At 39.3% G+C, this 57,671-nt stretch carries 52 protein-coding genes and 1 other annotated feature (1 of these 53 only partly in view); of the genes, 31 read left to right on the top strand and 21 right to left on the bottom strand.

The annotated features are described in order from the left end of the window. Positions 1 to 138: 138 nt before the first annotated feature. From DRZ93_RS01465 to trpA, 13 genes are all read left to right on the top strand, one after another. Positions 139 to 834, top strand: a complete 696-nt coding sequence (locus DRZ93_RS01465) for a FadR/GntR family transcriptional regulator (protein ID WP_113745606.1) — start codon at positions 139 to 141, stop codon at positions 832 to 834. 72 nt (positions 835 to 906) lie between these two features. Next, a complete protein-coding gene (locus DRZ93_RS01470) occupies positions 907 to 2,151 on the top strand; it encodes an enolase C-terminal domain-like protein (protein ID WP_113745607.1) in 1,245 nt (414 codons plus the stop codon). Positions 2,152 to 2,168: 17 nt separating this feature from the next. Further along, positions 2,169 to 3,149, top strand: coding sequence for a TRAP transporter substrate-binding protein (locus DRZ93_RS01475; protein ID WP_113744383.1), 981 nt, complete (start codon positions 2,169 to 2,171; stop codon positions 3,147 to 3,149). A gap of 9 nt (positions 3,150 to 3,158) precedes the next feature. Then, positions 3,159 to 3,641, top strand: a complete 483-nt coding sequence (locus tag DRZ93_RS01480; RefSeq protein ID WP_245933759.1) for a TRAP transporter small permease — start codon at positions 3,159 to 3,161, stop codon at positions 3,639 to 3,641. A 3-nt stretch (positions 3,642 to 3,644) separates the two neighbouring features. After that, positions 3,645 to 4,928 (top strand): TRAP transporter large permease, encoded by a 1,284-nt coding sequence (locus tag DRZ93_RS01485; RefSeq protein WP_113744384.1) that lies wholly within the window; start codon positions 3,645 to 3,647, stop codon positions 4,926 to 4,928. A 13-nt stretch (positions 4,929 to 4,941) separates the two neighbouring features. Continuing rightward, on the top strand, positions 4,942 to 5,706 hold the full coding sequence (locus DRZ93_RS01490; protein WP_113744385.1) for an SDR family NAD(P)-dependent oxidoreductase: 765 nt from the start codon (positions 4,942 to 4,944) through the stop codon (positions 5,704 to 5,706). Positions 5,707 to 6,315: 609 nt separating this feature from the next. Further along, positions 6,316 to 6,561: a binding site (T-box leader), on the top strand. Positions 6,562 to 6,754: 193 nt separating this feature from the next. After that, positions 6,755 to 8,221 (top strand): anthranilate synthase component I family protein, encoded by a 1,467-nt coding sequence (locus tag DRZ93_RS01495; RefSeq protein WP_113745608.1) that lies wholly within the window; start codon positions 6,755 to 6,757, stop codon positions 8,219 to 8,221. Further along, entirely contained in the window at positions 8,218 to 8,793 is a 576-nt protein-coding gene (locus DRZ93_RS01500; RefSeq protein WP_113744387.1) for an anthranilate synthase component II, read from the top strand. The genes DRZ93_RS01495 and DRZ93_RS01500 overlap by 4 nt, the downstream gene beginning before the upstream one ends. Further along, positions 8,790 to 9,818, top strand: a complete 1,029-nt coding sequence (trpD, locus tag DRZ93_RS01505; RefSeq protein ID WP_113745609.1) for an anthranilate phosphoribosyltransferase — start codon at positions 8,790 to 8,792, stop codon at positions 9,816 to 9,818. The genes DRZ93_RS01500 and trpD overlap by 4 nt, the downstream gene beginning before the upstream one ends. Further along, a complete protein-coding gene (trpC, locus tag DRZ93_RS01510) occupies positions 9,818 to 10,600 on the top strand; it encodes an indole-3-glycerol phosphate synthase TrpC (protein WP_113745610.1) in 783 nt (260 codons plus the stop codon). The genes trpD and trpC overlap by 1 nt, the downstream gene beginning before the upstream one ends. After that, the gene (locus DRZ93_RS01515; RefSeq protein WP_113745611.1) at positions 10,597 to 11,199 is read left to right on the top strand and encodes a phosphoribosylanthranilate isomerase; all 603 of its coding nucleotides are present in this window, start codon (positions 10,597 to 10,599) and stop codon (positions 11,197 to 11,199) included. Before trpC ends, DRZ93_RS01515 begins: the two co-directional genes overlap by 4 nt. A gap of 3 nt (positions 11,200 to 11,202) precedes the next feature. Then, positions 11,203 to 12,393 carry a tryptophan synthase subunit beta gene (trpB, locus tag DRZ93_RS01520; protein WP_113744391.1) on the top strand — a complete coding sequence of 397 codons (1,191 nt, stop codon included), beginning with the start codon at positions 11,203 to 11,205 and terminating at the stop codon, positions 12,391 to 12,393. After that, on the top strand, positions 12,386 to 13,165 hold the full coding sequence (gene trpA, locus DRZ93_RS01525; RefSeq protein WP_113745612.1) for a tryptophan synthase subunit alpha: 780 nt from the start codon (positions 12,386 to 12,388) through the stop codon (positions 13,163 to 13,165). The genes trpB and trpA overlap by 8 nt, the downstream gene beginning before the upstream one ends. 302 nt (positions 13,166 to 13,467) lie before the next feature. On the opposite strand, the gene DRZ93_RS01530 is transcribed toward trpA, so the two are convergent. From DRZ93_RS01530 to DRZ93_RS01565, 7 genes are all read right to left on the bottom strand, one after another. Next, on the bottom strand, positions 13,468 to 14,214 hold the full coding sequence (locus DRZ93_RS01530) for a reverse transcriptase domain-containing protein (RefSeq protein WP_113745613.1): 747 nt from the start codon (positions 14,212 to 14,214) through the stop codon (positions 13,468 to 13,470). A gap of 95 nt (positions 14,215 to 14,309) precedes the next feature. Beyond that, positions 14,310 to 15,329 carry a tyrosine-type recombinase/integrase gene (locus tag DRZ93_RS01535; RefSeq protein ID WP_245933760.1) on the bottom strand — a complete coding sequence of 340 codons (1,020 nt, stop codon included), beginning with the start codon at positions 15,327 to 15,329 and terminating at the stop codon, positions 14,310 to 14,312. Beyond that, complete coding sequence (locus tag DRZ93_RS01540) at positions 15,304 to 16,287, bottom strand: tyrosine-type recombinase/integrase (RefSeq protein ID WP_113745615.1); 984 nt, start codon at positions 16,285 to 16,287, stop codon at positions 15,304 to 15,306. The genes DRZ93_RS01535 and DRZ93_RS01540 overlap by 26 nt, the downstream gene beginning before the upstream one ends. Beyond that, positions 16,280 to 17,515 carry a site-specific integrase gene (locus DRZ93_RS01545; protein ID WP_113745616.1) on the bottom strand — a complete coding sequence of 412 codons (1,236 nt, stop codon included), beginning with the start codon at positions 17,513 to 17,515 and terminating at the stop codon, positions 16,280 to 16,282. Before DRZ93_RS01545 ends, DRZ93_RS01540 begins: the two co-directional genes overlap by 8 nt. Positions 17,516 to 17,626: 111 nt before the next feature. Continuing rightward, the gene (locus tag DRZ93_RS13650; RefSeq protein ID WP_113745617.1) at positions 17,627 to 18,289 is read right to left on the bottom strand and encodes a reverse transcriptase domain-containing protein; all 663 of its coding nucleotides are present in this window, start codon (positions 18,287 to 18,289) and stop codon (positions 17,627 to 17,629) included. A 600-nt stretch (positions 18,290 to 18,889) separates the two neighbouring features. After that, a complete protein-coding gene (locus tag DRZ93_RS01555; protein WP_172457988.1) occupies positions 18,890 to 20,584 on the bottom strand; it encodes a methyl-accepting chemotaxis protein in 1,695 nt (564 codons plus the stop codon). Positions 20,585 to 21,267: 683 nt separating this feature from the next. After that, positions 21,268 to 22,086 (bottom strand): penicillin-insensitive murein endopeptidase, encoded by an 819-nt coding sequence (locus DRZ93_RS01565; protein WP_113745620.1) that lies wholly within the window; start codon positions 22,084 to 22,086, stop codon positions 21,268 to 21,270. Positions 22,087 to 22,308: 222 nt separating this feature from the next. Between DRZ93_RS01565 and DRZ93_RS01570 the strand changes: the two genes are divergently transcribed. Together DRZ93_RS01570 and DRZ93_RS01575 are read left to right on the top strand one after the other, a co-directional pair. Further along, complete coding sequence (locus DRZ93_RS01570; protein ID WP_113745621.1) at positions 22,309 to 23,277, top strand: DUF1189 family protein; 969 nt, start codon at positions 22,309 to 22,311, stop codon at positions 23,275 to 23,277. A gap of 16 nt (positions 23,278 to 23,293) precedes the next feature. Then, the gene (locus DRZ93_RS01575; protein WP_172457989.1) at positions 23,294 to 23,698 is read left to right on the top strand and encodes a DUF1036 domain-containing protein; all 405 of its coding nucleotides are present in this window, start codon (positions 23,294 to 23,296) and stop codon (positions 23,696 to 23,698) included. A 339-nt stretch (positions 23,699 to 24,037) separates the two neighbouring features. Here the strand turns inward: DRZ93_RS01575 and DRZ93_RS01580 are convergent, their stop codons facing one another. Beyond that, positions 24,038 to 25,030, bottom strand: coding sequence for an MYG1 family protein (locus tag DRZ93_RS01580; RefSeq protein ID WP_113744398.1), 993 nt, complete (start codon positions 25,028 to 25,030; stop codon positions 24,038 to 24,040). Between the two features lie 84 nt (positions 25,031 to 25,114). On the opposite strand from DRZ93_RS01580, the gene DRZ93_RS01585 reads away from it, so the two are divergent. The 11 genes from DRZ93_RS01585 (at position 25,115) to DRZ93_RS01635 (ending at position 38,647) form a co-directional block, all read left to right on the top strand. Continuing rightward, on the top strand, positions 25,115 to 26,089 hold the full coding sequence (locus DRZ93_RS01585; protein WP_113745623.1) for a tRNA-dihydrouridine synthase: 975 nt from the start codon (positions 25,115 to 25,117) through the stop codon (positions 26,087 to 26,089). After that, positions 26,079 to 26,573 (top strand): hypothetical protein, encoded by a 495-nt coding sequence (locus DRZ93_RS01590; protein ID WP_113745624.1) that lies wholly within the window; start codon positions 26,079 to 26,081, stop codon positions 26,571 to 26,573. The genes DRZ93_RS01585 and DRZ93_RS01590 overlap by 11 nt, the downstream gene beginning before the upstream one ends. 1,014 nt (positions 26,574 to 27,587) lie before the next feature. Continuing rightward, on the top strand, positions 27,588 to 28,253 hold the full coding sequence (locus tag DRZ93_RS01595; protein ID WP_146741078.1) for a hypothetical protein: 666 nt from the start codon (positions 27,588 to 27,590) through the stop codon (positions 28,251 to 28,253). Positions 28,254 to 28,587: 334 nt separating this feature from the next. Beyond that, a complete protein-coding gene (locus DRZ93_RS01600; protein ID WP_146741079.1) occupies positions 28,588 to 31,314 on the top strand; it encodes an autotransporter outer membrane beta-barrel domain-containing protein in 2,727 nt (908 codons plus the stop codon). Between the two features lie 134 nt (positions 31,315 to 31,448). Continuing rightward, positions 31,449 to 32,684 (top strand): site-specific integrase, encoded by a 1,236-nt coding sequence (locus DRZ93_RS01605; RefSeq protein WP_113745616.1) that lies wholly within the window; start codon positions 31,449 to 31,451, stop codon positions 32,682 to 32,684. Continuing rightward, positions 32,677 to 32,877 (top strand): hypothetical protein, encoded by a 201-nt coding sequence (locus DRZ93_RS01610; RefSeq protein ID WP_113745627.1) that lies wholly within the window; start codon positions 32,677 to 32,679, stop codon positions 32,875 to 32,877. The genes DRZ93_RS01605 and DRZ93_RS01610 overlap by 8 nt, the downstream gene beginning before the upstream one ends. A gap of 205 nt (positions 32,878 to 33,082) precedes the next feature. Further along, complete coding sequence (locus DRZ93_RS01615) at positions 33,083 to 34,915, top strand: Mu transposase domain-containing protein (RefSeq protein WP_113745628.1); 1,833 nt, start codon at positions 33,083 to 33,085, stop codon at positions 34,913 to 34,915. A 9-nt stretch (positions 34,916 to 34,924) separates the two neighbouring features. Next, positions 34,925 to 35,680, top strand: a complete 756-nt coding sequence (locus tag DRZ93_RS01620; protein ID WP_113742986.1) for an ATP-binding protein — start codon at positions 34,925 to 34,927, stop codon at positions 35,678 to 35,680. A 42-nt stretch (positions 35,681 to 35,722) separates the two neighbouring features. After that, positions 35,723 to 36,277, top strand: coding sequence for a DNA-binding protein (locus DRZ93_RS01625; RefSeq protein WP_113745629.1), 555 nt, complete (start codon positions 35,723 to 35,725; stop codon positions 36,275 to 36,277). A gap of 692 nt (positions 36,278 to 36,969) precedes the next feature. Then, on the top strand, positions 36,970 to 37,653 hold the full coding sequence (locus tag DRZ93_RS01630) for a tyrosine-type recombinase/integrase (RefSeq protein WP_113745630.1): 684 nt from the start codon (positions 36,970 to 36,972) through the stop codon (positions 37,651 to 37,653). After that, positions 37,628 to 38,647, top strand: a complete 1,020-nt coding sequence (locus DRZ93_RS01635) for a tyrosine-type recombinase/integrase (RefSeq protein ID WP_245933760.1) — start codon at positions 37,628 to 37,630, stop codon at positions 38,645 to 38,647. Before DRZ93_RS01630 ends, DRZ93_RS01635 begins: the two co-directional genes overlap by 26 nt. Positions 38,648 to 39,297: 650 nt before the next feature. Here DRZ93_RS01635 and DRZ93_RS01640 read toward each other — a convergent pair. The 11 genes from DRZ93_RS01640 to DRZ93_RS01690 form a co-directional block, all read right to left on the bottom strand. After that, positions 39,298 to 40,335, bottom strand: coding sequence for a TerC/Alx family metal homeostasis membrane protein (locus tag DRZ93_RS01640; protein ID WP_113744405.1), 1,038 nt, complete (start codon positions 40,333 to 40,335; stop codon positions 39,298 to 39,300). An 8-nt stretch (positions 40,336 to 40,343) separates the two neighbouring features. After that, on the bottom strand, positions 40,344 to 40,724 hold the full coding sequence (hisI, locus tag DRZ93_RS01645; RefSeq protein ID WP_113744406.1) for a phosphoribosyl-AMP cyclohydrolase: 381 nt from the start codon (positions 40,722 to 40,724) through the stop codon (positions 40,344 to 40,346). Then, positions 40,717 to 41,490 (bottom strand): imidazole glycerol phosphate synthase subunit HisF, encoded by a 774-nt coding sequence (gene hisF / locus DRZ93_RS01650; RefSeq protein WP_113745631.1) that lies wholly within the window; start codon positions 41,488 to 41,490, stop codon positions 40,717 to 40,719. The genes hisI and hisF overlap by 8 nt, the downstream gene beginning before the upstream one ends. Next, entirely contained in the window at positions 41,472 to 42,209 is a 738-nt protein-coding gene (hisA, locus tag DRZ93_RS01655; protein ID WP_113744408.1) for a 1-(5-phosphoribosyl)-5-[(5-phosphoribosylamino)methylideneamino]imidazole-4-carboxamide isomerase, read from the bottom strand. Before hisA ends, hisF begins: the two co-directional genes overlap by 19 nt. Positions 42,210 to 42,218: 9 nt before the next feature. Then, positions 42,219 to 42,827 carry an imidazole glycerol phosphate synthase subunit HisH gene (hisH, locus tag DRZ93_RS01660; RefSeq protein ID WP_113745632.1) on the bottom strand — a complete coding sequence of 203 codons (609 nt, stop codon included), beginning with the start codon at positions 42,825 to 42,827 and terminating at the stop codon, positions 42,219 to 42,221. After that, entirely contained in the window at positions 42,827 to 43,933 is a 1,107-nt protein-coding gene (gene hisB, locus DRZ93_RS01665) for a bifunctional histidinol-phosphatase/imidazoleglycerol-phosphate dehydratase HisB (RefSeq protein WP_113745633.1), read from the bottom strand. Before hisB ends, hisH begins: the two co-directional genes overlap by 1 nt. 4 nt (positions 43,934 to 43,937) lie before the next feature. Continuing rightward, positions 43,938 to 45,026 carry a histidinol-phosphate transaminase gene (gene hisC / locus DRZ93_RS01670; protein WP_113744411.1) on the bottom strand — a complete coding sequence of 363 codons (1,089 nt, stop codon included), beginning with the start codon at positions 45,024 to 45,026 and terminating at the stop codon, positions 43,938 to 43,940. Between the two features lie 10 nt (positions 45,027 to 45,036). Beyond that, positions 45,037 to 46,329: a histidinol dehydrogenase gene (gene hisD / locus DRZ93_RS01675; RefSeq protein ID WP_113745634.1), complete on the bottom strand. Its 1,293-nt coding sequence runs from the start codon at positions 46,327 to 46,329 to the stop codon at positions 45,037 to 45,039. Between the two features lie 11 nt (positions 46,330 to 46,340). Beyond that, positions 46,341 to 47,273: an ATP phosphoribosyltransferase gene (hisG, locus tag DRZ93_RS01680; protein ID WP_113744413.1), complete on the bottom strand. Its 933-nt coding sequence runs from the start codon at positions 47,271 to 47,273 to the stop codon at positions 46,341 to 46,343. Between the two features lie 1,013 nt (positions 47,274 to 48,286). Beyond that, positions 48,287 to 48,766, bottom strand: a complete 480-nt coding sequence (locus DRZ93_RS01685) for a hypothetical protein (RefSeq protein ID WP_146741080.1) — start codon at positions 48,764 to 48,766, stop codon at positions 48,287 to 48,289. A gap of 466 nt (positions 48,767 to 49,232) precedes the next feature. After that, positions 49,233 to 50,093, bottom strand: a complete 861-nt coding sequence (locus tag DRZ93_RS01690) for a DUF4261 domain-containing protein (RefSeq protein WP_113745636.1) — start codon at positions 50,091 to 50,093, stop codon at positions 49,233 to 49,235. 746 nt (positions 50,094 to 50,839) lie between these two features. Here DRZ93_RS01690 and DRZ93_RS01700 point away from each other — a divergent pair. From DRZ93_RS01700 to dhaM, 3 genes are all read left to right on the top strand, one after another. Further along, positions 50,840 to 51,037, top strand: a complete 198-nt coding sequence (locus tag DRZ93_RS01700) for a hypothetical protein (protein WP_113744417.1) — start codon at positions 50,840 to 50,842, stop codon at positions 51,035 to 51,037. Between the two features lie 4 nt (positions 51,038 to 51,041). Continuing rightward, entirely contained in the window at positions 51,042 to 51,494 is a 453-nt protein-coding gene (locus DRZ93_RS01705) for a LexA family protein (RefSeq protein ID WP_113744418.1), read from the top strand. A 237-nt stretch (positions 51,495 to 51,731) separates the two neighbouring features. Beyond that, on the top strand, positions 51,732 to 52,139 hold the full coding sequence (gene dhaM, locus DRZ93_RS01710; protein ID WP_113744419.1) for a dihydroxyacetone kinase phosphoryl donor subunit DhaM: 408 nt from the start codon (positions 51,732 to 51,734) through the stop codon (positions 52,137 to 52,139). Between the two features lie 275 nt (positions 52,140 to 52,414). On the opposite strand, the gene DRZ93_RS01715 is transcribed toward dhaM, so the two are convergent. Both DRZ93_RS01715 and DRZ93_RS01725 read right to left on the bottom strand, forming a co-directional pair. Then, positions 52,415 to 53,686: an ATP-binding protein gene (locus DRZ93_RS01715; protein WP_113744420.1), complete on the bottom strand. Its 1,272-nt coding sequence runs from the start codon at positions 53,684 to 53,686 to the stop codon at positions 52,415 to 52,417. A gap of 1,390 nt (positions 53,687 to 55,076) precedes the next feature. After that, complete coding sequence (locus DRZ93_RS01725; RefSeq protein ID WP_113744425.1) at positions 55,077 to 55,994, bottom strand: DMT family transporter; 918 nt, start codon at positions 55,992 to 55,994, stop codon at positions 55,077 to 55,079. 137 nt (positions 55,995 to 56,131) lie between these two features. On the opposite strand from DRZ93_RS01725, the gene DRZ93_RS01730 reads away from it, so the two are divergent. Both DRZ93_RS01730 and DRZ93_RS01735 read left to right on the top strand, forming a co-directional pair. Continuing rightward, the gene (locus tag DRZ93_RS01730) at positions 56,132 to 56,839 is read left to right on the top strand and encodes an SIMPL domain-containing protein (RefSeq protein WP_113744426.1); all 708 of its coding nucleotides are present in this window, start codon (positions 56,132 to 56,134) and stop codon (positions 56,837 to 56,839) included. A 333-nt stretch (positions 56,840 to 57,172) separates the two neighbouring features. Continuing rightward, a protein-coding gene (locus DRZ93_RS01735; RefSeq protein ID WP_113745637.1) for a transposase family protein crosses the window boundary here: on the top strand, positions 57,173 to 57,671 show its 5' portion. 200 nt of this gene lie beyond the right edge of the window; the window shows 499 of its 699 coding nt (coding positions 1–499); the start codon lies at positions 57,173 to 57,175; its stop codon lies off the right edge, out of view.

Raw genomic sequence — 57,671 nt, forward strand, 5'->3', positions numbered from 1 at the left:
TACCATGGCCTTTTAATTTATCTATATTAAAGCTTTAAAACTAAATTCTTGACAATATAGAAAACTTAGATATTTATCACATCAATCTTAAATTTTTTAGAATATTATTTACTTGTCTGACAAGTTAAGGGATCACTGATGCGCAATACAAGAATAGAGGTAGTCAATATTACAGAGAGTATCAATAAATACTTTATTGACTGCATCAACTCAGGTGAGTTTAAAGTAGGGGAGAAAATTCCCTCTGAAAACACTCTGACGCAAAAACTTGGCGTATCCCGTGCCTCGCTTAGAGTGTCTATAAAGCAGTTTGTGGCACTGGGGCTTATGCAGTCATATCAGGGCAAGGGTACATATCTTGTATCAAACAATACCTGTGTTTTTGGCAACAGGGGACTTGTGGCCAAGCAGGATTATAAAGATATAAAGGATGTGCTCTCCTTTAGGCTTTTGATAGAGCCTGAGGCTGCCATGTTATGTGCAAAGACTGCAGATGACAGGGACAAGCTTATTGAAGCTCTTGAGCAAAGCTATAAAAAGATGGAGGATAATATACAAAATGCCGAGCTTTTTATAGAAGCTGACATGAACTTTCATATAGCAATAGCCTATGGCTCTGGCAACAGTGTGCTTGGCGATGCCATTGCCCATATATTTGCCTCAACCATGCACAGACACAAGCAGATAAACAATCTTTTTGGCTTTAAGGATGGTCTGTCCTTTCATCGCATCATTATTGATGCAATCAAGGATAGCAATGCTAAAAAAGCCTCATCATGTATGCATGATCATCTTATGCATGCCATTTTAGAGATCAATAAACTGGATAATTGATTTTATAATTTTTTTTATTTTAATTTGCTTTGAAGATACTTGTCATACATCTGACAAGTTATGGAGTACAAGATGGTAACGATTAAGGATATTGAAGTCTACTCCTGTGCCCCTGAAGGAATAAACCTTACTGTGGTCAAGGTTTTAACCTCTGTGGACGGATTATACGGTCTTGGCTGTGCTACCTTTGCCTACAGGTACAAGGCAGTTGAGACCTATATAAGGGAGTATTTAAAACCTCTGATGCTAAATCGCAACGTGGAGGATATTGAGGAGAACTTTGCTCTTATGCATCAGAATGCCTACTGGCGCAATGGTGCTGTAGAGAACAATGCCATAGCAGGTATTGATATTGCTCTTTGGGATATTTTAGGCAAGATGGCAAATATGCCATGCTATAAACTCTTTGGCGGAGCGCTGCGCAGGGGTGTGCCTGTCTATCGTCATGTTGATGGCAGCAGTGTCGATGAGATCTGCGATCAGATTGCCTACTATAAAGAGCTTGGTGTAAGACACTTAAGAGTGCAGTCAGGTGGTTATGGCGGCGGTCTTACACTAAATGCTCCTGCTACAGCACCACGCGGAGCCTTGAGTGGCATATATCTAAACTCACGTGAGTATATTAAAAAGACAGTTGATCTTTTTGACAGGTTAAGAGACAGAGTAGGTTTTGATATTGAATTTGTGCATGATGTGCACGAGAGAATTGCCCCATCTGAGGCTATAGAGCTGTGTAAAGCCTTGGAGCCTTATAAATTATTTTTCATAGAAGATCCTCTGCCTCTTGATCAGACTGAGTACTTCAAACAGCTCAGATCTGTGTGCACCACACCATTGGCTCAAGGTGAGCTTTTTAACAATATAAGCGAGTATCGCTCTTTAATTGCCAACAGACTTATTGACTTTATACGTGTGCATATAACACAGGTAGGCGGTATTACACAGGCCCGCAAGATTGCCATTTTATGTGAGATGTTTGGTGTCAGAACAGCCTGGCATGGACCTGGTGATATGTCACCTCTGGCACATGCTGCCAATATTCATCTTGATATGTCATCCCGTGCCTTTGGCGTGCAGGAGTGGTCTGGCATTGAGCCTCCAAACTTTGTAATTCAGAACCTAAAACACAAAAAAGGTGCGCTTTTAGAGGTCTTTGATGGACTGCCTGAGTTTAAAGACGGCTATGTCTATGCTAATGACAGACCAGGTCTTGGCATTATCTTTAATGAACAGGAGGCTAAAAAGTACCCTTGTGTTGATGAGATAACCACCTGGACTCAGACCAGATCCTTTGATGGTTCGCTGGTTTTACCATAAAAGAGTAAGGAGAGTATATGAAAAACAAGATAGCTTTGGCCCTGGGCTGTGCATTTATGCTTTTGACTACAGCCTGTTCTGATAATAACAATGATGTCATTGTTCTTAAGATGGCTCAGGCCTCATCACAGGATGGTGCTATTGGCCTGTCCATGGATAAGTTTGCACAAGATGTAAAGGAAAAAAGTGGCGGTCGCATTGAGGTGCACACCTTTCACAACGGTCAGCTAGGTACCGAGCGTGAGAATATTGAATCGGTACAGATGGGCAATCTGGATCTGGCTGTTGTCAATCAGTCGGTGCTTGTGAACTTTAAAAAGGACATAGCCATATTTGATCTGCCTTATACCATTACCTCAAAGGAGCATGCCGATAAGGTCTTTTTAGGACCTATAGGACAGCGCTTTTTAGATGAGCTTGCATCAGTAAGACTCAAGGGTCTTGCCATATGGGAGAGTGGATTTAGAAACCTGACCAACTCAAAGCTTGATGTCAACTCTGTAGATGATGTCAAAGGGCTTAGAGTGCGTGTTATGGAAAATAAAATTCATCAGGATCTCTGGGGTACTTTAGGAGCCGATCCTGTACCTATGTCATGGTCTGATGCCTATACAGGCATGCAGCAGGGGGCCATTGACGGACAGGAGAATCCGGCTACTGTTATAGATAAAAACAATGTGGTTGAGGTCAACAAGCATATGGCCATGACCGAGCACTGTTACTCAACTGTTTTTATTCTAATGTCGCCAAAGAGCTATGAAAAACTCTCGGTGCAGGACAGAGAAATTATTGAAAGCTGTATGCAAAGAGCCTCTATTGCCGAGCGTGAGTTATCACGAGCTATGGATGTTGAGGCTATAGATACACTAAAGAGCAAGGGCATGGTGGTGACCTATCCAGATAAACAGGGTTTTATCAAAGGCTCACAGGCTGTGCGTGAGAAGTACTCAAAGAGCTTTGGCAAGCTAGCCTCAGAGATAGAATCTTTGTCAAGATAGGGAGGGTATATGGAAAAGTTAAGAGCTATCTTTGTAAAGATACAGAATATTTCATGCAATCTTATAGCGCTGTGCATGGTGCTTATGATGAGCGTGATCTTTATACAGACCATGACACGCTATGTGGTCTTTTACTCAATTCCATGGTCAGAGGAGTTATCGCGCTATCTTTATGTAACCTTGACCCTGATGGGCGTCAATATTGCCATCAGCCGCCGTCAGCTCGTGCGCATTGACATTATTGACAACTACCTTAAGGGTGTGGCTTTAAAGAGACTCAATATTATTCGCGCGGTGCTGACTCTTGTAATCTGCATTATTTTCTTTTACAGCTCCTTTGGCATGATTGATGTCTCTCAGTATCAGACATCTCCTGCTATGGGTATAAGCATGCAGATTATGTATTCAATTCTGGGTCTTGGTTTTTTAATGTCATCAATAGCCTCACTTTTTGAGCTTTATGATGCCTTTAATAGTGAAAATAAGGAGTAACACATGGATATTGCTGCAATATGTATGCTGCTGGTGCTCGTTGGCATGATGGTCATTGGAATGCCAATAACCTGGTGTCTTGGCGGTGCCGTCATTACAGCTTTAATGATTGATGATAATTTATCTTTGTCACTTATGACACAGAAGATCTTCTCTGGCTGTGACAATTTTGCCATGCTGGCTCTGCCAGCCTTCTTCCTGGCTGGAGATATTATGGCCAAGGGCGGACTGTCAAAAAGGCTTGTAAGTTTTGCAGATGCTCTTGTAGGCTGGATCTCAGGTGGTATCTCACTTGTATCAATTGTAGCCTGTACCTTCTTTGCCGCTATTTCAGGATCATCTGTGGCAACGACAGCAGCCATTGGCGGCATTATGTATCCTGAGATGGTCAAAAGAGGCTATCCTAAGGATTACTCTGCAGCTTTGCAGGCTATAGGCGGTACTTTAGGTATTGTCATTCCGCCATCTACAGTATTTGTTATCTATGGCAATGTGACCAATACCTCTGTGGCCAAGCTGTTAATGGCAGGTATTATTCCAGGCCTTATCTGCGGTGTGGCTTTATGCCTGTGGGCCTATATCAAGGCTAAAAGAGAGAACTTTCCAAAAGACAGCGGCTTTTCATTTATGAGATTTTTAAAATCTTTTAAATCAGCCATATGGGCTCTTTTAATGCCAATTGTGATTTTAGGCGGTATCTATGCAGGTATTTTCACTCCAACAGAGTCTGCTGTAGTTGCTGTATTCTATGGCTTTTTTGTCTGCCTGGGTATTTATCGTGAGCTTAGCGGCAAGAGCACCTGGCGTATTATTCAGGACTCATCTGTAACCACTGCCAATATCATGTTTTTAGTGGTGACAGCTCAGATGTTCGGCTACATTCTGACCTATTACAGAATACCTGTCTTTGTATCTGACATGTTTATGTCAATTGCCTCAAATCCAGCTGTCTTTATGATGCTTATTGTAGTGCTTTTAACTATATGCGGCATGTTTCTTGAGGTTGGCGCCACCAATCTGATTTTAGGACCTATACTTGCTCCTATTGCTCTGCAGTTTGGCATCGATCCTGTGCACTTTGGTCTGGTGTTTGTATTCCTTTTGGCTATGGGTCAGGCTACACCGCCTTTTGGTACCACACTCTTTGTGGCCTGTGGTGTAAGCTCACAGCCTGTGGCCAAAGTTTCAAAAATGGTATTACCTTTTGTGATGGTTGAGCTTTTGTGTGCATTGCTTTTTGCCTATGTACCATCATTATCTACAGCTCTTTCAAATATTATGTCCTAGTGGAGATTTAATTATGCATTCATTATTTGATATAAACGGTAAAAAGGCTATTGTCACAGGCGGCACCCGCGGTCTTGGTTATGGTATGGCAGAGGGTCTGATGGAGGCAGGATGTGAGGTCTGTATTGTAGGATCTAATGCAAAGACTCTTGATGTGGCCAAAGGCTTTTGTGACAGAGGCTTTGCCTGCCATGGTGTATATGCTGATCTGTCAAAAAGAGATGAGGTTTTTGCCTGCTTTGATAAATGTCTTGAAGCTTTAGGCGGTGATCTTGATATTTTAGTTACTGCCCATGGTATCCAAAGACGCGAGAGCTGCGAGAACTTTTTGGAAAAAGACTGGGATGATGTCATCAATGTTAATTTAAACTCTGTCTTCTTTTTATGTCAGAGAGCTGCCAATGTCATGCTCAAAAAAGGTTATGGCAAAATTATAACCATAGCCTCCATGGTCTCATGGTTTGGCGGTCAGACCGTACCTGCCTACAGTGCTGCCAAGGGTGGTGTGACACAGCTGACCAAGGAGATGTCAAATGATCTTATAGCAAGAGGCATTAACGTCAACTCAATTGCCCCTGGTTATATGGCAACTGATATGAATGAGGCTCTGCTTGATAAGAACAATCCGCGTTATATGGAAATCACTAAGCGTATTCCAGCCAACAGATGGGGTACAGGCGATGATATGAAGGGCACCTGTATTTTCCTGGCCTCTCATGCCTCTGATTATTTAGGCGGTGCCATTATTCCTGTAGATGGCGGCTACCTTGTAAAATAGACAGACATTCAGGTATAACTATTTTATAGGATCTTTTGTAAAGAAAAGATAGACTCTGCTGCACAGGCAAGTTTCAAGCCTGCTGCAGCAGTTTTATAGCATTGAATAAAATATTTTTTTAAGATATTGTCAATTACCCTCAGCTCTGAAAGATAAGTGACACAATAACTTATCTGTAAGTTTCCATCCTTTTTTAATCCTTTTTAAAAACATAATTTAGGCACTAAGAATCTAAAGACATACTATTTATGATGGACAGGCAAAACATATTTGATTTTATACATTATCCTGCCACATATATGTATATTGCCTGTACAGAAGATTCTGTCACAAATAACTATGGATCATGACGTGTGAATATGCTTTAGAAGTTCAAAAAAGTGTTTGTATATACAAAAGTATAAGACACAATCAAAATAAATCTGAAAAACTGCCATAGCTAAAGTACTGGCAATTATAAGTTTCAGATAGACATCTGCACTGTTTTTTAGCTCAGGTATGTCTTTTAAAAGTGCAAATTTAAATTTTTCGCCTGATAAATGTGCTTTAACGTTAAAGCTGCAATCATTGTTTGACAGGAAAAAATGCGTGTGCTAAAAATTAATATAAATCAAACCGTTGAGGCGGAGATAACGGCAATGATGCCTTTACAGAGAGCCTGTGTTGCTGAGAGTCAGGTAAGAAACAAGTTGTCAAATGGACCGCTGAGGGCGCAGTCAAATGTGTTTGCACAGAGTATTCTGCGACGTTTGGACAGACGTTACCTGTCAGGGATATGATAGTATCCCGTTAAGAGTACGGATTTTTCCGTAAATCAAGGTGGCACCGCGGATAGATATTTTATTCGTCCTTGATAGAAATACTGTTTCTGTCAGGGATTTTTTTATTTTTAAAAAGACTTCTTTGACTGAAATAGAGTTAGAGAAGTCTTTTTTTTTGGAGCAGAGAAAGAAAATGCTACTTTTTAAAATCTGGCGCAATATGCGCCTTTGCACAATTGACTTAGTAAACAAAGAAAATTTAATTACTTTAATAAAAAGGAGTAGCAATGACTATTTTACCAGGTTTAGATACTATAAGAGAGCTGTCATCTGTCTCAGGATATAATGTAGCTCCTGTCAGTTGTGAAATTCTCTCTGACTTTACAACCCCTATAGAAATAATGAGGGTTTTAAAAAATATATCTGTTGACTGTTATATGCTTGAATCAGCACTTAAAAATGAGACTATTGGCAGGTATACTTTTTTAGGCTTTGAGCCAAAACTTAAGATCTCATGTACAGACGGTCAGATGCAGATAGGAGATCTTTCTTTTAAGGTTGAACAGCCATCTATCCATTTACGCAGAATTCTCTGTGATTATAAAAGTCCTGTCTTTGATTATCTGCCTCCCTTTACAGGCGGCCTTGTAGGATATTTTGCATATGATTATGTAGGCTATGCTCAAACAGAGGCCAGGGTTAAAACTGCAAATGAAGAGGAGCTAAAAGATCTTGAACTTATGCTCTTTGACAGGGTTATTGCCTTTGATCATCTGCATCAGAAGATAATCTTTATAATAAATATCAGACTTGATGATGCACTGGAGGAAAGATACGAAGCTGCTAAAACGGAGTTAAAACAGCTTGTAGATTTAATTTGCCATGGGCACAGGACAGAGGAGTGTCGAGGAAGACTTGCAGGTGAGATAACACAGCTTTTTAATCAAGAGCAATTTTGCCAGATGGTTAAAAAGGCAAAACAATATATATTTGAAGGAGATATCTTTCAGATAGTTCTTTCAAACAGACTCTCAGCCCCCTTTGATGGCAGTCTGTTTAATACCTACAGAGTACTGCGCTCTATTAATCCATCACCTTATATGTTTTATTTTCGCTCAGAGGATATTGAGATAGCAGGTGCCTCACCTGAGACTCTTGTCAGTCTGGACAATGGAATACTGCATACCTACCCACTTGCAGGAACCAGACCCAGAGGGAAAAACCATATAGAAGATCAGAAAAACGCTGAGGATCTTCTGCAGGATGACAAGGAGCTTGCCGAGCATAATATGCTTGTAGATCTGGGGCGTAATGATCTGGGCAGAATCAGTGAATTTGGTACTGTAGAAATTGAAAAATTACGCGTTATTGAGCGCTTTTCACATGTTATGCATATTGGATCTTCCATAAAGGGCAAGCTTTGTCATGACAAGGATGCCATAGATGCCATTGAAGCGGTACTGCCTGCAGGAACTCTGTCAGGAGCTCCCAAGATTAGAGCCTGTCAGATAATAGGTGAACTTGAAAAAAATAAACGTGGTCTTTATGGCGGGGCTATTGGCTATATTGACTTTAGCGGCAACATGCATACATGTATAGCTATTCGTCTGTTATATAAGAAAAATGGACAGGTATTTATAAGAAGCGGTGCAGGTATTGTGGCAGATTCAGATCCTCAAAAGGAGTTTGAGGAATGCCATAACAAGGCACTCTCATGCTTAAAGGCTCTGCAGCTGTCACAGGAGGGTCTATGATTCTTCTTATAGATAATTATGACAGTTTTTCCTATAACCTTTATCAGCTTATAGGTGAGATTGATGACAACATCAAGGTCATACGCAATGATGAAATGCCACTACAGAAAATAAAGGAGTTAAATCCTGCCTGTATTGTTCTATCTCCAGGTCCTGGCAGACCAGAAAATGCCGGAATTATCATGGACACAGTAAAGTTTATGGGTCAGTTCACTCCAATACTTGGTGTATGTCTTGGTCATCAGGCCATCTGTGCAGCTTATGGAGCAGAGGTTATCTATGCCAAGGAGCTGATGCATGGCAAACAATCGTATATCAGAGTAGATACGGGCTCTGTGCTATTTAAAGACTGCCCTGAAACTATTGCAGCAGCCCGCTATCACTCTCTTGCTATAAATGCTCATACACTGCCTGAGTGTCTGAAAGTTACTGCTGCAACCGAAGATGGAGAGGTAATGGCTGTTGAGCATAAAGAATATGCTGTATATGGCATACAATTCCACCCCGAGTCCATCCTGACACCGTGCGGCAGGCAGATTCTGAATAATTTTATAAAGGTATATAAAAAATGATAAAAGAAGCCATTGTAAAAATAGTAAGTAAAGAAGATCTCTCATATGATGAGGCATTTACTGTTATGAATGAAATTATGAGCGGAACTACAACACCTACTCAAAATGCAGCATTTCTGGCAGCTTTGTCTACAAAAAGTGCCAGAGCTGAAACTGCAGATGAAATTGCAGGCTGTGCTGCTGCAATGCGCGCCCATGCTACACAAGTAAATACAGATATGGAGGTCTTTGATATTGTAGGAACAGGCGGAGATAATGCCAACAGTTTTAATATATCCACAACAGCAGCTTTTGTTATTGCTGCCTCTGGCATCAGGGTGGCAAAGCATGGCAACAGGGCAGCCTCATCATTGTGTGGAACAGCTGACTGCCTTGAGGCTTTAGGCGTTAACATTGAGCAAAGTCCTCAAATGTGTCTTGATCTTTTAAATAATGTTGGCATGTGTTTTTTCTTTGCTCAGAAATATCACAGCTCCATGAAGTATGTAAGTTCAATTCGCAGGGAGCTTGGGTTTAGGACAGTATTCAATATTCTTGGGCCTCTTACTAATCCTGCATCTCCTTCTTTGCAGCTGCTTGGCGTATATGATGACTATCTTGTAGAGCCTTTAGCCCATGTTTTGATTAACCTTGGAGTCAGGAGGGGTATGGTGGTCTATGGTCATGACAGATTAGATGAAATTTCGCTGTGTGCTCCTACCTCTGTATGCGAAATTAAAAACGGATGGTTTAAATCATATGTAATAAAGCCAGAGAAGTTTGGTTTTAAACGCTGCAGCAGAGAAGATCTAAAAGGTGGCAGGCCAGAGGACAATGCACAAATTACTGTAGATATACTAAATGGAGACAGAGGGCATAAGAGAAATGCTGTATTGCTCAATGCAGGAGCCTCTCTTTATATAGGCGGCAGGGCTCAGAGCATAGAAGAGGGAATTGCACTTGCATCTTCAATTATTGATTCAGGCAAAGCCCTTGAGACTTTAAACAGATTTATTAAATTCAGCCATGGCAAGGAGGTGCAGTGATGAGCATTTTAGACAGGCTTGCAGACTATGCACTGATACGCACAGCACAGGCTAAAAAAATCAAATCTGCAGAGCAGATTAAAGATGAGGCCTTGTCTTTGCCAAAAGGCAGTTTTGCCTTTGAACAGGCTCTTAAAAAAGATGGCATGTCATTTATCTGTGAGTGTAAAAAAGCATCTCCGTCAAAAGGACTTATAGATAGCGTCTATCCATACCTGCATATTGCCAAAACATATGAACAGGCAGGGGCTGACTGTATATCTGTACTGACTGAGCCCAAATGGTTTATGGGCAGTAACGAGCATTTAAAAGAAATTGCCGGCTCTGTTTTACTTCCATGTCTGCGCAAGGATTTTACTGTAGATGAATATATGATTTACGAGGCCAAAGTGTGCAGAGCGTCTGCTGTACTTTTAATATGTTCCATATTAAGTCAGAGGCAGATAGAAAGATATATCAAAATCTGTGATGAACTTGGGCTTTCGGCTCTGGTTGAAGTACACGATGAACAGGAGATCTCTGTGGCTTTAGATGCTGGAGCCAGAATTATAGGTGTTAACAACCGTAATCTAAAAGATTTCTCCGTTGATACTTCAAACAGTATCAGGCTCAGATCTAAGGTGCCATCTGATGTGCTTTTTGTTTCAGAAAGCGGTGTCAGCAGCGCTGATGATGTTAAAAGGCTCAGGGACATAGGTACCGATGCTGTTCTTATAGGAGAGGCACTGATGAAAGAGGATGATAAAACATCAAAGCTTGCCATACTAAGAGGACATGTATGATAAAGATTAAATTCTGTGGACTCAGCCGCCTTTGTGATATTGAGGCTGTCAATGAGATGTCACCTGAGTATATAGGTTTTGTTTTTACCGGCAAAAGCAGTCGTTATGTGTCAGAACAGAAGGCTTCGCAGTTAAAAAGCCTGCTGAGCCGTCATATCAAGGCAGTAGGTGTTTTTGTCGATGCAGAGCCTAGATATATAGCAGATCTTATACATGCAGGCATTATTGATATGGTTCAGCTTCATGGCAATGAAGATAATGCTTATATAGATAATCTGCGTCTTTTAACAGATAAGCCTATTATAAAGGCATTTGAGGTAAAAACCTGCACAGATATAGAGACTGTAAATCACAGTAGCGCAGATTATGTATTGCTCGATTCAGGCAAAGGATCTGGTGTCGTATTTGACTGGAAGCTTATAGATAAAGTTAACAGATCATACTTTTTAGCAGGTGGGCTTAATGTTTGTAATGTGCAAGATGCTGTAAAAAACCTCCATCCCTTTGCTGTGGATGTAAGCTCCGGAATAGAAACTGACGGAGTGAAAGATAAAGCAAAAATGATGGAATTTATAAAAGCAGTCAGATCAGGAAAATAAAATATGAAAAGTACAAATGGACGCTTTGGAATTCATGGTGGACAGTATATACCAGAAACACTTATGAATGCGGTAATTGAGCTTGAAACAGCTTATTCTCACTATAAAAATGATCCTCAGTTCAACCTGGAGCTCTCAGAGCTTTTTAATCAGTATGCAGGTAGACCTTCACTGCTTTATTTTGCCAAAAATATGACAGAGGATTTAAAAGGAGCCAGAATATATTTAAAAAGAGAAGATCTCAATCACACAGGAGCCCATAAGATTAATAATGTGCTCGGACAGGCACTGCTTGCAAGAAAAATGGGTAAAACAAGACTTATAGCAGAAACAGGTGCAGGGCAGCATGGTGTGGCTACAGCCACAGCGGCGGCTCTGATGGGGCTTGAGTGCGTTGTGTTTATGGGACAGGTGGATATTCAAAGGCAGGCTCTTAATGTTTATAAGATGAAACTGCTTGGGGCTGAAGTAATACCTGTAACATCAGGCACGGCCACATTAAAAGATGCTGTATCTGAGGCTCTGCGCGAGTGGACCTCCCGTATTGCTGATACGCACTACTGTCTAGGATCTGTAATGGGCCCTCATCCTTTTCCAACCATGGTGCGTGATTTTCAGGCTGTTATCTCCAAAGAAATAAAGCTGCAGATGATGCAGGCTGAAGGAAGACTGCCTGATGTGGTTATAGCCTGTGTTGGCGGAGGCTCTAATGCTATTGGCAGCTTCTACCATTTTATTGAAGATAAAAATGTAAGACTGATTGGATGCGAGGCTGGAGGCTATGGTATAGATACAAAGCAAACAGCAGCAACTATAGCTACCGGCAGACTGGGTATTTTTCATGGCATGAAATCATACTTCTGTCAAAACAGCGATGGTCAGATATCACCTGTACATTCAATTTCAGCAGGTCTTGATTATCCAGGCATCGGTCCTGAACATGCCTATCTCCACGATCAAAAACGTGCCGAGTATGTTGCAGTTACCGATGATGAGGCCGTAGATGCCTTTGAGTATCTGTCAAGAACTGAAGGTATTATTCCTGCCATTGAGTCTGCGCATGCTGTGGCACAGGGCATAAAAATAGCACCTTTACTTGATAAGGATAAAATTGTTGTGATTACCATCTCAGGCAGGGGGGACAAAGATTGTGTGTCTATTGCACGTTATAGAGGAGAGGATATACATGAATAAGATCTACAAAGCCTTTGAAAATGGTAAGGCCTTTATACCTTTTATAACCTGTGGCGATCCTGATCTTGAAACTACTGGCAAAGCAGTGCGTGAGGCTGTTGCAAATGGTGCCGATCTTATAGAGCTTGGTATCCCTTTTTCTGATCCAACAGCCGAAGGTCCTGTAATTCAGAGCGCCAATCTAAGGGCACTTAACAATGGCATCAGCACAGATAAAATCTTTAATTTTGTTGAGCAGCTATGCCATGATGTAAAAGTTCCTCTGGTTTTTATGACATACACTAATGTGATCTTTTCATATGGTAAAGAGACTTTTATTTCAAAATGCAGGGAACTTGGGGTTGACGGGCTGATTTTACCCGATCTGCCTTTTGAAGAAAAAGGTGAGTTTCTGCCTGTCTGCCGTAAGTATGATATTGCATTGATCTCTATGATAGCGCCTACTTCTGAAAACAGGATATCCATGATAGCAAGAGAGGCTGAGGGCTTTTTGTATATTGTGTCCAGTCTTGGAGTGACAGGAGTAAGAAGTGAAATTAAAACAGATCTTGTCTCTATTGTTAAAACAGTAAAGGACAATACAGACATACCATGTGCCATAGGCTTTGGTATCAGTACTCCAGAGCAGGCAGGCTACATGGCCGGCATATCAGACGGTGTTATTGTAGGTTCAGCCATTATCAAATTTTTTGAACAGTACGGTACGCAGGCGCCTGCGTATATAGGCAGATTTGTCAATAAGATGAAATCTGCCATAACATCTAATACGTGATATGGCCTATTTGTAAGTATGCATCCTTTGAGAGTACAGTATCTTAAAATAAAGATACATATTATGTTCAATACAGGCAAATTGGGCAGATATTAAACAACTGCCAAATATATTGTTGCATATATTTGGCACTGACAAAGATGTTGTATAGCAGCTGCACTAGACTTATCCATATAGTCAGCGGCAGCTGTTATCATGCACTTCTCTTTCGTCTAACCTATGTTTAAATATCCTTGCAATAATCGGGTAGCCCTTTCGGGCTCCCACACCACCCACCGTACCGTTCGGTAGTAGGGCGGTTCCTAACAAGCGCTAGAGATCCTTGAATGCAGGGTCTCTAGCTCCGCGGTTATAGTTGTCCAGCCCTCGTTTATCAGTATCTGATTGTTAAGTGCTCTGTGGATCCCTTGGTTTTTCGATAGTTTCCAATAACTGTTTGAGCTGTATGCCATAGTGCCATCTCCGATGGCGGGGGCTTTTGACCATCTCAGCTTGAACTGTCTGTAGCGGTTTTGTGGGGTCTTCCATTGTTTCCATAGGAGTTGCCTGACGCGTCTTCTGATCCAAGCATCGATTTTCCTTGCCCATGATGTTGGTATGGCTTCACCAAAGTAGTTTACCCACCCTCTGAGTAGATACTTCAGCTTAGCTTTGACGACAGCAATGCCGCCTTTACACCTTCTATCTAGTATGAGCTTTACCTTTTCCTTGAGTTTCTTCCTCTTTTTGTCGTGCACAGTTGTGAAATATTGATCCTTTGGCTTTGCCTGCTTTCTTGTCTTTGAGACACATCTAGCGCTTAGAAATGCAAAACCTAGGAATTGCATATCCTTGCCGACATGCACTATTTTGGTTTTCTCTCTGTTCACCTTGAGGAATAGCTTGTCCTCTATATACCGTGTTACCCACTCTAAAACTCTCTCTGCACTTTTCCTGCTACTGCAGAATATGCACATGTCGTCGGCGTATCTGACAAATTTCCTGTCTCTGGCGTCCAACAGTTGATCGAGTTCGTTGAGGAGTATGTTTGCAAGTACCGGACTACACACAGCCCCTTATGTAGATATAGATATTATGCCAAGTTAGTATAGTTTTTAAATTGATTTTTATAAACTTTCATTTTTTTAACTTGGCATAAATATTATTATTTAAGAGAGTTCAAAAATTGCATTAGATCTTGATCTTTATTCCAGTCTTGATATGTTGCTGACTCTGTAATAAGAGGTGCCAGCTTGCTAATTGCCTCATTTTTAAGCCTATTGTCAGCTCTGACGTATATCATTGTTGTTGAAATATCTTCATGACCTAAAAAATCTCTAATATAGACTATATTAATGCCAGCCTCCAACATGTGCATAGCTTTTGAATGTCTAAACATATGACAATGAACATGCTTAGGAAAAGAAGCATCTTGTCTACTAATAATACCAGCATATTTTTTAACAATATACGATATTCCATCTCGATTTATAGAATGGTTAAATCTGTTTGTAATCAAAAAATCAGTTCCTATAGCGTATTGGCGGTATCTTTTGATGTAATTGCGTATAATAGATGCAGTTTCATCAGATATTACTACTGTTCGAATTTTATTTCCTTTTCCATGCAGTGTAACTGTAGAAATTGGCTCCAAAGATATATCTGCAATTTTAATATTGCAAAGTTCCTGTACCCTGCAGCCACTGTCATACATCAGTGCTAAGATCATTCTATGTCTTAAACCTACGGCTGTATTAACATCTGGACTGTTTATAAGTTTAGCCATTTGCTCAGTGTTTAGGTAGGATATATCTTTCTGTGCAGATTTTTTAGATTTAATTCCTGCGATATTTTGTAAAGGCTCAATGTATTCAATTTTTTCAAGCTGTGCGAAATCACTAAATGCTTTTATAGCGGCAAGACGTTGATTGGCTGCAGATATGCTTGCTCCGGTACCTCTGTACCACTCTAAAAAATTTATTACGAGATCACGATTAAAATCCTTCATATAAAAAGAGTTGACCGACATATTTTTTTCTTCCTTGATGAATTTTAAAAACAGTTTTAGAGTGTCTCTATAGCTTAGGATTGTATTTTTAGAATAACATCTATGGCATGGTAGATACTCTGTTAAAAATTTTGTAACAATCTTTGCAAAATCAGTAGAATTCGCCATCATCTGCATCTACCTCCCTAATTAAATCTGGAAATGATTGTTTCATTCTGTCTTTGATATAAGGAAACCTTTCTGATGTTAACTTAACGTAGTACGCAGTTTCATGAAAAGTTTCATGCCCAAGCATTGTGCGCAAATACGGCAGGTAGGCCATTAGATCTTTTCCTTCATTAACCCATTTTCTCAAAATATTTACGCAATATGTATGACGAAAATCATGAACACGAGGGCCTTCGCCTGTATGGGGTATACCTGCCTTCTCTAAGTACCGCCGAAAATTATGGTATACATTAACCAAAGACATTGCGACTCCTGGTCGTATCATAAAAAAATACTCTTCGTCGTTTGAGTTGGTATGGATCTTTGCTTTTAAATCTCTGCATTTCTCTAAAAGCTTTGGATGGATTGGCACTAATCTTTCTTTTTTATTTTTTGCATTTAAAATAGTTAAGACTCCGTCCTGTAAATTTATATTTTTTATTTTTATTAGCCGTAACTCTGAGACACGCAAACCACTTGTATATAGAACTCTAAAAAAAATAGGCATTACATCTTTACGGAAAGGGCATATGTCTTGTACAGAGTTACTTTGATCAACGTAGAAAAAGAATTTCTTAATTTCTTCATCTGAATAAATATGTGGCTCATATTTTTTCACTTTGCTCATTTTAACTTTTGGAGAAATATATGCCTTTATACCAATATCATTTAGATACTTACAAAATACGCGCAGACAACTAATTCTTTTTAATTGGTTTGAAACTTTTTCATAATCTCTTTTCTTAGACCAAAGGTCACTTAACTCCTTTGTTATAACTTTGTCAGATAGATTATTTTCAATAAAAAAAGCATCAAGTTGTAAAAATGTTTCTTCATTATGGTTATATAAATAGCCAGAAGCTCTCTTTAATTCAACAAGATCTGCAAACTCTTGTTTAAAAACGCTTTTATAGGATTTTTTATTCATTTCTAAAATCCTCGGGCTCTAGAGTACATTCAGCAAGTTTTTTTATATCTGTTTTAAGATATATAGCTGTAACATCTGGATCGGTGTGCCCAAGTATTTGTGTTATTACTGGCAAAGGTGTTTCAATCTCTAGCAGCAGAGAGCCAACGGAGTGCCGTAGAGAATGAAATCCAGATCTTTTTTTGGAGCGACTATCAATTTTAGCCTTGCGCATATATTTAGTGACTATGTTTTGTAAATGACTATCATCGCTAAAAGGATCAAATGGTGGCATATGTTTTATAAAAACTACATCTGATTTATATGCTTTTGGCCTCGCATTTTTTATATAATCTATCACCGCCCATCCAATATAATCTGGGATTGGTAAGGATAGAGGCTTTTTTGTTTTATGTTGTATAATTGAGAGCTTTTTTTCTTCCCAATTAAAATTATTAAAGCGCAGTCTTTTTATATCACCAACTCTTAACCCCAGAGTACAGGCAATTAAGATCATTGCATAATCTCTCTTACCTATAGGATTATTTCTATCTATGGCGGATAGCATCTTTTTAAGATCGTCTAAATCCCAGGAAGATGGAATATTTGCAGTCTTTGAAATATTTGGCACGTGTATCTTGTCAATGAAGTTTTCAACAATCATTCCAGATGAATGAAGAAAGCGTAAAAAGTGCCTTATACCACAGACTTGTTGCTCAACTGTTTTAAATTGAAAACCCGCAAATGTTTTAATGAAGTCGTGGCATGTTTTTGTCGTAATATCTTGTATACCGGCAACTTTCCGTTGGGTAATGAAATCTAAAAAAACTTGCGATGTTTTTTTATAATGATTTATAGTCGATACAGACAGATCTGTATTTGATAAGAAAGAAGAGTATTTAGAAAATATATCTGACATGCTGTCATTTAATTTAATTGGATTTTTTGAGGCATAATATCTTCTAGTAAGAACCCTATGAAGTCTGTAATCCTCTAACATATGGACAACACGTAGAAGTTGAACTCTTTGCTGAGAAAGTACTTTATTTTCATATTTCTGAATAAAACTGTATTTGACCTCAAGATATTTTAGCCCTCTCTCCATATTGTATTCGGTGCTACCATATTCTTGTTTTAGAAAGTCATTTATTTTTCTCCACTCTTTTTTATAGAATTCAATAGTTCCTGATGAATAGTGATTTTCTGTAAGAAGTTGGTTTAAGCCTTCTGTAATCATTTCTAGTTTCATAGTGATAACTCCTATGTAGTGAAATGATTTCAGATTAGCAAATGGTCAATAATATAAAATTATGTAGAGTTGAAAAAATTAAAATTTATATAATTCAATTTGATAAATATGCTAACTTGGCATAATATCTATATCTACATAAGGGGCTTTATGCCGAGCTCGGCATAAGTTGCCCTGAGGGGTGCCCTTTGTGGTCTTATGACCAACTTTGCCGTTTTCACTGATTGGGGCTCTCATGAACCTATGTATCAGCGATATGACTCTTCCGTCCTTGATATTATTGCTTAAGACTTGGAGAAGCTTGCTGTGGTTCACAGTATCAAAGAATTTGCTTAGATCCAAATCGATTACCCATTCTAGACCTTGGTTTACATACTCGCTTGCTTTCGCAATCGCGTCTTTGCAACCTCTGCCCGGGCGGAATCCGAAGCTATTGTCTGAGAATACCTTTTCATACTCCTCGCTTAGTACTTGCGCTATAGCCTGCTGTACAAAGCGATCTCGTACTGTTGGTATTCCCAAGGGTCGCTTCTCTCCATTATCTTTTGGAATGTAGACTCTCAGAATTGGTTGTGGTCTGTATTTGCCGTTCCTAATCACCTCAGTGATTTCACCTGGGTGTGATTGTAAATACTCACAGAGTTCATCTGTGCGCATTCTATCGACACCCGCACTGCCTTTGTTTCTCAGCACACTGTGCAGAGCTCTTTTAAGGTTAGTGTAGTCGAGCACTCTCTCTAAGGTTATAGGTTCAATTTGCGATATATTACTCATAGGTCTATATTATCCGGCAGAACTCTTCCTACCCTCCGCAACTTGATTTACGTCCAAGCCTTGGCCAGTAGCTACAGTCAATTGCCTGCATTTGCAGAAGACTGCTTTTTCAGAGCCATTTTTTTTTTAACCGGCTAATTCCTCCGATTTTCATATCTGTTAGGTTCTGTCCTTCCCTTGTGCTCTCAAGGTACTATGACGTCTGCTGACTTCCGTATATTCGTTGTTACTACGGTTTCCCGCTATACGGATCTCCCCCGGTAAGTACGGTTTCTTTCTCTCCATATAACGCTCAGTCTTTACATATACCGCTACGACTAGATTTCGGACTTCGTCATATTTAGCAGACTTATCCGCGGTACATGCCTATAAACTGTTTCTGTTCGTAGGTCCGGAGATTTGCCTTCAGCTTCCTTCAGCCATAGTGTTACCACTATAACCTTGCTTTTAGCTATACACTTCCCTCTAGTGGGGCGTGTTGGGGACTTTCACCCGTTAGAAACGCGCACATGCAGGGCGCACTAAAAAAGGCGTGGCTTATGCAAACCACGCCTGCTGTGCGTTGACAAAGCTTTCGCCTGTGTCGTTAGGTTGGATTAGTTAAGAGCTATGCTCAGTATTTTGTCCTGAGTGGGTTCTTTCAATTTCTACATAGGCCTCATTAAGTACGGTTTTTGAGATCTTAAAGAACTCAAGATCCTCTTTAATCTCAGCAATAAGGCGCAGGGCATAATCTGAAATGCCAACGGCATTGGATGAGGCATCGTGGGCCTCCTGCGCCTCTTGTGTAATACCCTGCATGTTGGATGAAATCTCAGATGTGGCAGTAGTCTGCTCCTCAGCTGCTGTGGCAATCTGCGAGATCTGTGAGTTTACATCATTTACACTAGACATAATGGTGTTAAGAGTTGACTCAAGCTCGCCTGCTCTTTCTGCTACACTCTCCATCTGTACTACAGACTCATTCATAGAATCAGTTGCAGTCTTGGAGTCCTCCTGAATAGAGCGCACCATGGCGGTAATTTCCTGAGTTGATTTTGAAGTGCGCGAGGCCAGAGCACGCACTTCATCGGCAACCACAGCAAAGCCTCGGCCGGCTTCACCGGCACGGGCAGCCTCAATGGCGGCGTTTAAGGCCAGGAGGTTGGTCTGAGCTGCAATCTCATCAATAGTGCCAACGATAGAGCCAATCTTCTGGCTCTGCTCAGCAAGACGCATTACCTTTTCAGCATCCTCTCTTGTCAGCACGCTCTGCTCTTTAATGGAGGCTACAGTGGCACGTACCTTATCTACACCATTGTTGGTCTCGCTGCGGGCAATCTCTGAGGTGTCTGAGGCAATATTGCAGTTTTTGGCAATATCAGCTGTGGTGGATACCATCTCATCGGCTGCAGTTGCAACGGTTAAAGACTTACTTTCAACCTGTTTTGAAACTTCATTGATTGACCACGAGGCCTTGTTAAGATCACCTGATGATTTATCTAAAATTTCAGATGTGGCAATAACCTTGGCAATAGTGCATGAGAGGGTATAGGCAATTTCGCTGTATGATCTGTATATATCGCCAATCTCGTCGTGAGGTATCTTATCCTCATCAAGATTGATGGTAAAGCGGCCATGCTCAATTTCCTTGGCAAGATCTTTAATATTGTGGGTGTGCTTGACAACATATCCTGAGATGGCAAGACCGATGACAAGGGCTAAAAGACAGCTTGCAATTGAAACACCTATTACAACATACATAGGCTCTCTTAGGTCAAGATTTTTTACCTGCACCTGTACTTCGTTTGAATAGTTGACAATAAGCTGAGAAAAGAGAATGTTGGACTTTGAAGAAGGGGCTAAAACTTCGCTTAAAAAGACCTTGTCGGCCTCTTCATAGCGACCTTCATCTAAAAGTTTTATAAAAGTTCCATTGATTTTATTGGCCAGATCGCGCATGGTAAGGCGGGTCTGTTTGGCAAGATCGGTAAAGTTTGAAGGTGCTGGGCCACTGTCGGCTTTATCTAGAGCATCAACCATATCGGCCACTGCTTTTTTACCTGCTGCTACAAGCTGAGGGCTTGGATTGACCTGCAGCTGATGCAGCCAGGCGTGAACGGCATTATATTTGGCATTTAAATTAATGGTACGTGACATATCCTGAGTTACTGTTTCATGAAGCTCCTGCTGTACATTAAGCGCAGTTTTAATGGAGGTTACTGAAACAACAGCAACGATGATAGACAAAATGATGATAAATATAAAGCCACCTAAGAGTTTGGACCGAATGGACATTTTATTTATAAATGACATATAAACCCCAGCCAAGAATGGAAAATAAAGAATTCTGATACCTGCAGCAGTCATAAGTCTTGTAGTGGCAGATTTTGGGCAATTGTATCATTTATTTAGACATGAAAAATGGGTAAAAAAGGTATTTGTGGTATAGATACCGATAACAAATGAAATATTTTATTTAACATTCAATTAATCTCAAATTTACAAAAAATATGCTTTAAAAACGTGATCTATATAAATAATTTTTAACTTAGGTTTAATTTAATTAATAACAGTTAAAACCACAGATGTAATGGTGAGTAAATGGCTTAATTATTGTCTTTGTGCGCTAATACGCACTTTTGTAAAAGAGGGTTATAGTGCCAGAGAGTTTATACATTATTGACTTTATTTACACTTGTATATTGATTTTTAAGTGCAATGTATCACAGAAATTTAAGAGTTTAAATAAAAAGTTAATACAACTATTTTTTATGATAATAGACCATGATAAAAGAGTGTGCACAGCTTGTGAATTTATAAAAAAAGAAATGCCTGCAGCTTCTGATAAAGGCAGGAGGTTAAGAAAGATAGGACATAGAGTAGTGTATAACAATCCTTTTATAAAAATTGGGCCAAAGATTGTAAAGAGAGAATAAGAGCATAGAGCATATTTAGAATTAAAAAAGGCAGGGTATGGTTATCCTGCCTTTAAATATTTATTTTTTAAGAATAAGTGAGCACTGCTTTGGCAGTTTTTTCTTCTTTTTCTTTACAGCTGTGTTTTTAGCCTTTGGATCTGGTGGTAAAAACCATGACATAAGCTCATAGCCACAGCCATCACCCTCAGGTACAGCCTGCTGTTTTATACAGTGCTCAGAGCCCTCAGGGCATTTGAGTCTGACATGCATATGCGCTTTGTGTCCAAACCATGGGCGCAGGCGTGAGAGCCAGATAGCACTGTCTTTATGGGCACTAAAGAGTTTACACATACCTTCTTTAATGCGTGGGCTGACAAAGATTCTATCTACTCTATCATCATTGGCAGCCAGATAGATAAGTTTTATTCTGTCAGTATCAAAATCACTGGTCAGAGCATCATTTTTTACTATGTAGACATCTTTTGGTTTTAAAAGCTCACTTTGGGTTTTGCGTGGCGAGGCAAAGTCAAAGGCAATATCCACATCAAGGCCTGTATTGTGACTTGCATGATTGGAGCGGGAACCAAAGGGGCCGCCGTTTTTTAAGGAGATATCTCCAATTAAAAGAGGAGGCAGGCCTGCATCTTTGGTGCGTCTGACCAGATCCTCAATATAGGCAATAGTCTGAGGGTGGCCAAAATTACGACCCTTACCCCAGATCTGCACCTGATAGTCAGGGCTGTTGCGCTCAAGCTCTACAGAATTTGCAATACAGCCTGCATTATATGAGCCATAGATTGCATATTTATCCTTGCTCTGTGCTGAGTAGGCTGCAGATGTGCACAACAGCAGGCATAAGATGCAACCAAGTCTTGTTATAAATGCTTTTAGTGTCATTTATTATCCTTTAGTGTTGAACATTTAAACTATGCGCTAAACTTTTGCTCATTGTATGTAAAAAAAGGTGGATTTGGGTACAAGTTTATAAATATATTGGCCTTTAAAGAGCATATTTGTCACTTTTTATCAGCTGTGCTGCTTTTACAAGTATTTTTAAGTAAGTCTAATTTAATTTATCTGGCTTTATGGTATGCTTAGAGAGTTTGACGGAGTAAAAATATGCAAAGCACAACTAATGGCAATAAGCCACGCTTTACCAAAGACAGCCTGCTTGATCCACTAAGGGCTTTAATATCTGTTCGTTTCTATTTTAAGGTGTTATCTGAAAAAAGAGGTTTTGGTCTTGGCTATCTGTATCTTTTGTGTGCCATTTTAGCCCTGCCTGTTGCCATCAAGGTAAAAAACACCATAGATTATTTTGTCAATCTTGAGGTACCGACCCTTATAAGTCAGATGCCGCCAAGCTATCTTGACAGCAATTTATATTTAAGTCCCAATGACAATTATCCTGATTATAAAGAGATAAGAAATACAAAAGGGCAGCTTGTTATTTTATATGCCACCAATGATGATTTTGATCTGCAAAGCATCAAGGAGCAGGCTGAGATCATTATTTTAGATGATGGCTTTATTGTCAGAAATCCAGCCTCTGGTGTGTACAATAAAATTCTATGGTCTGCCGTGCTTACAGGTGGTGTGAACTTTGAGCCATATAATGCCTCAGAGATTGCCAAAACCATAGCTTCAACCTCATTTTTATCCACTGTATTCATGGTGTCTTTATGGTTTTTTACCATGCTTGCTGTTAATGCACTTATTGTAAGCCTGCTCTCAAAACTCATGTTCTCCATGATTTTCAAGATTAATATGATCTATAGTGATAATCTGCGTCTTAGCAGCTATGCCAGCACTCCTGTAGCCTTTTTAATGCTGCTGCAGTTTTATATTGCTATTCCGCTGTCTATGACAATAATGTGCTGTATACCGCTAATTTATCTGTCACTGCTGGCAAGATTCATACGTAATATGGCAGGATCTATTATTAAAAATGAGATGAACTCCTCAAATCAGGCTTATAAGGATGCAGTCAGCGGCACCAGTTCAGATGGTGGTCCTAAAGAGTTTGATTTATCAAAGCATGAGCAGGATCTCAGAGGTAATAATCAAGACGGAATATTCAAACCATAGTATTAAGGATCAAGGTATGTTTAAACATTTAAAGCTTTTTACTCTGTCGACAATGGCTTTTGCAGCAGCCTCTGCTGATGCTCTTGAGATCTCTATTAACAACAATACAGAATCAACAGTGTCTATGGCTTTTTCCTATCTTGATAAGAACACCGATAAATGGGTGGTAGACGGCTGGTATAACATTGAGAAGAATGGCAAGAATCTTATAACATTAAATACTGAAAACGGTATTTATTATCTCTATGCTGAATTTTCAAACGGCAAGAAAATTGAAGGCGGCGACTACAGCGTCAATCTTGATGTAGCTCCACAGTCTTTTTACTATACACAGGATCAGGTCTTTGAAGATGCAAGCTTCAAGGCCAAATTTGTAAGAGCCAAATCAGATGGTAAAAGAGCTCTTATCAATATAAATTAAAAGCTCTTAAGATCTCTCAAAGAGCAATAGCAGTTTATTGTAAAGTTTAAAGGCTCATGCTGTTATAACATTTTGTGTTATAGCACCATGAGCCTGAATTTTTATATTGCCATGCAGTGCGTACATTTTTTGTGCTGTATATAAAGGCTGCTGATTATGCAGACTCTTTCAAGGCTGCGTCTGTAGCTGATCTTGCTTTTACTATGAGAGCTATACTATCTATAGAGGCAACTTTAACAGGGGCAGACTTTTTAAAGTTATAAAAAAGGCTGATAGGTGTAAGCCTGTCAGCCATTTAACAGAGGGGTAAAAAGAAATTTAAAAAAACTTTTTACTTTCTTATTTTAAATATTCGCCGTGTTTGAGCCAGAGACGGGCCATCTCTAAATTAGTCTCAAAGTCCATGGCCCCGCCAGTGAAACCTGCCTTGTGCACAAAGATAGTATTGCTAAGAGATGTTGCCTTATCCAGATTTTCAAAATCAAGGCCACGCCAGGCTTTAGGGGCTGAGCAGCGGTTTTTGAATCTCTGTGCGGCACTGTGCGGCAGTGACTGTATTCTCCAGCCTCTCTTTCTGTCTGGATAGACTGCAAGATAACAGTCTTTGAAGATCTCAGGATTGGCTAAAAAGGCATTGGTCCATGGCAGTCTTTCATGCATGATAAGAATAGGGCCGCCGTCATAGACATGCAGTACCTGATCAATACCATATTCAGTGTGCAGGGCATTGATGGCAATGTTCTGCATCAGAGTTTTTAAAATCTTTACTGTATTTAAAAAAGCCTTGTTCTGCTCCTGTCCTGAAATGTTAGGCAGATTCTGCATGGCTACAAGATAAGGAATAGAAGGCTCAAGACGATAGAGCTCATTTAGATTATCAACAATTGACTGCTCTTTTTCATTTAAAGTACCAAGTGAATTGTCTATAAATTCATTAAGCTGTCCATTGTCATTTAAATCCACCATCCACATCACTTCTCTGTCAATGCGCAAAAAAGCTTTTTTAAAGATGGCATCAGATATAAGTGGAATGTTGGCTTTGACAAAATTGCAGTAGATTTTATGCAGATACTCAATGCCGTATTTTTCCCAGATAATGCCGGCTGTGGCATAGCGTATACCATTGCTGCGCTCAAGGGTGAAGGCATTGGAGTGATGATCATAATGCCTTTCATCATTCTTGCCAGAAACATCAATAATCAGATCGGCCTTTTCCAGTATTTTCATATCCCTGGAACGAATGATATTAGAATTTTCAAAAAGATAGGTTAAAATAGCACAGGCCAGAGTTTCATCGGCATGAAAAGAACCATCGTGAGTTGCAATAATCATAAACGCTCCTTAGTTATTTGTATTGTACCACAGCAATTTATTAATTTTTTTGACGAAAACTTCGTATCAGCATAAGAAATACAGATGAAAATAGATAAAGTTTATCTTGCGCCCATGGAGGGAGTGGCAGATGCCCCTATGCGTCAGGTCCTCACAGCCCATGGCGGTTATGACGAATGCTTTAGTGAATTTATACGTGTAACGGATGAAGTGCTTCCTTACAAGACACTGCTGCGTGATGTGCCAGAGCTTGAGCATGGTGCTGTGACCACATCTGGTGTCAATGTCAGAGTACAGTTTCTAGGTGACAATCCTAAGATGCTTTTGCAAAGTGCCAAAAGAGCAGTGGAGCTTGGTGCCCGCGCCATTGATATGAATTTTGGCTGTCCGTCACGCTTTGTGCATCATGGCGGTGCTATGCTCTTAAAAGAGCCTGAGCTTTTACATGAGATTGTATCTACTCTAAGAGAGGGTCTTGACAGCTCTGTTCACCTGTCAGTTAAAATGCGTGCAGGCTTTGCCTCCAAAGAAGAGGCTCCTGTTTTAGTCAAGGCCGTGGCTGTTGACGGGGTCAATGAGATTATAATTCATGCCAGAACCAGAAAGGATCTGTATCGTGAGGATGCACTGGACTGGTCTATTATTAAAAATCTGCATGAGCTTGCCGATAATATACCTATTGTGGCCAATGGCGATATCTGCTGCTATGATGATGCGCAAAACTGTGCAACAATAAGTGGCTGTGACAGGCTTATGGTAGGCAGAGCAGCTTTAATGCTGCCAAATATAGGTCATGTCATTAAAAAGGCTGACAAAATATATTCAAGTGCCAGAACTTTAGCTCTGGTGCTGGAGCTTATGACAGAGCTTAAAAAACGTAAGACACATGACAAGGCTGTTATGGATAGATCAAAACAGTTTTTAGGCTTTGCAAGGCGTAATAATGTAATTTTATCTGACTTTTTTAAGATATTCTGTCGCATAGGAGATCTTAAAAATGCTATGCTCTGTCTTGAGAGTATGATAACTGCCCTGGAGAATAAAGGAATTGAAAATTAAATCATCACTAATTGCAGCAGCTGCCTTATTTACTACCATGTCATGTGCTTTTGCCGGTAATGAGGTACAGATTATTCCTGCACCATTTCCTGCAGTACCTAAGGGCTGGAGTCAGGAAATTATCAACAATACTGTAATTTATAATGCTCCTCTATCTGAGACCACCAATACCATACCTACAACTATAAGACTTACCTATACAAGAAAGACTGATAATCAGAATGCTGCAGCATTTATGGACAGCTATATCTCAAGATCAAAGTGTGAAAAGTCAAAAGAGGTGGCTAAAAACTTCTTTACCACACAGTGTAAATCCAAGGATACCTATGCTGTAGTTATTGGCGAGCCTAGCAATATGTATCTGATTGAGCTTATAGGTCAGTATGATGCCAAGGCCAAAAACATCATCAATACCTATATAAAGGATATCACTACAGGCAAGCATGTCTTTTATGACAGAACCGTAGGCGATCAAATAAGATAAGATCCTCACGGTTAGATTTTAGACAGCAAAGGGCTTTATTGTTTTGATAAGAGGGCAGAGTTTTCTGCCCTTTGTCATTTCTGTGCAAAGGTATTGCTCTTCTTTAAATCAGTAAGTGTTGTTGTCAGAGCTGTCAGATCCGGCTTTAGATGATACTGTGCAACTATAAAGGGCCGATCTGCAGGTGCAGCTTATATTGATACTGTGAGCAAGGGCCGAAGATTTGGCTATTGATATAAAGGCAGGTATGCACAGAAATTTGTAGAGAGTAAGCTTATATAAAATTAATATCTGAGTCTATACATTAAAGACCTGAATTTATCTTTAGTATTAACACTCACTTATATCATGCGGAAATCTTTACTTATCCAGACCTTAAAGTATGGACCAGGCCTGATCTTAGTAAATAAGTCAGAAACAAAAAACAAGAACAGCATTTTGCACAGCACAGGCTTACTTTGACAAGCTTAAAGCAGTCTTAGCAGAGATAAAGATAAAGAGTGAATAAGTTACTCAGCCTATATTAAAGGGAGCCTTTTCTTTAAAATTTAATTTTTTTCATATGTATATGTAAAAAAGCTTACATTATTAAAATGCTACATTGAGATGAGCAAAATGTGTGATTTTGCACACTAAAATGCTCGTATTTTCAAAATAATAACTATAGTTATCATTATGTTATATAAAGTTGTTACATTCAAAAATTGCAAAAATGTCAATTATTGTGAGTGAGTGCACATATAAAAAATATATGCGTATTTTTTATAGCAGAGGTCAAAAATCTTAGCAAAGTGCGATTGATAGTCTTATAAATATTGTGATACAAAAATTTTATTTTGATAAACATGTCTTTTGTGTGAATCTTTTTCACTACAGACAGAAAATATTAAAATCATTATTAGCAAGTTGCTTTTAGAGCAAAAAATTGCATACAAAATTGTTGTGAGATTATTATGACTATGAAAAGTGCTTATACAAAATCTGCTGCCAGGAAGACAGCCTTAGCTTCGGGGCTTGAAAGACTGTTACATATACATACATATAAAAACTATGTGTATAGGGGGGGGGGTAACAGCAAAATTATTTGTAGTTTTTGCATTAATTAATCCGCTTGCTGCAAATGCATATTATTGGGGAGACGATAAAGCAAAATTAGAGTGCCAATTAGATGCTAGTGGTGACTGTGTTATAAAAACATATATCAAAGATCCAGATAAAAGTCCTCCATTTGATGACATCGGTGCAGATTTACTTGATTTGCAGAGAGATTTAAATGTTAAAGGGAATATAAAAGGGGTTTACTTTAAGAATAAAAATGTTCCAAAAGATACTGATCTAAATAGTAGAACGTATGAGATTGAGGGTTGGAGTAAGAAAAATGGAAATAAGTTTAACTTAACAGCTGATGGTAAAATTGATTTTACATTTGCAGAGTTTAATAACTTACTATTAACCAATAAATATGATTATTGGAAAGCAGACACAACTCTAGATTTTTATGGGGCTATGATAAATGCAAATAATACAGGAAAACAGGATGTAAATTTAAAGATTTTAAATCTGCAAAATAATAGTGATTTTAAAATTGGACATCATAGATTATGGGTTAATACAGACCCTAACTCAACTACAAATTATAGTAATCGTACTAATACTGCAGAAAATACTCTTTTTTTTTAGAACGGAGATAACTAATCCAACTAAAAACTCAACAAATTATTCTTTATACTCAAAAAACTCTTATACAACTTTATCATCTTATGCTCATTTTTATAGCTCTGAAATAGCTGATAATGGTCAAAAACAATCTGATAAATATGGCGTATACTTAGAAAATAGTACTTTACATATAGGTACAACTAACCATGCACCCTTTGAACAGTCTATAGGAACCCTTGGGTCTGTCCACTTTTCTCATATTGTAAATAAAAACTCTAATATATTGCTTGTAAATGATGCCTTAGGATCAGCATATGGTAGAGATACAACTAATACAGGTGTAATAGAATATAGATTGCAAGGAAATGTTTCTTTAAATTTTGCCTATTCTAAAAACTCAGATATTTATGGAAATAACAGTATATTAAATACTTTATACTATTATGGCACTATTCATAATAGCGATAAAAAGTTAAAATTCGATTATTTAACTGATGCTGAATCATATGATCTATATTGGACAGGACGTACTAATGATATTTCTTATTATATTCCTCAAATTAATCAATTTTTTAATGTAACTAAACCTAAACCTCTTCCAGGAAATGAATATAAATTCCATGTTGGGGACTTTACTGCAATCAAAAATCTTAAACTTGAGGGTGGTAAGAAGCTCTTTGATTATATAGATATAGGTCAGGCTGACAACTACGGTAACGATACATTTACAAAAGAGAAAATAATATTAACACATGATAAACTTTACATAATAACAAAAAAATTTACACAAAAATCCGAACAAAAGCAGGAGGGAGCCCCTACTGATCCAAAGAGACCAAATGTAACAGTAGGTCATCTAGATGTTTCTCTTGATTTAGAAATAAGCGCTGATGGCAAACACGGAGCTAAAGGTAAGGATGCTGCAACTGTATCTCATAGCAAGCTTGCATCCACAAGCAACTCTAAAGCCTCTTTAAGTTCCATCAAAAATACAATCTATACTGCCAAAGACGGAACTGCAGCTAAGAATGGCACTAATGCCCATCTCTTTGGTCACGGCGGTAATGGCGGTATGGGTGGTCATGGTGGCTCTGTAGATATTGCCCTGGTTGAGTCTGCCAAAATTGCTACTATTACCGGTACAACCAAAGTTGAAGCAACTGGAGGTGATGGTGGCAAAGGCGGTGAAGCCGGTAAAAAACAAACTCATACTGCTCATAAAGATAAGTATAACAATTCCCGTAAAGATGGCTATAAGGGCGTAGGTGGCTCAGGTGGCTCTGTAGATCTTGTAGGTTATAGAGCCGTCGGAGAGGGGCCAGGCGGTGCAGGTATTGGTGTCAGGGATGCTATTATCACTCTTGATAATGTAGATATGACATTAATTGGTAAAGCCGGTAAGGGAGCTGAGAGTGGCAAGTTTGGCCGTGACACTGTAGCAGGAACAAATGACAAGCTGCCTAGCAAGGGAGCTGACGGTAAGGTCAGAGTAAGCGGCGTTGATGTTCTCTCAGGTGCCACATTGCATGTTAAAGACTCAGCCAAAATCCACACTGAGGCTCATGTTCATAACAAGAAGGATGGCAAGGCCTATTCATTGTATATGAAGGGAGATGGCTCTCCATTTAATGAAAAGCACAATGCCTCAGTACTTGAGGTAGGAGGCAACCTTGATTTATCCTCATCTATCAACGTCAATGGCAAGGTGGAAAAGGGTAACGGCATCCATCTTGAGAATACTGTAATTGCCTTTAAGGATGATAACGGTGGCAAGGGTCAGTTTGGCAGCAACAAGACCAAGTACTACACCATTACCACTGATCGCGTAGAGTTAAGTGGTGACAATGCCATTGTATTCTACACAGACATTCAAAGCGGCAAGGGTGACAAGGTAGTTGTAACTGACGGTTTTGATATTCTCAAAAAGGGTAAATTAAAGATACGTATTCACTCTGATGCCTCAATTAAAGATCCAACTGAGTTTACCGGCACATTAAATGTAAGCGGCAAACATACTTTAATTGACCTGCCTGATAATATAGGCAAGCTGCCAGATGATGTGTTAGGTCGTATTGATTCAGCCTGGAAGGAGGATAATGGAGCAGTTAAGCTTTCTATCAAGGCAGACATCAGTCAGGACAACAATTTTGATATTGTGGTCAACAATATTGCCTCAAGCAACACCAATCAGGCCTCAAATCCTGTAGAGACAGCCATGATAAATACCTTCTTGATAAACCGTATGGCATTTTTAACCAACTCTGAGTTATCAGAGAGATTTAGAATGCTTAAAAAGGATAACAGCAGGAACTATGGTCTGTGGGTACAGAACTTCTATAAGGATGTAGACTTTGATGTCAATGACAAGATTGGTTTGACAGCCCATGCCAAGCTCAATTCATCCTATATAGGCTTTGATACCCTCAAGAGCTTTGGCGAGTATGATGCCATGTATGGCGCCTATGCAGGTTACAGCAAGATGAAGTCAACTCTTAACCTGTTTGAGGCCTCATCAGATATTAAAAATACCAATGTTGGTATCTATGGAGCCCTGGCCTTTAATACCGGCACTTATTTTGAAGGCTCAGTGCACTATAATCACTTTGACTCAACTGCAAAATCACGTATTGAAGGCGGTTATCAGGGTGAGGATTCTGGCACCTTAAAGATAAACTCCATTGGTACCACACTGGCTGCAGGTCATAGATTTAATCTGGCCTATGACACCGTGATAGATGCTGCCTTAAAGTTTGACTATAAACTCTTTATGGGAGAGAACTTCACTACCAAGAAGGGCCTTGAGATTATAGGCGATACCTACAGCACCTATGGTCTTGCCACCAGTGTGCTTGTCGGTAAGTACTTAAATGACAGACACTCTTTAGTCTATGTCAAGGGCGAGGCAGGTTATCACTACTCAGATATCTCATCAAAGACATCTGTAAAGGACAGAGCTAAAATCTTCAGCTTTGACAATCCTGATTATGACTTTACCTACGGCTCTATGGCCTTAGGTGTCAACCACAGATTCTTTAACTGTGTAGATGCCACCCTTGAGGCTCACAATTACTTCCTTATGTAGATATAGATATTATGCCAAGTTAGCATATTTATCAAATTGAATTATATAAATTTTAATTTTTTCAACTCTACATAATTTTATATTATTGACCATTTGCTAATCTGAAATCATTTCACTACATAGGAGTTATCACTATGAAACTAGAAATGATTACAGAAGGCTTAAACCAACTTCTTACAGAAAATCACTATTCATCAGGAACTATTGAATTCTATAAAAAAGAGTGGAGAAAAATAAATGACTTTCTAAAACAAGAATATGGTAGCACCGAATACAATATGGAGAGAGGGCTAAAATATCTTGAGGTCAAATACAGTTTTATTCAGAAATATGAAAATAAAGTACTTTCTCAGCAAAGAGTTCAACTTCTACGTGTTGTCCATATGTTAGAGGATTACAGACTTCATAGGGTTCTTACTAGAAGATATTATGCCTCAAAAAATCCAATTAAATTAAATGACAGCATGTCAGATATATTTTCTAAATACTCTTCTTTCTTATCAAATACAGATCTGTCTGTATCGACTATAAATCATTATAAAAAAACATCGCAAGTTTTTTTAGATTTCATTACCCAACGGAAAGTTGCCGGTATACAAGATATTACGACAAAAACATGCCACGACTTCATTAAAACATTTGCGGGTTTTCAATTTAAAACAGTTGAGCAACAAGTCTGTGGTATAAGGCACTTTTTACGCTTTCTTCATTCATCTGGAATGATTGTTGAAAACTTCATTGACAAGATACACGTGCCAAATATTTCAAAGACTGCAAATATTCCATCTTCCTGGGATTTAGACGATCTTAAAAAGATGCTATCCGCCATAGATAGAAATAATCCTATAGGTAAGAGAGATTATGCAATGATCTTAATTGCCTGTACTCTGGGGTTAAGAGTTGGTGATATAAAAAGACTGCGCTTTAATAATTTTAATTGGGAAGAAAAAAAGCTCTCAATTATACAACATAAAACAAAAAAGCCTCTATCCTTACCAATCCCAGATTATATTGGATGGGCGGTGATAGATTATATAAAAAATGCGAGGCCAAAAGCATATAAATCAGATGTAGTTTTTATAAAACATATGCCACCATTTGATCCTTTTAGCGATGATAGTCATTTACAAAACATAGTCACTAAATATATGCGCAAGGCTAAAATTGATAGTCGCTCCAAAAAAAGATCTGGATTTCATTCTCTACGGCACTCCGTTGGCTCTCTGCTGCTAGAGATTGAAACACCTTTGCCAGTAATAACACAAATACTTGGGCACACCGATCCAGATGTTACAGCTATATATCTTAAAACAGATATAAAAAAACTTGCTGAATGTACTCTAGAGCCCGAGGATTTTAGAAATGAATAAAAAATCCTATAAAAGCGTTTTTAAACAAGAGTTTGCAGATCTTGTTGAATTAAAGAGAGCTTCTGGCTATTTATATAACCATAATGAAGAAACATTTTTACAACTTGATGCTTTTTTTATTGAAAATAATCTATCTGACAAAGTTATAACAAAGGAGTTAAGTGACCTTTGGTCTAAGAAAAGAGATTGTTGAATATTGTGCAAGAAGATCCGAAGAGTCGGAACATGATCTTGTATTTCAGTGCTCAATTTGCACCTAAACCTGCGGTCAATTTTTAGCTCCCCTCGATTTGAAGTTTTGTTTCAAATCAAAGTAACAAAAACTAACATTTCCTCTCCTTCGTTCTTACATTGGCATCTTTGGTATCTTAGAGTCTCCAATTTTTAAAGGAGGCTTTATGCCAAGGATAAATTACATTGCAAAACATAAAAAGAAAATTGGTAGTGGAGGACAAATGGATCCAGATACCTTAAAGCGGGCTTTAATTAAAGCCCTGACTATGACGGCAGCACAGCTGGAGCATGAGGGGTTTTCTCATGGCACGGCACAGCGTCTGCGTCGTAAAGTTGCTGAGCTCAAGTTAACCCTAGAGTCTATTGGAGGTATGACCAGTAAAGAGCTTCATAAAATCTACTATAAAAAGGCTAAGCCTGTACAAAGCAACAATAAAATTATGCCTGATATAGATTACCTACAAGACAAATATATCAAGTCGCATCTTGAGGCAAAGACCCCGTCACAAAAGAAACTGGCTTTAACCAGGAAGTCAGTGATTGAACTTTATTACTTCAATGATCCAAAAAATAAAGAGCTCGTTGAGAGTGGAGAGAGTAGCTTCTTGTCTTTATCTCGTGTATGCCATATATGGCGGGAGCATGAAAAACAGATTAAGAAGCCTGTCTATATGAAAGAGCATGAAATGGCTGGTGAGGCTGAGTATGACTTTACAGGAGTTAGATTGCCCTATGTGGTTAACGGCGCCACCCACTATGCCACATTTATCGTGGCTGTACTTACCGGATCGCGCTATATCTTTGTCAAAGCTATTGCCAATCAGTCTCAACCTGTGGTGTGTGATGCCATAGCTGACAGCTTTAGATATTTTGGTGGCTGTCCCCATGTCATACGCATTGATAATTTCAAAGCAGCTGTTAAGAAGGCTGCTCGTTATCAGGGTCAGCTTACAGATGAGATGATTAATTTTAAAGAGTTTTTTAATATAGGGGTCTTTACCTGTCGCAGCGGACGGCCTAAAGACAAGGGCGCTGTCGAAGCTGCTGTAAAGTATGTTACCCGTTATGCTCTGTCTATTGCCAACAACCACGTAAAAGACGGCAATCCTTTCAGTTCATTAGATGAGATAAACTCTTTTATCGCGCCTCATATTGCCAGGATGAATGAATGCAAGGTAAGGGGCATGAAGAGCTCAAGAAAGGAGCTTTTTGATATTGAAAAAGGTTTATTGCAACAGCCTGCCTCATGGGATTACAGGTTCTTTGAAAGCTTCATTATAACAGTGTCTGAGACTGCCCGCTTTACTTTTGAAGATCATACATACGCAATACCATCTAAATGGATTGGACAGAAAGTCACAGTGCATACCACTAATCAGACAGTTAGTTTTTTAAGCCTTGATACTGTTATTGTAAGTTATAAAAGAATGGATGGCGTAAAAGGCCTGTCAGCCATCCATGGTGTTATTGAAAAACAACACCTTATATATGACATCTTTAGCATAAAAAATCAAGAAGATTTACTGTTGGAGTGGGCAGAAGCTATTGGGGAGCATGTTAAAAGCTGGTGTGATTTCCAGCTCACGCACTGCAAATATGGATATGCTGACAAAATAAGATATATACACAAATTCCTGACCATTGTTAAAGCCAATAAAGCTCACTACAGCATCTTTGATCGCTGCGTCAAAGAGCATATGTACAAAGGCTTTGACAGTATCATATGTTCTGAGCTTATAAAGATATGGGAGAGATATGAAAAGCCTGCCATATACAATTATGATGACGTCTACAATGACAAGACCTATATGGCCCTTGGTGAAGCTGTCATCTTAGGACATTGCGATCTCATGCTCTGGCCATTGCCTCAAAAAGAAATCACATCACAAACCTCATCTACGCAGGGTTCTGAGAACCAATCTAGGCCTAAAGAATTTTTAAACGGCCATGCTGTATACGATGAGCGCTTTGCTTATATAAAAAATCAACTTAGCTAGGAGTTAATTATGTCACTTACAAATATTCAATCTTTATTACGTGAGCTGGATATGAGGGGAGCTTTAGAGCAGTTTAATGCATATGTAAACAACCCTCAGGAGCTGGAGGCCACCAGCATTGATACCATTTTGACCAATATGCTCACAGCTGAGCAGAATACAAGAAATAAAAGACGTCAGGAGTCTTTAATTAAAGCTTCTAGACTGCCGGTAAAGGCAGAGCTTTGCATGATATTAAAAGATCTAGAACGCAGTGATCCTACATTTATCAATAAGATAGATAGCTTAAGCTCTCTTGAGTTTGTAGAAAAGTGCTACAACCTGACCATATACGGTAAAGCTGGATCTGGTAAAACCTTTATTGCTTCAGCTTTAGGGAGACGCAACTGCTGTCTTGGCAACTCAACTTTATACTACTCAACCAAAGACATTATAGCCAACCTGCACATGAATTTAGGCTCTGCAAGCTACGCCACCAAGTTAAAAGTTATAACAGGTAAAAGCATGCTTATCCTGGACGACTTCTGCCTCACCCCATATGATGCTGACGAGAAAAGCATTTTATTTGACATTCTGGACAAGCGCTATGGCAAAAAGAGCACAGTGATTCTCTCTCAAAAATCCCCAGATGCCTGGATTGATATTTTAAAAGGAGGTATTGATGGTGATTCACTGTCAGAATCTATTGTTGAGCGATGCTCTAACAATAATTACACACTTATTGTACCAGGCACTTCCCGCCGTACTTCTGTTGATGAAGATTAAATCAAAAGAGCATGCTCTTTTAAAACCTGGAGAATAATTATTATGACAATATCTAAATCAGATAAAAAAGCTTTTCGTGACGATCTGACCAAAGAGAAATTTGATGAGGCTGTATCTACCCTTAATAAGCAAGGTAAAAAACTGACTATACGTGCTATTAAAGAGCTTGTCGGAGGCGCTAATGAAACCATATCAGCATTTATGCGTCAGTACAATAAAACCATTATGGAGGCCAGTTTTAATGAAACTATGCCAGAAAGCTTCCAGCAGGACATGCAAAGGGTGGCATTAAACCTGTTTGAGTCTTTTAGAGATAAGATCAATGCCGACAGAACCCGACTGCAAAATGAGTATGATGCAAAGCATAAGGAAATAGGTGAGCTTATGTCAGAGGCACAAAAGGAGCTGCATCTAGCTCAGGAGAAGCTAAAAGAGCAAGATGCTCAAATTGCTAAAAAGGATGAAAGGATAAAAGAGCTTGAGTCTCTTTTAGCGGAGCAAACCAAGACCAACGCACATTTAACCAAGCGGCTGGAGCAGCAAAGCGATGACAAGCAGCAGGCTATACTGGAGGCTATAGCCAGGCTTGGTAAATAAAACTGGGTAAAGTAGACAAGGGCTGGCTTAAAAGCTGGCCTTTTTTGTTGAGTATCCACTTGATTATAATCAAAAAATTACAATTAAAGGAACATTTAAAGGAACAAGTTAAAAGAACATGTTCTTTTAATTAAAGGAGCATGTTCTTTTTAGATAAAAGGAGCATGTTCTTTTAATTTTCATATTGCACGGCAAAAGGCTCCAATATGTTAGATATCTCGCAAAAATAACACAAGTTATGGCACTTTGATAGATCTTCTAAAATAATATTTCAAGATCTTCTAACGTAGCACAGCCAGATCTTTATGGACAATATTTCATTATGTATCAATATGTTATTATTGAAATTTGTTTTGCTACACTAGCTAGATTTAAGCCTCATGGGTTCAAAGTAACGGGAATTTCTACAAAAATAAGGTATTGACAAATCAAAAATGATGATGAAATAATAAAAAAGTAGGCAAAAAGGGATGAGATTTTGTCTTTTTGTGAGCTAAAAATACCCCAGAAGGTCATATTAAAAATTACCACTCCACGGATCTTCTAACACAAGATCGTCAGATCTTCTTCGCAATATTCAACAAGATTATGAAAAAGTTTCAAACCAATTAAAAAGAATTAGTTGTCTGCGCGTATTTTGTAAGTATCTAAATGATATTGGTATAAAGGCATATATTTCTCCAAAAGTTAAAATGAGCAAAGTGAAAAAATATGAGCCACATATTTATTCAGATGAAGAAATTAAGAAATTCTTTTTCTACGTTGATCAAAGTAACTCTGTACAAGACATATGCCCTTTCCGTAAAGATGTAATGCCTATTTTTTTTAGAGTTCTATATACAAGTGGTTTGCGTGTCTCAGAGTTACGGCTAATAAAAATAAAAAATATAAATTTACAGGACGGAGTCTTAACTATTTTAAATGCAAAAAATAAAAAAGAAAGATTAGTGCCAATCCATCCAAAGCTTTTAGAGAAATGCAGAGATTTAAAAGCAAAGATCCATACCAACTCAAACGACGAAGAGTATTTTTTTATGATACGACCAGGAGTCGCAATGTCTTTGGTTAATGTATACCATAATTTTCGGCGGTACTTAGAGAAGGCAGGTATACCCCATACAGGCGAAGGCCCTCGTGTTCATGATTTTCGTCATACATATTGCGTAAATATTTTGAGAAAATGGGTTAATGAAGGAAAAGATCTAATGGCCTACCTGCCGTATTTGCGCACAATGCTTGGGCATGAAACTTTTCATGAAACTGCGTACTACGTTAAGTTAACATCAGAAAGGTTTCCTTATATCAAAGACAGAATGAAACAATCATTTCCAGATTTAATTAGGGAGGTAGATGCAGATGATGGCGAATTCTACTGATTTTGCAAAGATTGTTACAAAATTTTTAACAGAGTATCTACCATGCCATAGATGTTATTCTAAAAATACAATCCTAAGCTATAGAGACACTCTAAAACTGTTTTTAAAATTCATCAAGGAAGAAAAAAATATGTCGGTCAACTCTTTTTATATGAAGGATTTTAATCGTGATCTCGTAATAAATTTTTTAGAGTGGTACAGAGGTACCGGAGCAAGCATATCTGCAGCCAATCAACGTCTTGCCGCTATAAAAGCATTTAGTGATTTCGCACAGCTTGAAAAAATTGAATACATTGAGCCTTTACAAAATATCGCAGGAATTAAATCTAAAAAATCTGCACAGAAAGATATATCCTACCTAAACACTGAGCAAATGGCTAAACTTATAAACAGTCCAGATGTTAATACAGCCGTAGGTTTAAGACATAGAATGATCTTAGCACTGATGTATGACAGTGGCTGCAGGGTACAGGAACTTTGCAATATTAAAATTGCAGATATATCTTTGGAGCCAATTTCTACAGTTACACTGCATGGAAAAGGAAATAAAATTCGAACAGTAGTAATATCTGATGAAACTGCATCTATTATACGCAATTACATCAAAAGATACCGCCAATACGCTATAGGAACTGATTTTTTGATTACAAACAGATTTAACCATTCTATAAATCGAGATGGAATATCGTATATTGTTAAAAAATATGCTGGTATTATTAGTAGACAAGATGCTTCTTTTCCTAAGCATGTTCATTGTCATATGTTTAGACATTCAAAAGCTATGCACATGTTGGAGGCTGGCATTAATATAGTCTATATTAGAGATTTTTTAGGTCATGAAGATATTTCAACAACAATGATATACGTCAGAGCTGACAATAGGCTTAAAAATGAGGCAATTAGCAAGCTGGCACCTCTTATTACAGAGTCAGCAACATATCAAGACTGGAATAAAGATCAAGATCTAATGCAATTTTTGAACTCTCTTAAATAATAATATTTATGCCAAGTTAAAAAAATGAAAGTTTATAAAAATCAATTTAAAAACTATACTAACTTGGCATAATATCTATATCTACATAAGGGGCTCAAAGAGTGACAACTTTGGTATCAAGGCTGAGCTGCGTTATGTCTTCTAAGCTTATAACATCTGCATAAGCACAATACTGCAAAGGGGCTGATAAAATCTGCCCCTTTTTTGATGGTTTTTGCTTTTGATCTTAAAAGAAGTTTTCACATTTGTTATACAGATCTGATGATAGAGCTTTTGTGACAGAGGAGTCTTACCCGCCTTAATATTACAAAATATAGTGAAATCTGTATGTGCAGGGGCAGAGTGTCATCAAAGCTAAATCGGTTTGTCGTAGCGATAAATGATTTTGTCGCTGTAGCTAAGCGAGTATGTCATCGCGCCCAATGATTCTGTCGCTGCAGCTATGTAAGTCTGTCACAGCGCCAAATGATTTTGTCCATTGTCTGGTGGTTTGTAGCATTTGCTCGCCTCTGTGGCTTGGTATCAGTGCTCTTACAAATGATTATATTTTTCTTTGCTATAGATTTTGCCAATAAAAAAAGATCTCAGCCTTGATGGTCTGAGATCTTTTATAAATCTTACTAATAAGCGCTTATTGCACTATGTCTTTACTATTTGGCCTCTCCTTTTTTGCCAGGGAAGATAAAGCTTGAGACAATACCTAAACCTAAGATCACGGCAATGACTAAAAGTGAGGTGTAGACATCAATGTCCATACCAAAGCCAAAGAGGTGTAATGAGGCACCGGCAGCAAGCTTAAAGGCAATGAAGAAGAGCAGTACTGTAACTGCCTTTTCAAGGTGTACGAGGTACTTGCGCATAGCATCTAGCACAAAGTACATTGAACGCAGACCCATTACGGCAAAGATCATGGCTGAGTACACAATAAGAGGCTCACGGCTTACAGCAATAACTGCAGGTACAGAGTCAAAGGCAAACATCACATCTGTAGTCTCAATAATGGCAAGACATAAAAACAGAGGTGTTGCAAAGTATTTACCCATTCTCTTTAAGGTCAGATCCTTATTCTCCTCTTTGGCAAGCTCGGCCTCAACTACAGCTCTGTTTACAAAGAAATTGTGACCTACAAGACGAGGGAAGACTGGGAAGAACCATCTTACAGCCTTATAGGCAAAGTGGGAGGTAAAATCTGAATTCTCATCTTTATCATGCTTTTTAAGCATCATAAAGCCAGAGCCTAAAACTAAAGCGGCAAAGACCAGCTCTACAGCAGGGCCTAAGGCAAATAGGGATGAGCCTATGACTACAAAGACCAGACGGAAGAAGATGGCACCTAATACACCCCAGTATAAAACACGGTGACAGTAGACCTCTGGTACTTTAAACCAGGCAAAAATAGCCATCATCACAAAAAGATTGTCAACAGACAGGGCCTGTTCAAAGAGGTAACCTGCAAGGAATAAAGAGGCTACCTGGGCATTAAAGTGCACATACAGGAACACGGCAAAGCCCATGGAGACAGCAATCCAGAATAAAGTCCAGGCAATTGCAGATTTTAGGGCAATAGGTTTGTCACCTCTGTGCGCCCAGATATCTATAAATAAAGCTGCTATAGCTAAAATTGAGAAAATAACAACGGTCTGTGTTTCAAGACCGATATTTGTTACTGTTGAAGTAGTTGTTGTCATATTATCCTTTATTTTATTTTGGCAAGATAGCGGGCTGTTGAATCAGACAGAGGGGAGGCATCAAAGCAGCTTACAGTGCCAAGATGGCAGGTAGGGCCTTCAGGTCTTGCCAGCACCAACAGTGTATCCTTATCACAGTCAATGGTTATAGAGCGTACATGCAGAAAGTTGCCGCTCTCCTCACCCTTGGTCCATAATTTCTGACGCTCACGTGAAAAGAATGTAACGCGTTTTGAATCAATGGTTTTCTGCACTGACTCTTTGTTCATATAGCCAAGCATTAAAACCTGACCTGTCTGGGCATCCTGTACAATGGCAGGTACCAGTCCATTTCCTTTGGCAAAATCTATTTCATCGATTTTTTCAAAGCCGTGGCAATACTCAAGCACGAATATTTACTCCTTTTTCTTTAAGATAATTTTTTAATTCACCTATATCAATAATCTTTTTATGAAAGACCGAGGCTGCAAGTGCTCCGTCTACATCACATTCTAAAAATGCATCGGCAAAGTGCTCCATGGCACCGGCACCGCCTGAGGCAATAAGAGGGACATGACAGATCTCACGCACAAGCTTTAGCTGCTTTAAATCATAGCCATTGCGCATGCCATCCTGATTCATCATGTTAAGCACGATCTCGCCGGCACCGCGCTTTTGCACTTCCTCAACCCAGTCAAGTGTATTCCAGGCAGTGGTTTTAGTGCGCTTTTCATCACCTGTAAACTGCTTTACCTGATAGCTGTCGCTTGCCTCATCAAAAAAGGTATCAATACCGACAACTACACACTGTACGCCAAATTTATCAGCAAGACGGCTGATAAGAGTAGGGTCACTCAAAGCAGGTGAGTTGATGGAAATTTTATCAGCGCCATAGGCTAACACCTCTTTGGCATCATCAAGGGTTTTAATGCCGCCTGCCACTGCAAAAGGTATATTTATAACCTCTGCAATTTTAGCCACCCAGGATTTGTCCACACGTCTGCCATCAGCTGAGGCTGTAATATCATAAAACACCAGCTCATCAGCACCTTCATCGGCATAACGGGCTGCCAGATCCACAATTGAGCCCATAACCTCATGATTGCGAAACTGTACACCTTTTACTACTACACCGTCTTTGACATCAAGACATGGAATTATGCGTTTGGCCAGCATGCTATAGCCTCTTTAACAGTAAATTTACCCTCAAGCAGCGATCTGCCTAAAACCACAGATGTAGCTCCTGCCTCTTTGACCTTTTTAATATCATCAAGCGATGAAATACCGCCTGAGGCAATAATATCAAGATTGCCATAGGACAAAGATAGGCGACGATAGAGATCGTTGTTGGCCCCTGACATCATGCCATCTTTTGAAATATCAGTTACAAGCACATGTGCAAGACCATAGGGCAGATAGGTATCAATCATGGTCTCAATAGTGGTATCTGAAGTATTAAGCCAGCCATGTGTTGCCACATAAGCCTGATTATTGCTCTCAACTCTTACATCAAAGGCCAGGGTAATATGCTCAGGGCCAAAGGTCTCAAGCCAGCTTTTAACCTCATCGATCTGCGATACGGCCACAGAGCCTACCACCACGCGCAGGACACCAAGATCAAGTAGTTTTTTTACATCATCATAGGTTCTGATGCCACCGCCTGTCTGTATAGGCACAGGGCTCTGATTTACAATACGCGCAATAGTTGCAAGCTGTCTTGCCTTTGGATCTTTGGCACCGTCAAGATCAACTATATGACATAATGCAGCGCCCTCATCATAGGCCTGTCTGATACGCTCAAGAGGATCTACATCAAAAACAGTGACCTGATTAAAATCACCCTGTTTAAGTCTTATAACTTTGCCGCCGCTAAGATCTAATGCTGGAATAATCACGACTATATCCTACAGTTTTATAAAATTCTCTAAAAGTTTTAGCCCCTGTGCACCTGACTTTTCAGGATGGAACTGAACGCCTATAAAATTATCACGACAAATGGCGGCACTGAAGGTCTGACCATAAGTGCATCTGCCTATGGTATAGGCATTGTCTTTTATGCAGTAAGAGTGCACAAAATAAAAGAAGGTATTGCTCTTGATATCTTTAAATAAAGGATGATTGTCATGTTCAACAGTATTCCAGCCCATATGCGGCAGGGTCAGATTATCCTTTTGCATAAAGATCACATCACATGGCACAATATTTAAAGTATCAATAAAATCAATATCTGAGTTTAAAGGCACTTCCTGTGATCTGGTGGCTAATACCTGCATGCCAAGACAGATGCCCAATGTATCCTTTTTGGTATTGAGGATAAAATCATAAAGATCATTATCTTTTATGCCATCCATAATGGCTGATGCTGTACCCACGCCTGGCAGAATAAGCTTGTCAGAGTGCTCAAGCTCAGTCAGATCACAGCTTATTTTCACATTTACATTGTCAATGCGCTTTATAGCCTGCAGTACTGAGTTTAAATTGGCAGATTTAGTATCAATAATAGTTACATTCATTACAGACACCCTTTAGATGAAGGCAGTTCTGATGATTCAATAGATACAGCCTGACGCAGAGCACGGCCAAAGGCTTTAAATAAAGCCTCTACTTGATGATGGGTATTGCCAGAGCCAACTGACATATGCAGTGTCAGCCCCAATGTAGTGGCAAGGGAGGCAAAAAAGTGTGGCACCATCTGTACATCCAAAGCTCCTACATTGTCAGAGCTAAAGAGTGCATCAAGCTTTAGCACATGATAAGGGCGGCCTGAGATATCAAGGGCTGTAAAACAATTTACATCACTGTCATCAAGATTGGCGCTAAAGACAGAGGCATACAGCTCATCCATAGGCAGCACAAAGCCAAAGCGGGCAATACCGCGCTTGTTGCCAAGAGCCTCTTTTATAGCCTGTCCCAAGGCAAGGCCTGTATCTTCAATAGTGTGGTGCGCATCTATATGCAGATCGCCTTTAACCTTGACTCTAAGCTCAATACCGCCATGGGTGCCAATCTGATCAAGCATATGATCAAAAAAGCCTATGCCTGTATCAATTGAGCAGCCTTTAGAATCAAGATCTACATAAACTTCAATATCTGTCTCTTTTGTGGTGCGTACTACTTTAGCACAGCGCTTTTTAGACAGTATGGTTTTGACAATGCCATCCCAGTTAAGGCCTTCATGATTTAATCTTAAACCTTTAATGCCCATGTTATCAGCCATAAGCATGTCAGTTTCTCTGTCGCCTATAAAATATGAGGCTTCACGATCCCAGTCAGTTCTTTTAAGATAAGGCATGACCATTCCAAGCTTTGGCTTGCGGCACTGACAGTTATCTCCATCAAAATGAGGGCAGATTAAAATCTCTTCAAAATAAATACCCTGTGACTCTAGGGTATTTACTATAAGCTCATGGGCCGGGGTAAAGGTCTCAAGAGGGAATGAGTCTGTACCAAGACCATCCTGATTGGAGACCATGATAAATTTATAGCCATCATCTTTGAGCTTTAAAAGCGCAGGTATGACATTTGTCTCAAAGACCACTTTGTCAAGAGCATCAACCTGATAGTCATGCGGCTCTTTAACCAGGGTGCCGTCTCTGTCTATAAAAAGATATTTTTGCATAAAACTATACACCACTTGCGCAGTAGGCAGTTAAAGCACGCATAAGCTCATCTAGCTCCTCATCAGAGCCAATTGAGATACGTATGGTATTATCAAGGCCTTTTTTACCCTCAAATGATCTTAGGGTAATACCCTTGCGTGCAACAAAATCAAATACAGCAGGGCCGTTGTCAAAGCGCACTAAAAGGAAGTTGGCCTCTGATGGGAAAATCTTTTTAACGCAAGGCAGTGATAAAAGAGCAGCCTCTAAGGTATAGCGTCTTTTAAGGCATAAAGCCACGCGGGTTTTCATAAGATCAATACCGCCGCTAGCTAGTGCCTGTCTTGCAATCTGCACTACAGGATCAGGCATTGGATATGGATCTATAACCTTGTTTAAAAGTTGTATAACAGTTTCATGTCCAAGGGCAAAACCGCAGCGTATTCCTGCCAGAGCAAAGGCCTTTGACAGGGTGCGCAGTACTATAAGATTGTTATAGTCCTTTAAAAGAGACAGTACTGTTTTTTCAGGGGCAAATTCAATATAGGCCTCATCCATGACAATCAAGGTCTCAGGCAGGGCCTCAAGCAGTTTTCTGACATCATCAAGGGCTGTCATATCACCAAGAGGATTTGCCGGTGAGTCAATAAAGAGCACCTTAACAGTAAAGGCAGAGCCTTTAATGCTCTCAATCATGCCATCAATATCAAGCTTTAGATTTTCATCTCTGTCTAAATATAAAACCTTAGCATTATTGGTTCTTGCAGCTATCTCATACATACCATAGGTAGGCGGGGCAATAGCTATACCCTCATTGGGAGCACAAAAGGTTCTTACAATAAGACCTATGGCCTCATCAGAGCCACGTGTAACAATAATATTGTTAGGGCGCATACCGTATCCTGCATAATCTGCATAGCCCTGAAGAATCTCAAAAGGCTGGGCATCTGGATAACGGTTTAGTGTGGTTGAATTAAAAAAGTAGAGCTCGCTTTTTGGCGACTCATTGGCATTTAACAGCACATGACCGTGTGAGCCTATACGACGGGCTGACTGATATGGAACTAATGTCTGAACATGTGCCTGGGCTAGTTTTTGCAAATCCTTGGCCATAATTAAATCCTTATTTCTCAAGTGCCTTCTTATAACGCAGTGTCATGGCATTTTTATGAGCAAAAAGACCTTCCTCGTGAGCCAGTCTTTCAACTGTTGTAGCAATATTTAAAATACCTGCAGCTGTTGCCTTTGATACTGTATAGCGTCTTCTGTAATCATCTGTGCCTAAAGCTGATGCTGTTTTGGCATAGCCATAGGTTGGCAGGGTATGATTGGTACCAGAGGCATAATCTCCAAGAGACTCAGGGGTAAAGGCACCTACAAAGATAGATCCTGCATTTAAACACTTATCAGACAGTTCATCGGCATTGTCAGTCTGAATGATAAGATGCTCTGGGGCATAGGTATTGGAAATAACCACAGCCTCATTAAGATCCTTACATAAAATAGCGCTGCTCTTTGCTAAAGCCTTTCTGGCAATATCTTTGCGCGGCAGGGCTGAAAGCTGCTCATCTGTATCCTTTATAACCTTATCAAGCATATCCTTATCATCAGTTACAAAGATAACCTGTGAGTCAGGGCCATGTTCTGCCTGTGAGAGCAGATCAGCAGCAACAAGAGAGCTGTCAGCATGTTTATCAGCAATGACCAGAACCTCTGACGGACCTGCTGGCATATCAATGGCAGCACCTTCTGGATCTTCGCTTACAAGCTTTTTGGCCATGGTGACAAATTGATTGCCAGGACCGAATATCTTTAAAACCTTAGGCACACTGTCAGAGCCATAGGCCATAGCGGCAATAGCCTGAGCACCGCCTATAGCAAAGATTTTATCAACGCCGGCTTTGTGTGCTGCATAGATAATGGCATCTGATACAGGAGGTGGTGAGCACATTATAATCTGTCTGCATCCTGCAATCTTAGCTGGAATTGAGAGCATAAGAGCAGTTGAAACCAGTGGAGCCGAGCCGCCTGGAACATAAAGACCTACAGACTCAATGGCATGGGTTTTAGTTTTGCAGATAATGCCAGGTGCAGTCTCAAGCTCAATGTGTGAGCCCTGCTGTGCCTTATGAAAGGCATAAATATTGTCATAGGCTGTATCAATAGCAGCTTTGAGATCCTTATCAATTGACTCTAGTGCATTTTTAATCTTCTGCTCAGATATTCTAAGATCGGCACCATCAAAGCGATCAAGCTCTCTTGAGTAGCGATAGAGAGCAGCATCACCATCTTCTCTTATATTGTCTATGATCTCTTTGCAGATTCTCTGTATATCATTAGAGCTCTCCTGCGCAGGACGTCTTAGGGCCTGCTGCTTTTGAGAATCTGAAAGTTCAGACCAGTTATAGATGTTCATGTAACAGTCCTTTAATCAAGCATTTTTTCAATAGGTACAACTAAGATAGAGGTGGCACCTAAAGCCTTGAGGCTCTCCATGGTTTCCCAGAAGAGTTTTTCACGTGATACAACATGCAGAGCCACTCTGTCAGGACTGCCTTCAAGCTCAATAATAGAAGGGTTTTCAGCACCTGGCAGTATAGCCTTGATCTCAGGTAGTTTATTGCGTGGAGCATTCATCATAATATATTTGCTCTCACGGGCAGCCATAACGCCTTTTAATCTTGGGATAATAAGATCGGCAATGGCCTGTTTTTCAGGGAAAAGCTCCTGATCTCTGCCAATTAGAACAGCCTTTGACTCATAGATGACATCAACTTCCTTAAGGCCGTTGGCATGCAGTGTGGCGCCGGTGCAGACCAGATCACAGATGGCATCGGCCAAACCTGCGCGCGGGGCAACTTCAACTGATCCTGTTAAAAGCACGCTTTTAAAGGACACGCCCATTTCCTTGAGTTTACGTTTTAAAAGGAAAGGATAGGTGGTGGCAATTTTAAAGCCTTCAAGATCCTTTAAAGATTTGTACTCCATCTCATTAGGTACAGCCACAGATAAACGGCAGTCGCCATAGTTGAGTTTCATAACCTCTTTATAGGCTACAGGCAGACCGTCCACTTCACGCTGCATGGTGGTCTCTTCAAGAACGTTCTGACCTACAATACCCCAGTCAACTACATGATCCATAACAAGACCTGGGATATCATCATCACGCACTCTTAAAATATCTATAGGCAGGTTTTCAGCATGAGCAAGAAGATGATCTCGGCTTTCGTTAATTTTAATACCGCAGTTTTTAAACAGTTTTTCAGTATCATCTGTCAGACGGCCTGATTTTTGAATAGCAATTCTCAGACGCTTTTGTGTATCGCAAGTGACAGATTTGTTAGAACAACAAGCACTCATTTCAATCATCTCTTTTAATAAATAAAAACATCAATGCCTACCTTATATAAAAGGGGTAAGCTCAACTTATAACACTCAATGATAACCTATATTTAAGTATTTGCCTAAGCGTTGCAAACTTTTTACCACTCTTTTGATGCAAAAACTCACAACACTTTTAATAAATGAGAGTTTTTAGTGCATTATGAGCCAAAAAGGCTTGATTTATTAAATCTAAATCTTCAATTTTATGATCTTAATGTTAACAAAATGTTAAGAAAGACGTTTTTACTTATACACACTGCCTCTTTGTAGGCATGAGGGACAATTATGCTTGCAGCACTGATTGCACTTGTGTGTATCTTGCCTTTGTAATGAAAAGATCAGAGTCACAAGAGGGCCAGGTTGCCATAAGCTGCAGTGCCTTATCTTGTGCCTGCGGTGTAAAAGCAGGTGCTCTGCTTGCTTTTTGTCTATGACATATGAGTATGACCAATTTTACAGGGGAGGGAGGATTTACCCCCTTATCTTGTTAAAAGGCTATGATATGAGATTATAAGATAAAAACATTAAAGCTAAGATAGATAGGTAAAAATAGTGTTTTAGCAGTGTGGTGGTTATTTTACTCCCACCTGTCTATGACTGCTTTTAAAGGTGAAGTTTATAATTTTATATAGGCTGCCTGTAAGTTATGGCAGAAAAGCAGTATAGAGCGCTGCAAGGACAAAAGTGTCTAATGACAGATATTTGCTAGAGTTTACAAATTTGTCTGTATAAAAGATAAGTTAAACTTTTGTCCGTGAACATTATCAGTCTCGTATCGGCAGCAGTTTTATAGTGTCCAAATTGTCTGGGATACAGACAGCTGGGCTCTTTTCTATCTTATATCTATGCTTATCAGATACTTCAATAGTAGGTATGTTATTTAAGTCCAAGCCATCTTTGATTATTTCTATACCAATTCCTGATAAAAAGTTTAACATGTCATGGCAGGGAATATCCTTGTCATAACCTAAAACTTCTATTTCATCGTATCAAAAGTTCTCAAAACCCATAGAGCATACGCTTGGTCCATATTCAGTCTGTATAAAGTGGAACGATACAAGGTTCATTATAGGAAAAGTACCCTGCTTTAATAAAGACGCTAAGTTTAGATAGGTTTGTATCTCATGTAAGGCATAGTTTGAAAGAACGGCTAAAGCATTTTTTTGATGACAGCAGACAGCAAGTGCTTTTACAAGCAGTTCAGCACGCTCTAGAAGATTGTCTCCACCTCTACCATCATTTTCTACTCCTACCAAGATGTAGGCAGTAGCTTTTTTGACAGCTTCCTCTGCCTGATCCCACAACTGATTAGTGCGTGCAGCATAAATCATTTGACGCTTATGTATCCCTATATTTTCAAGCGAAAAATATACAATTTTGTTACCGATTTGTAAGACTAAACTGTCCTTTTGATTACACAGCACATCATCGATCTCAATGTCCCATAGTTTTTTAAATTCATCTATCATCTGATCTCTGTGCATTTTAAATTTTGGAAGAAGAACAGTTCCTATAAAATCAGCAGTAAATGAATCGTCAGATTCTGAATTAAAACCTATGTCAGATTGATAATCTAAGTCAGAAGAGTCAAATCCATCAAACGATTCCTCAAGATGACTTAAGGCAGCTTCAAGTTCTAATAACTCATTAGTGTCAAATTTCTAAAAACTTTCGCGTAATGACTCCAAACAAAGGTCTATATTGTCATTCTTAATAAGTGAGGTATGAGGCTCTTTTTTGTGTTTTTTATGTTTCATTTAAAACTCCGGTACCTAATATTTATCTTAACTTGAAGACTTTAGAGGCAATATGCATAATTAAATTTGTTGCACAGGTCTCATGTAATGTATATCAGCTTAGCTCTTTAAATGCGTTTATACAGTAGGCATGATGGCCTTAAGTATATACGCAGACAAGAAGCTTTAGGTGCTTTTTTTAGTCTCTGATTGGATGCAGTTTTATAGTGTCCATACCACAGAGCACGGAGGCAAGAGAGTCCTTATCAATCTTATATCTGTGCTTATCTGTTACTTCAATAGTTGAAATTTCTTCTAAATCTATCTGTCCTTGAATTACAGCTAGGCAAAGATCTGATAAAAATTCAATCAGATCGCTGCGATCTGCCTCGTTATCAAAACCTATAATTTCAATTTCTTTGTGCCCAAAGAAAGGAAGACCTAAAGTGCATAGGCTTGGTCCAAATTCTGTAACGCCAAAGAGGAAGCCTACAAGATTCATGACAGGAAAAATATCACGCTTAATTAAATTTGCAAAGTGTTTATAGGCCTCTATATCATGTATAACAAAGCTTGAAAAAGCTGCCAGGGCGTTTTTCTGATGGCAGCAGACAGTAACAGACTTTACAAAAAGTAAGGCCAGCTCCTGTGTACTAGCCCCCTCTCCTTCTATTGTTACATCGATGAAAGCAGAAGCTTTATTTACAGCTTCACTCCCTTTGTCCCACATCTGATTAAAGTTAGCCGCATCGAGCAGTACCTTTTTTGGGGGCCCAATATTCTCTAGAAAAAATCTTACAGTCATATTATCGATTTGTAAGATTAAATGGACCTTATCCTGGCTAATAACCTCATCAATTTCAATGTCCCATAATTTTTTAAAGTCAGCTATGATCTGATCTCTATGCATCTTGAATTTAGGTAGAAGAACAGCTCCTAGAAAACGTCCTGTTAAGGAGTCTTTAGTATAACTATTATCTGTTATTCTGCCAGATGAAAGATCATCAAGAACATCATTGAGCATATCTTTATCTAATCCCTCAAGTAGCTCATTAAGCACTAATAGGTCATCAAGAGAATCATCACTATCAGCATATAAACCTCATTAGTTCTATTAATAATTGAAAGAGGTTTTTTCTTATGCTTTTTTACACTCATATAATTCTCCGGTATTTGCTCTGGGGGTATGTCCTAAAGATCTAAAAGGCTATGCTTATCTATAAGGTTATCGCACAGGTTAGACTATATTTTACATATGCAGCGCCTATTTTTCTTATATTTTTATTGCAGTTGATATGCCCCTGGTATAAATCAGGCAGAGGATCTTTGAAAAAACATGAGGTTTAAAGAACAGCCTGGGACAATTGTGGCTATAAGCGCAATTATAGGTCATCAAAGGCACTGCTACAGGATATGGGGCAAGATCTTGAGCTTAGCAATCATAAGTATAACTGTATCTGCCTCCGGGCAATCATAGGACTCAAACAAAGGTTCTTTGAGTGTGCAGATACATTCAATGAGGCACAAAGAGGCTATTATGAAAAAAGCTACTTAATTTTTATGATATTAATGCCTCTTTGTCTTAGCTACAAAATCAAGACATGTGCTCTTACAGAGCATATAAAAAATCTTCTGCTAGGGCTTAGATGACCTCATACAGAGCCTGCATGCAGCATAAACTTTAAAATCTTGTAGCCTGTACACAGATAAAAAAAATAAACTGTAAAACAAAGACTTTGCCATTTAAAAAAGCCCTTAGCTGCCGTTAATAAAGATAAAGAGCCAGATAATTTTTTGGAGGTGTGTATGAGTTTTGATATGATTTACTCAGTACTTGCAAGGCGCAATTTTTCTCCAAAAGATCTTATTTTCAGACGCAGGGTTGCAGCTGCACAGAAAAGTAAGGAGAATGCAGGGGCTGACATTGAAAATGAGAATAACAGATCTTCATTAAAAGAGAGTTTTGCGCGATCCTTAAACAGACATATTGACGAGACAGTTTAGTTCAATGAGTAAAAAAATAGAGCGCAGCGATACTCTGACTTCCTATGGTCAGGCCAGCCCCTCTCATGGCAGAGTAGAGCTGCCGCTGGTTTTTGAAAAAATACAGGCAGGCTTTCCTGCTCCAAATGGAGGCTATGTTGACAACAATCTTGATGTCAATGATTTTCTAATCAACAATGCAGGCTCTACCTTTATCTACTGTGTCAACGGCGAGTCCATGATTGAGGCTGGCATTATGCCTGGTGACTATGTACTTGTAGACTCTTCAATCAATGTGCGCGATGGGGATATTGTAGTTGTATCTATTGATAATGAAATTACTATAAAGGAACTGCACAAGGGTCCGCCTTTGCAGTTTATACCACATAATAAAGAATACTCACCTATTGTTATTGAAGAGTTCAACGAGGTTAAAATCATAGGTACTGTAATCTCAGTGGTCAGAAAGTACAGATAGGATCTAAAAGCTATTAGCTCATTTTAGTGACATTTAAATGTAAAGTTGTAATGTATAAATTGGACATTAACAGTTAATGGCATTAAACTTAAGCATAAATTTACAAAACATGATCTTTTGTGGCAAAAATGCCTGATTTTAGATTTTTATTTAATTTTTTTTAGTGCAAGATGTGCACAATCCTTATATATATTCTATACTAGGACATATTGATTTTTTATCAAAGGAGTACTAGGGATGATTGGTATTGTAGTTGTTTCCCATAGCAGCAAGGTAGCAGAAGGCATTTGCGATATGGTTCAACAGATCTCAGCCAGAGACGGTAAAAAAATGCCTATTTTTGCAGCAGGTGGAAATGCTCAAGGCGGTCTTGGTACAGATCCTCAGAAGGTTCTTGAGGCTATTAAAAAAGCAGATCAGGGCGAGGGTGTGGTAGTTCTTGCTGACCTTGGCTCTGGCGTTATCAGCTCACAGGCTGCCATTGCTATGCTTGATGAGCCATTAAGATCACGTGTTAAGATTGCCGATGCCCCTATTTTAGAGGGCGCAGTAGGCGCAGGTGTTGAGGCTGCCTCTGATGAGGAGAGCTCACTTGAGCTTGTTATCTCAACAGCTGAAGGCGCAAGACAGCTGCACAAAAAATAATTTAAACTAAAAAATATCAGTTTGAAATTTGTCCGCAAAGCTTCACAGTATCTGTGGAGCTTTTTAGTTTCTAGTATTGTTGCTCTTACAGCTGCTCTTATCTATAAAAAGATCCGGCACACAAAATGGGTCCTATCTTTCCCATAAAGTGCGTCTATCCCTTAAAGGCACCAATCTAGATCAGAAAATTGGCGCACTTTATGGGGTAGCAGACCGTGTTCTTTTAACCTTTTTGACTTTTGAAAATATTAAATTTTTAATTCTGACTTTGTTGTTTAATCTTTCAGACAGCCCAGCGGAACAACATAAACACCATCCTCTCTACGATAAGCAATCTCACTTCCAGTTAAAATCATTAGAAACGATGGCTCCCGCATTTTTTTTGTATTCACTTTATTTTTCAATTCCAGCAAATGTAGCGCTGCATCTTCAATCTCTTTTGATCCTAATTTCACTTCAACCGCAGCCCAACGGCCATCGTTCAATGCGATAACTGCATCTGCCTCCAGACCACTTCCATCACGATAATGGAAAACCTGCCCATCAATTGCTTCTGCATAAATGCGCAAGTCCCGATCACACAAGGATTCAAAAAGAAATCCAAAATAATTGAAATCTTCCAGCAATCTTGAGGGAGTCAATCGCATGACTGCCGAGGCAATAGACGGATCAACAAATTGTCGCTTTGGCGATGTGCGGATTGCGGTTTTAGAACGAAGGGCTGGATTCCATGCAGGCAAATTCTCTGTGACAAATATTCGATCCAATGCCCTTAAGTACTGACTGATTGTTTTCTCAGAGATGCTTTCATCTGCATCTCCCATAGCAATATCATCATGAATTGTTCTGATTGTTGCCAGCGTTGAAATATTTCTGGATAGAGATCGTAGCAACGCTCTTACACGAACAGGGTTCTTCTCAATACCATCTACTCTGGAAACATCTGCATTGATAATTGCTTCCACATAGTCAATGGCATGGCGTAAGGCAATTTTCTCTGATTTACCAATGGATGCCGGCCATCCACCACGCACGATAGCAAATGCAATCTGCTCTACTGTCAAGGTGGAAAAATTGTCTATTTCTGTTTCTCCATCAAACAATGCTTTTAAAGAAACGCTGCCAGTGGATTCCATTGATTCGTAAAGACTCATAGGACGCATCAACAATCTGGAAATTCGTCCCGTACCCGTGTGCTGCACTACATTGTCCTTTGGAACCGCTGAACCTGTCAAAATAAATTGTCCTGACTTCCCTCTCTGATCTACCATAAACCGAACGGCGTCCCAAAGTACAGGTGCTGTCTGCCACTCATCAAGCAGTCTTGGCGTGTCTCCCTTTAAGAGTAGCGAAGGCTTTGTATCTGCTGCTTTCAAATAAGAAATCGCTTTATCCGGATCTTGCATAAACAAATGGCTTTTTGAATTTTCCAATGCGGTCCTTGTTTTACCACACCATTTTGGACCTTCAATTAGCACAGCTCCACTTGCTTCTAATTGCGCCTGTAATACTCGGTCAGCAATTCGTTTTAGGTATTTATGTTCCATTAACTACTTCCATTAAATCTCTTTTATAGAGATAGTATATCACCAACTTCCGAAAAAATTAATGTTTTACCTCCGACTTTATTTACGTTTCACTTCCTAAAAAAATTAATATTTTACTTCCGACTTTATTTTTATTTCACTTCCGAAAATATTGTAGTTTTACTTCCGATTTTGTAGAGAAAGGATGTTAAATCAGCCATCCTGTTTCTTTGTGAGTAAGGCATGCACACTTTTAAATGGGTGAAAGTAACTAGACAGGTAGCAAAGACGAGGTCAAAGCCTAACGCTAGACGGACATCGTGAGGTGTTGGTCGGAGGGGCTGCTGGCATAACTCAACGAGCTGACGAACAGAAATCGGATCAGGCATCAATTAGTAGGTGATTCTGCAATACAAGAAGTAGCCTAAATTCTGCCGTAACTTTTGGTGTAAATCCGGCGGTGCTAAGTTAAAGGAAGGGGTCGCTTACCCTCGGAGGTCTGTATGGTGAAAGCCATGCAGAAGTCGGATGAGGTCATAGTATGTCGTGAGTATCGACGAAGGGCTAAAGCATTAAATATGTCAAATGAAGTAGAGCCCAATCTAGCTGAAATCTGAAAACACGGACACCACGAAGCGGAAGTAGCCGTCGTAATGGCGAGATAAGCGGGTGGAGACTGGCAAGGCAGGGATATAGCAACAAAGTAGCAAAAGGACATGGTAACTTTAGAGCAAATACTTTTCGTATGAGAACATGCTGAACTCCTGTAAAGGTGTCATCAGAAATAAAGGATCGGCAGTTTATAGACGGGGTCAAATGCCAAGAGCTTGTTAAATGGTTTTACGACCATCCATACATTGTCTCAAAGTCCATAGAGGATGGCTCGTTCAAGCTATCACCAATAAAAAAGGTGTACATACCTAAAGACAATGGGGAAAAACGCCCACTAGGCATATCAACGACTGTTGATCGTACTGTGCAAAAGGCCATAGCAAATAAGCTTATAGAGCTATATGACCTAAAATTCTCGACAAAGGAACTACACATGCTACAAGAACCTGCTAGGGTACACTAAAGGTAAACAAGAGGAGCGTTGTCGTAAGGTAGCTCTCTTCTGCCAAAGCAAATGGGCAAAGGCGAAACACTCTAATTATATAAAGACAAGCAAGCTCCTCCATAGGGAGCCTGGATGGCAGTGTGTCGCTGACCTTGTAGAGGGATATACAGTACAAGATAAATATTTTGTTTAATGGGAAAGCCTACTGCTATGAAGTGGCACGGTGGGTTTGACTAGAGTGGCAAAAGGGCTTAAAGCCTATCCTCCTACTTTACGTAGTTAGTATTGTTACTCTTATCTGTAAAAAGATCAGGCACAAAGGGAGGTCCTTGCTCTATATAAAATACTTAAGCTTTATGCCTTATCTACAGCAGCCTCTTTTTGCCTTTTGGCATTAAGAGCTCTTTGCATGCGTACAGTTCTTATACTCTGCAGCACAACTGAGGTAATAATAAGTATAAGACCAATAGCAAAGCTAAAATTGAGATCCTTGCTTTCATTAAAGAACACTATGGCAATAATAATGGAGTACAGAGGCTCAAGGTTAAAGGAGAGATTTATAGTAAAGGCTGAGATATGACGGGCCACATCAAGCTGCAGAAGATACAGACCTAAGGTACAGACAATAACTAAAAAAAGCAGAGCATAAAAGTCATCAAGACTTACAATAAGATTTGAAGCATCATTAAAATAGGCATAGACAGGGGTTAAGGCACTCATCATAATAAAGGCACCTGCCATCTGATACATAAAGATATTTTTAGTCTCAAAAGTAGATGAAATCTGTTTGCTTGTCACTGTATACAAGGCAGCAAGAAAAGAGGCAATAATGCCTACAGTAATACCAAGGCGGTACTGTGCATCAAAGTTGAAAATAAGGGCAATACCTAATATAGAGAGTAGGGCAAAAAAGATTTCTTTAAAGGAAAATTTAGATTTTAACAACAGAGGCTCAAGTATTGCTGTAAAAAAGCCACCTGTTGAGAGGCAGACTACGCCTATTGAGATATTAGAGAGTTTTATCGAGCCATAAAAGAAGATCCAGTGTACCACAAGCAGTGCACCTACCAACATATAGCGCACCATCATACGTCCCTGCGGCAGGGCTATGGCCTTTAAAAGCTTTAAGAGCACAAAGATGCAGATAAGAGCCATACCGGTACGATATAAAGAAAGCACAAAGGCATCAGCCTCAATAATTCTGCCAAGCACACCGGTCAGGCCTGCAATCAGTACAGCAATATGCAGTTTTACAAGAGCAAGATTTGTCATATTTATCCATAAGTTAAAATGTGAGCTTTATTGTAGCAAAAGGCTCAATTTTGTACATGTATAATTTCTATACACTAAGTTTTAACTAAGGATAGGGATCTATATTAGATACATGTTTTGAATCTAAAGGAGCAGATATGAAAAAATTACCAATGCTTTTAGCCATTATGACACTGCCTGTAATCTCTTTAACTGCCGTGGCTGAGGACAAATGCACAGCAGGTGGAACAGTAAGTGTTGCAGGCAACGGTATGGTACAGGCTATGCCTGATCTGGCCATACTGTCCTTTAGTGCCCGCCATCAGGATCCAAATCAGAAAGTAGCAAGAGATACTGTTGAGAAAACCATAAGCACCTTTATTTTAGCTCTTGAAAAGGCAGGAGTTAAAAAAGAGCAGATTAAGGCTGACAGTCTGTATCTAAGCCCACGCTATAGCTACAAGGACAATGAAAGCAAACTTATAGGCTTTGAGGCTACACGTGATATAAGTATTGAAACCTCAGATCTTGCCACCATTGGTTCTCTCGTCGATCTGGCCATTGAGTCTGGCATTAATGAAGCTGCAGGCTTTAATTATAAGGTCAAGGATTTAAAGCCATATCAGGATAAGGCTACAGCTCTTGCCATTGAAGATGCCAAAAAGAAGGCACAGCTTCTAGCTGATGGCTTTGGGGTAAAGCTTGATAAACCATGCTCACTGTCCTTTGCCAATTATGCTCAGCCTGCACTGTACAGAGCCAACAACTACAAGCTTCTGTCTACAGAAGATGCTGCAGAAAATACCTATGTACAAAAAGAGATGACAGTAAACGTTGAGGTAAATGCTGTCTTTTCAATCAAATAGTCATAATTTTCCATAACACATGTAAAGTAGTCTAAAACCTCAGGTTATACAATCTGGGGTTCTTCCCTGAAATTGGGGGTTGACCCAAGATCGCAAACGGTATCTATGGTCTTAAGCACAAGAATGCTTAAGACCCGGCCAAATTGTCAATGCAAAAACTGTCCGTCAATGACGAGCCCTTACGGGTTGGCTTTGCCAATCATTGACTGTCAGTCTTTTGCATTTGCTAAAGCTTTATGAAAAATCCCAAAGATTTTTCCCTTGAGATTAATTTTTATATTTCAGATAAAATAAGGGCCCTGACAACAACTTTACCCGACCAAAGGAAAGAATATGACAGAGCCTAGTGCTATTATAATAAATTCCTACACTGCTGCCAATACAGAAACAAATGAAACTTTAATCAAAGCCAGTGCTAATGAATTAATGCACTGTAAGTTTGAACACGGCGTTCTCAATATGTACCCGGGTTGTGTAATGTCTGGTGAGCCTGAAATAGATGCTATGGCAATGACTGTTACCTATCATCTTGGCTATACGCTTTGGAGAGAGGAGCTTGAACAAAACTGCCCACTCTGTGGCTGCCATAAAGTAAATATAAAGGACTGGGGAGAGCGCACAGTAAAAGATTGCACACTAGGACCATTTGCGGTTATTTTAAAGATACGCGTACCTAAGGTCATTTGTTGTGGATGTGACCATGCCAGATGGCTAAAGCCAAGCTTTGTCCATCCGCATCATAGGATAACCTTACGCTTATATGGGCAGATACTGCAGCTTCTTGATTTGGGCGAGAGTCATCTAGATTTAAAGAAAATAAGCTCTATCACGG

The organism is Anaerobiospirillum thomasii, assembly GCF_900445255.1.
Taxonomy (GTDB): domain Bacteria; phylum Pseudomonadota; class Gammaproteobacteria; order Enterobacterales; family Succinivibrionaceae; genus Anaerobiospirillum_A; species Anaerobiospirillum_A thomasii.

Excerpts from the sequence above, each read along its gene's own strand:
- DRZ93_RS01465 (WP_113745606.1), top strand. The coding sequence starts at position 139 with ATGCGCAATACAAGAATAGAGGTAGTCAATATTACAGAGAGTATCAAT.
- DRZ93_RS01470 (WP_113745607.1), top strand. The coding sequence starts at position 907 with ATGGTAACGATTAAGGATATTGAAGTCTACTCCTGTGCCCCTGAAGGA.
- DRZ93_RS01475 (WP_113744383.1), top strand. The coding sequence starts at position 2,169 with ATGAAAAACAAGATAGCTTTGGCCCTGGGCTGTGCATTTATGCTTTTG.
- DRZ93_RS01480 (WP_245933759.1), top strand. The coding sequence starts at position 3,159 with ATGGAAAAGTTAAGAGCTATCTTTGTAAAGATACAGAATATTTCATGC.
- DRZ93_RS01485 (WP_113744384.1), top strand. The coding sequence starts at position 3,645 with ATGGATATTGCTGCAATATGTATGCTGCTGGTGCTCGTTGGCATGATG.
- DRZ93_RS01490 (WP_113744385.1), top strand. The coding sequence starts at position 4,942 with ATGCATTCATTATTTGATATAAACGGTAAAAAGGCTATTGTCACAGGC.
- DRZ93_RS01495 (WP_113745608.1), top strand. The coding sequence starts at position 6,755 with ATGACTATTTTACCAGGTTTAGATACTATAAGAGAGCTGTCATCTGTC.
- DRZ93_RS01500 (WP_113744387.1), top strand. The coding sequence starts at position 8,218 with ATGATTCTTCTTATAGATAATTATGACAGTTTTTCCTATAACCTTTAT.
- trpD (WP_113745609.1), top strand. The coding sequence starts at position 8,790 with ATGATAAAAGAAGCCATTGTAAAAATAGTAAGTAAAGAAGATCTCTCA.
- trpC (WP_113745610.1), top strand. The coding sequence starts at position 9,818 with ATGAGCATTTTAGACAGGCTTGCAGACTATGCACTGATACGCACAGCA.
- DRZ93_RS01515 (WP_113745611.1), top strand. The coding sequence starts at position 10,597 with ATGATAAAGATTAAATTCTGTGGACTCAGCCGCCTTTGTGATATTGAG.
- trpB (WP_113744391.1), top strand. The coding sequence starts at position 11,203 with ATGAAAAGTACAAATGGACGCTTTGGAATTCATGGTGGACAGTATATA.
- trpA (WP_113745612.1), top strand. The coding sequence starts at position 12,386 with ATGAATAAGATCTACAAAGCCTTTGAAAATGGTAAGGCCTTTATACCT.
- DRZ93_RS01535 (WP_245933760.1), bottom strand. The coding sequence starts at position 15,329 with ATGCAGATGATGGCGAATTCTACTGATTTTGCAAAGATTGTTACAAAA.
- DRZ93_RS01540 (WP_113745615.1), bottom strand. The coding sequence starts at position 16,287 with ATGAATAAAAAATCCTATAAAAGCGTTTTTAAACAAGAGTTTGCAGAT.
- DRZ93_RS01545 (WP_113745616.1), bottom strand. The coding sequence starts at position 17,515 with ATGAAACTAGAAATGATTACAGAAGGCTTAAACCAACTTCTTACAGAA.
- DRZ93_RS13650 (WP_113745617.1), bottom strand. The coding sequence starts at position 18,289 with ATGAGTAATATATCGCAAATTGAACCTATAACCTTAGAGAGAGTGCTC.
- DRZ93_RS01555 (WP_172457988.1), bottom strand. The coding sequence starts at position 20,584 with ATGTCATTTATAAATAAAATGTCCATTCGGTCCAAACTCTTAGGTGGC.
- DRZ93_RS01565 (WP_113745620.1), bottom strand. The coding sequence starts at position 22,086 with ATGACACTAAAAGCATTTATAACAAGACTTGGTTGCATCTTATGCCTG.
- DRZ93_RS01570 (WP_113745621.1), top strand. The coding sequence starts at position 22,309 with ATGCAAAGCACAACTAATGGCAATAAGCCACGCTTTACCAAAGACAGC.
- DRZ93_RS01575 (WP_172457989.1), top strand. The coding sequence starts at position 23,294 with ATGTTTAAACATTTAAAGCTTTTTACTCTGTCGACAATGGCTTTTGCA.
- DRZ93_RS01580 (WP_113744398.1), bottom strand. The coding sequence starts at position 25,030 with ATGATTATTGCAACTCACGATGGTTCTTTTCATGCCGATGAAACTCTG.
- DRZ93_RS01585 (WP_113745623.1), top strand. The coding sequence starts at position 25,115 with ATGAAAATAGATAAAGTTTATCTTGCGCCCATGGAGGGAGTGGCAGAT.
- DRZ93_RS01605 (WP_113745616.1), top strand. The coding sequence starts at position 31,449 with ATGAAACTAGAAATGATTACAGAAGGCTTAAACCAACTTCTTACAGAA.
- DRZ93_RS01610 (WP_113745627.1), top strand. The coding sequence starts at position 32,677 with ATGAATAAAAAATCCTATAAAAGCGTTTTTAAACAAGAGTTTGCAGAT.
- DRZ93_RS01615 (WP_113745628.1), top strand. The coding sequence starts at position 33,083 with ATGCCAAGGATAAATTACATTGCAAAACATAAAAAGAAAATTGGTAGT.
- DRZ93_RS01620 (WP_113742986.1), top strand. The coding sequence starts at position 34,925 with ATGTCACTTACAAATATTCAATCTTTATTACGTGAGCTGGATATGAGG.
- DRZ93_RS01625 (WP_113745629.1), top strand. The coding sequence starts at position 35,723 with ATGACAATATCTAAATCAGATAAAAAAGCTTTTCGTGACGATCTGACC.
- DRZ93_RS01630 (WP_113745630.1), top strand. The coding sequence starts at position 36,970 with ATGAGCAAAGTGAAAAAATATGAGCCACATATTTATTCAGATGAAGAA.
- DRZ93_RS01635 (WP_245933760.1), top strand. The coding sequence starts at position 37,628 with ATGCAGATGATGGCGAATTCTACTGATTTTGCAAAGATTGTTACAAAA.
- DRZ93_RS01640 (WP_113744405.1), bottom strand. The coding sequence starts at position 40,335 with ATGACAACAACTACTTCAACAGTAACAAATATCGGTCTTGAAACACAG.
- hisF (WP_113745631.1), bottom strand. The coding sequence starts at position 41,490 with ATGCTGGCCAAACGCATAATTCCATGTCTTGATGTCAAAGACGGTGTA.
- hisH (WP_113745632.1), bottom strand. The coding sequence starts at position 42,827 with ATGAATGTAACTATTATTGATACTAAATCTGCCAATTTAAACTCAGTA.
- hisB (WP_113745633.1), bottom strand. The coding sequence starts at position 43,933 with ATGCAAAAATATCTTTTTATAGACAGAGACGGCACCCTGGTTAAAGAG.
- hisC (WP_113744411.1), bottom strand. The coding sequence starts at position 45,026 with ATGGCCAAGGATTTGCAAAAACTAGCCCAGGCACATGTTCAGACATTA.
- hisD (WP_113745634.1), bottom strand. The coding sequence starts at position 46,329 with ATGAACATCTATAACTGGTCTGAACTTTCAGATTCTCAAAAGCAGCAG.
- hisG (WP_113744413.1), bottom strand. The coding sequence starts at position 47,273 with ATGAGTGCTTGTTGTTCTAACAAATCTGTCACTTGCGATACACAAAAG.
- DRZ93_RS01685 (WP_146741080.1), bottom strand. The coding sequence starts at position 48,766 with ATGATAGATGAATTTAAAAAACTATGGGACATTGAGATCGATGATGTG.
- DRZ93_RS01700 (WP_113744417.1), top strand. The coding sequence starts at position 50,840 with ATGAGTTTTGATATGATTTACTCAGTACTTGCAAGGCGCAATTTTTCT.
- DRZ93_RS01705 (WP_113744418.1), top strand. The coding sequence starts at position 51,042 with ATGAGTAAAAAAATAGAGCGCAGCGATACTCTGACTTCCTATGGTCAG.
- dhaM (WP_113744419.1), top strand. The coding sequence starts at position 51,732 with ATGATTGGTATTGTAGTTGTTTCCCATAGCAGCAAGGTAGCAGAAGGC.
- DRZ93_RS01715 (WP_113744420.1), bottom strand. The coding sequence starts at position 53,686 with ATGGAACATAAATACCTAAAACGAATTGCTGACCGAGTATTACAGGCG.
- DRZ93_RS01725 (WP_113744425.1), bottom strand. The coding sequence starts at position 55,994 with ATGACAAATCTTGCTCTTGTAAAACTGCATATTGCTGTACTGATTGCA.
- DRZ93_RS01730 (WP_113744426.1), top strand. The coding sequence starts at position 56,132 with ATGAAAAAATTACCAATGCTTTTAGCCATTATGACACTGCCTGTAATC.